Origin of the sequence: Paenibacillus aceris, from assembly GCF_017874035.1 — a bacterium.
GTDB classification, from domain to species: domain Bacteria; phylum Bacillota; class Bacilli; order Paenibacillales; family NBRC-103111; genus Paenibacillus_E; species Paenibacillus_E aceris.
On the sequence record NZ_JAGGKV010000021.1, the window covers coordinates 1 to 57,671 of the forward strand.

47 protein-coding genes, 1 rRNA gene and 1 riboswitch (1 of these 49 running past the window's edge) are annotated in these 57,671 nt (G+C 50.4%); of the genes, 43 read left to right on the forward strand and 5 right to left on the reverse strand.

Annotated features, from left to right (window positions below):
• The 20 genes from rrf to J2Z65_RS27465 form a co-directional block, all read left to right on the forward strand.
• Positions 1 to 94 (forward strand): 5S ribosomal RNA (gene rrf, locus J2Z65_RS27370); the annotation flags it as partial.
• A gap of 768 nt (positions 95 to 862) precedes the next feature.
• A complete protein-coding gene (gene chrB, locus J2Z65_RS27375; RefSeq protein ID WP_483406965.1) occupies positions 863 to 1,447 on the forward strand; it encodes a chromate efflux transporter ChrB in 585 nt (194 codons plus the stop codon).
• Positions 1,444 to 1,980 carry a chromate efflux transporter ChrA gene (gene chrA / locus J2Z65_RS27380; protein ID WP_275691096.1) on the forward strand — a complete coding sequence of 179 codons (537 nt, stop codon included), beginning with the start codon at positions 1,444 to 1,446 and terminating at the stop codon, positions 1,978 to 1,980. The genes chrB and chrA overlap by 4 nt, the downstream gene beginning before the upstream one ends.
• Before the next feature lie 306 nt (positions 1,981 to 2,286).
• On the forward strand, positions 2,287 to 3,795 hold the full coding sequence (locus tag J2Z65_RS27385; protein ID WP_167068930.1) for an ABC transporter ATP-binding protein: 1,509 nt from the start codon (positions 2,287 to 2,289) through the stop codon (positions 3,793 to 3,795).
• On the forward strand, positions 3,792 to 4,913 hold the full coding sequence (locus J2Z65_RS27390; RefSeq protein WP_167068927.1) for an ABC transporter permease: 1,122 nt from the start codon (positions 3,792 to 3,794) through the stop codon (positions 4,911 to 4,913). The genes J2Z65_RS27385 and J2Z65_RS27390 overlap by 4 nt, the downstream gene beginning before the upstream one ends.
• Positions 4,914 to 4,973: 60 nt before the next feature.
• Positions 4,974 to 5,903: an ABC transporter permease gene (locus J2Z65_RS27395; RefSeq protein ID WP_167068924.1), complete on the forward strand. Its 930-nt coding sequence runs from the start codon at positions 4,974 to 4,976 to the stop codon at positions 5,901 to 5,903.
• A 499-nt stretch (positions 5,904 to 6,402) separates the two neighbouring features.
• Positions 6,403 to 6,921 carry a 2-oxo-4-hydroxy-4-carboxy-5-ureidoimidazoline decarboxylase gene (gene uraD, locus J2Z65_RS27400; RefSeq protein WP_338111833.1) on the forward strand — a complete coding sequence of 173 codons (519 nt, stop codon included), beginning with the start codon at positions 6,403 to 6,405 and terminating at the stop codon, positions 6,919 to 6,921.
• Positions 6,918 to 7,865, forward strand: coding sequence for a factor-independent urate hydroxylase (pucL, locus tag J2Z65_RS27405; protein WP_167068921.1), 948 nt, complete (start codon positions 6,918 to 6,920; stop codon positions 7,863 to 7,865). Before uraD ends, pucL begins: the two co-directional genes overlap by 4 nt.
• On the forward strand, positions 7,862 to 8,218 hold the full coding sequence (uraH, locus tag J2Z65_RS27410) for a hydroxyisourate hydrolase (protein ID WP_167068918.1): 357 nt from the start codon (positions 7,862 to 7,864) through the stop codon (positions 8,216 to 8,218). Before pucL ends, uraH begins: the two co-directional genes overlap by 4 nt.
• A gap of 63 nt (positions 8,219 to 8,281) precedes the next feature.
• The gene (locus J2Z65_RS27415; protein WP_167068915.1) at positions 8,282 to 9,676 is read left to right on the forward strand and encodes an allantoinase; all 1,395 of its coding nucleotides are present in this window, start codon (positions 8,282 to 8,284) and stop codon (positions 9,674 to 9,676) included.
• Complete coding sequence (locus J2Z65_RS27420) at positions 9,669 to 10,958, forward strand: Zn-dependent hydrolase (protein WP_338111832.1); 1,290 nt, start codon at positions 9,669 to 9,671, stop codon at positions 10,956 to 10,958. Before J2Z65_RS27415 ends, J2Z65_RS27420 begins: the two co-directional genes overlap by 8 nt.
• Positions 10,945 to 12,189 carry a pyridoxal-phosphate-dependent aminotransferase family protein gene (locus J2Z65_RS27425; RefSeq protein ID WP_167068911.1) on the forward strand — a complete coding sequence of 415 codons (1,245 nt, stop codon included), beginning with the start codon at positions 10,945 to 10,947 and terminating at the stop codon, positions 12,187 to 12,189. The genes J2Z65_RS27420 and J2Z65_RS27425 overlap by 14 nt, the downstream gene beginning before the upstream one ends.
• On the forward strand, positions 12,183 to 13,778 hold the full coding sequence (gene ggt, locus J2Z65_RS27430) for a gamma-glutamyltransferase (RefSeq protein ID WP_167068908.1): 1,596 nt from the start codon (positions 12,183 to 12,185) through the stop codon (positions 13,776 to 13,778). The genes J2Z65_RS27425 and ggt overlap by 7 nt, the downstream gene beginning before the upstream one ends.
• Positions 13,779 to 13,813: 35 nt before the next feature.
• Positions 13,814 to 14,812: an XdhC family protein gene (locus J2Z65_RS27435; protein WP_167068905.1), complete on the forward strand. Its 999-nt coding sequence runs from the start codon at positions 13,814 to 13,816 to the stop codon at positions 14,810 to 14,812.
• Positions 14,806 to 15,456, forward strand: coding sequence for a nucleotidyltransferase family protein (locus J2Z65_RS27440; RefSeq protein WP_167068902.1), 651 nt, complete (start codon positions 14,806 to 14,808; stop codon positions 15,454 to 15,456). The genes J2Z65_RS27435 and J2Z65_RS27440 overlap by 7 nt, the downstream gene beginning before the upstream one ends.
• Before the next feature lie 183 nt (positions 15,457 to 15,639).
• Positions 15,640 to 16,575: an FAD binding domain-containing protein gene (locus J2Z65_RS27445; RefSeq protein WP_167068899.1), complete on the forward strand. Its 936-nt coding sequence runs from the start codon at positions 15,640 to 15,642 to the stop codon at positions 16,573 to 16,575.
• Positions 16,559 to 18,853, forward strand: a complete 2,295-nt coding sequence (pucD, locus tag J2Z65_RS27450; RefSeq protein ID WP_167068896.1) for a xanthine dehydrogenase subunit D — start codon at positions 16,559 to 16,561, stop codon at positions 18,851 to 18,853. The genes J2Z65_RS27445 and pucD overlap by 17 nt, the downstream gene beginning before the upstream one ends.
• Positions 18,846 to 19,331, forward strand: a complete 486-nt coding sequence (locus tag J2Z65_RS27455) for a (2Fe-2S)-binding protein (RefSeq protein WP_167068893.1) — start codon at positions 18,846 to 18,848, stop codon at positions 19,329 to 19,331. Before pucD ends, J2Z65_RS27455 begins: the two co-directional genes overlap by 8 nt.
• 5 nt (positions 19,332 to 19,336) lie before the next feature.
• Entirely contained in the window at positions 19,337 to 20,491 is a 1,155-nt protein-coding gene (locus tag J2Z65_RS27460; protein WP_240160092.1) for a BMP family ABC transporter substrate-binding protein, read from the forward strand.
• 20 nt (positions 20,492 to 20,511) lie between these two features.
• Positions 20,512 to 21,489 (forward strand): aromatic ring-hydroxylating dioxygenase subunit alpha, encoded by a 978-nt coding sequence (locus J2Z65_RS27465; RefSeq protein WP_167068890.1) that lies wholly within the window; start codon positions 20,512 to 20,514, stop codon positions 21,487 to 21,489.
• Between the two features lie 544 nt (positions 21,490 to 22,033).
• Here the strand turns inward: J2Z65_RS27465 and J2Z65_RS27470 are convergent.
• A complete protein-coding gene (locus J2Z65_RS27470; RefSeq protein WP_167068887.1) occupies positions 22,034 to 22,219 on the reverse strand; it encodes a hypothetical protein in 186 nt (61 codons plus the stop codon).
• A 70-nt stretch (positions 22,220 to 22,289) separates the two neighbouring features.
• Between J2Z65_RS27470 and J2Z65_RS27475 the strand changes: the two genes are divergently transcribed.
• From J2Z65_RS27475 to J2Z65_RS27500, 5 genes are all read left to right on the forward strand, one after another.
• Positions 22,290 to 24,617, forward strand: a complete 2,328-nt coding sequence (locus tag J2Z65_RS27475) for an ATP-binding protein (RefSeq protein ID WP_167068884.1) — start codon at positions 22,290 to 22,292, stop codon at positions 24,615 to 24,617.
• 82 nt (positions 24,618 to 24,699) lie between these two features.
• The gene (locus J2Z65_RS27480; RefSeq protein ID WP_167068881.1) at positions 24,700 to 25,611 is read left to right on the forward strand and encodes a polyprenyl synthetase family protein; all 912 of its coding nucleotides are present in this window, start codon (positions 24,700 to 24,702) and stop codon (positions 25,609 to 25,611) included.
• Positions 25,612 to 25,640: 29 nt separating this feature from the next.
• Positions 25,641 to 27,284, forward strand: a complete 1,644-nt coding sequence (locus J2Z65_RS35460; RefSeq protein WP_240160091.1) for a pectinesterase family protein — start codon at positions 25,641 to 25,643, stop codon at positions 27,282 to 27,284.
• A 302-nt stretch (positions 27,285 to 27,586) separates the two neighbouring features.
• A complete protein-coding gene (locus J2Z65_RS27495) occupies positions 27,587 to 29,056 on the forward strand; it encodes a catalase (RefSeq protein ID WP_193581174.1) in 1,470 nt (489 codons plus the stop codon).
• A gap of 69 nt (positions 29,057 to 29,125) precedes the next feature.
• Positions 29,126 to 29,401, forward strand: a complete 276-nt coding sequence (locus J2Z65_RS27500; protein WP_167068875.1) for a Fur family transcriptional regulator — start codon at positions 29,126 to 29,128, stop codon at positions 29,399 to 29,401.
• 95 nt (positions 29,402 to 29,496) lie between these two features.
• Here J2Z65_RS27500 and J2Z65_RS27505 read toward each other — a convergent pair whose 3' ends face one another.
• Positions 29,497 to 30,582, reverse strand: coding sequence for a stalk domain-containing protein (locus J2Z65_RS27505; protein ID WP_167068872.1), 1,086 nt, complete (start codon positions 30,580 to 30,582; stop codon positions 29,497 to 29,499).
• Between the two features lie 308 nt (positions 30,583 to 30,890).
• Positions 30,891 to 30,992: riboswitch (purine riboswitch) on the forward strand.
• 136 nt (positions 30,993 to 31,128) lie between these two features.
• Here J2Z65_RS27505 and purE point away from each other — a divergent pair.
• The 12 genes from purE to purD all read left to right on the forward strand — a co-directional run bounded on the left by purE (position 31,129) and on the right by purD (position 44,412).
• On the forward strand, positions 31,129 to 31,614 hold the full coding sequence (purE, locus tag J2Z65_RS27510; RefSeq protein WP_167068869.1) for a 5-(carboxyamino)imidazole ribonucleotide mutase: 486 nt from the start codon (positions 31,129 to 31,131) through the stop codon (positions 31,612 to 31,614).
• The gene (purK, locus tag J2Z65_RS27515; RefSeq protein WP_167068866.1) at positions 31,611 to 32,786 is read left to right on the forward strand and encodes a 5-(carboxyamino)imidazole ribonucleotide synthase; all 1,176 of its coding nucleotides are present in this window, start codon (positions 31,611 to 31,613) and stop codon (positions 32,784 to 32,786) included. The genes purE and purK overlap by 4 nt, the downstream gene beginning before the upstream one ends.
• Positions 32,787 to 32,812: 26 nt before the next feature.
• A complete protein-coding gene (gene purB, locus J2Z65_RS27520; protein ID WP_167068863.1) occupies positions 32,813 to 34,108 on the forward strand; it encodes an adenylosuccinate lyase in 1,296 nt (431 codons plus the stop codon).
• A gap of 24 nt (positions 34,109 to 34,132) precedes the next feature.
• Positions 34,133 to 35,041 (forward strand): phosphoribosylaminoimidazolesuccinocarboxamide synthase, encoded by a 909-nt coding sequence (locus J2Z65_RS27525; RefSeq protein WP_420850892.1) that lies wholly within the window; start codon positions 34,133 to 34,135, stop codon positions 35,039 to 35,041.
• Positions 35,042 to 35,071: 30 nt separating this feature from the next.
• Positions 35,072 to 35,311 carry a phosphoribosylformylglycinamidine synthase subunit PurS gene (gene purS, locus J2Z65_RS27530; protein ID WP_079414612.1) on the forward strand — a complete coding sequence of 80 codons (240 nt, stop codon included), beginning with the start codon at positions 35,072 to 35,074 and terminating at the stop codon, positions 35,309 to 35,311.
• A 27-nt stretch (positions 35,312 to 35,338) separates the two neighbouring features.
• Positions 35,339 to 36,034: a phosphoribosylformylglycinamidine synthase subunit PurQ gene (gene purQ, locus J2Z65_RS27535; RefSeq protein WP_167068860.1), complete on the forward strand. Its 696-nt coding sequence runs from the start codon at positions 35,339 to 35,341 to the stop codon at positions 36,032 to 36,034.
• Positions 36,012 to 38,255: a phosphoribosylformylglycinamidine synthase subunit PurL gene (gene purL, locus J2Z65_RS27540; protein ID WP_167068857.1), complete on the forward strand. Its 2,244-nt coding sequence runs from the start codon at positions 36,012 to 36,014 to the stop codon at positions 38,253 to 38,255. The genes purQ and purL overlap by 23 nt, the downstream gene beginning before the upstream one ends.
• On the forward strand, positions 38,240 to 39,772 hold the full coding sequence (gene purF / locus J2Z65_RS27545) for an amidophosphoribosyltransferase (protein ID WP_167068854.1): 1,533 nt from the start codon (positions 38,240 to 38,242) through the stop codon (positions 39,770 to 39,772). The genes purL and purF overlap by 16 nt, the downstream gene beginning before the upstream one ends.
• A gap of 61 nt (positions 39,773 to 39,833) precedes the next feature.
• Entirely contained in the window at positions 39,834 to 40,874 is a 1,041-nt protein-coding gene (gene purM, locus J2Z65_RS27550) for a phosphoribosylformylglycinamidine cyclo-ligase (RefSeq protein ID WP_167068851.1), read from the forward strand.
• Positions 40,874 to 41,485: a phosphoribosylglycinamide formyltransferase gene (purN, locus tag J2Z65_RS27555; protein WP_167068848.1), complete on the forward strand. Its 612-nt coding sequence runs from the start codon at positions 40,874 to 40,876 to the stop codon at positions 41,483 to 41,485. Before purM ends, purN begins: the two co-directional genes overlap by 1 nt.
• Before the next feature lie 47 nt (positions 41,486 to 41,532).
• Entirely contained in the window at positions 41,533 to 43,080 is a 1,548-nt protein-coding gene (purH, locus tag J2Z65_RS27560) for a bifunctional phosphoribosylaminoimidazolecarboxamide formyltransferase/IMP cyclohydrolase (RefSeq protein WP_167068845.1), read from the forward strand.
• 72 nt (positions 43,081 to 43,152) lie between these two features.
• Positions 43,153 to 44,412: a phosphoribosylamine--glycine ligase gene (gene purD, locus J2Z65_RS27565; RefSeq protein ID WP_167068843.1), complete on the forward strand. Its 1,260-nt coding sequence runs from the start codon at positions 43,153 to 43,155 to the stop codon at positions 44,410 to 44,412.
• A gap of 72 nt (positions 44,413 to 44,484) precedes the next feature.
• Here purD and J2Z65_RS35790 read toward each other — a convergent pair whose 3' ends face one another.
• Positions 44,485 to 44,613 carry a hypothetical protein gene (locus J2Z65_RS35790; RefSeq protein WP_275691095.1) on the reverse strand — a complete coding sequence of 43 codons (129 nt, stop codon included), beginning with the start codon at positions 44,611 to 44,613 and terminating at the stop codon, positions 44,485 to 44,487.
• 116 nt (positions 44,614 to 44,729) lie between these two features.
• Between J2Z65_RS35790 and J2Z65_RS27570 the strand changes: the two genes are divergently transcribed.
• Positions 44,730 to 45,614: an N-acetylmuramoyl-L-alanine amidase family protein gene (locus tag J2Z65_RS27570; protein ID WP_193581173.1), complete on the forward strand. Its 885-nt coding sequence runs from the start codon at positions 44,730 to 44,732 to the stop codon at positions 45,612 to 45,614.
• Between the two features lie 163 nt (positions 45,615 to 45,777).
• Positions 45,778 to 46,578, forward strand: a complete 801-nt coding sequence (locus J2Z65_RS27575) for a DODA-type extradiol aromatic ring-opening family dioxygenase (protein ID WP_167068837.1) — start codon at positions 45,778 to 45,780, stop codon at positions 46,576 to 46,578.
• A gap of 17 nt (positions 46,579 to 46,595) precedes the next feature.
• On the opposite strand, the gene J2Z65_RS27580 is transcribed toward J2Z65_RS27575, so the two are convergent.
• On the reverse strand, positions 46,596 to 47,009 hold the full coding sequence (locus tag J2Z65_RS27580) for a thiol-disulfide oxidoreductase DCC family protein (RefSeq protein ID WP_167068834.1): 414 nt from the start codon (positions 47,007 to 47,009) through the stop codon (positions 46,596 to 46,598).
• Between the two features lie 409 nt (positions 47,010 to 47,418).
• Here J2Z65_RS27580 and J2Z65_RS27585 point away from each other — a divergent pair, with 409 nt between their 5' ends.
• The gene (locus tag J2Z65_RS27585) at positions 47,419 to 48,507 is read left to right on the forward strand and encodes a DUF3048 domain-containing protein (protein WP_167068831.1); all 1,089 of its coding nucleotides are present in this window, start codon (positions 47,419 to 47,421) and stop codon (positions 48,505 to 48,507) included.
• An 85-nt stretch (positions 48,508 to 48,592) separates the two neighbouring features.
• Complete coding sequence (locus J2Z65_RS27590) at positions 48,593 to 49,987, forward strand: ABC transporter substrate-binding protein (RefSeq protein WP_167068828.1); 1,395 nt, start codon at positions 48,593 to 48,595, stop codon at positions 49,985 to 49,987.
• Positions 49,988 to 50,167: 180 nt separating this feature from the next.
• Here the strand turns inward: J2Z65_RS27590 and J2Z65_RS27595 are convergent, their stop codons facing one another.
• Positions 50,168 to 52,336 (reverse strand): helix-turn-helix domain-containing protein, encoded by a 2,169-nt coding sequence (locus J2Z65_RS27595; protein ID WP_167068825.1) that lies wholly within the window; start codon positions 52,334 to 52,336, stop codon positions 50,168 to 50,170.
• Between the two features lie 308 nt (positions 52,337 to 52,644).
• On the opposite strand from J2Z65_RS27595, the gene J2Z65_RS27600 reads away from it, so the two are divergent.
• Both J2Z65_RS27600 and J2Z65_RS27605 read left to right on the forward strand, forming a co-directional pair.
• Positions 52,645 to 53,829 carry a HupE/UreJ family protein gene (locus J2Z65_RS27600; RefSeq protein WP_167068822.1) on the forward strand — a complete coding sequence of 395 codons (1,185 nt, stop codon included), beginning with the start codon at positions 52,645 to 52,647 and terminating at the stop codon, positions 53,827 to 53,829.
• A gap of 30 nt (positions 53,830 to 53,859) precedes the next feature.
• A protein-coding gene (locus tag J2Z65_RS27605) for an S-layer homology domain-containing protein (protein ID WP_167068819.1) crosses the window boundary here: on the forward strand, positions 53,860 to 57,671 show its 5' portion. 2,287 nt of this gene lie beyond the right edge of the window; the window shows 3,812 of its 6,099 coding nt (coding positions 1–3,812); its start codon is at positions 53,860 to 53,862; its stop codon lies off the right edge, out of view.

A 57,671-nucleotide genomic window follows, 5' to 3' on the forward strand; every position in this document is an offset into this window, starting at 1 on the left:
CCCACGCGTTCCCATCTCGAACACGACCGTTAAGCCCTCCAGCGTCGATGGTACTTGAACCGCAGGGTTCTGGGAGAGTAGAACGTTGCCAAGCACAATGAGAAACCTTACAAGGAGAAATCCTCGTAAGGTTTTTTTGTTGATATCTGCTGCCGCTTCCTAGGGCTCCTTAATAGCCCAACTGAAAAGGTAAAATTAGAAGCACTCCCCGGTATATAAGGCGGAAACGGCAGAAGTGGCTGATTTAATTGAAATTAGATGAATTTGTTACATCTAATTTCGCTAATCTGAGCATTGGAGCATAATTACTTGCACTTTTTTTAGTATCAATGGGAAATGCGAAACTTAAGAGCTCATCTTTTGAGGGATCTGCAGTTTTAGATGAGCCGTATGTTGCACTCTATACAACATAAAAGTCTAATTCCGCGGAAAAGCGTGCTCCCGTTGCACAAAATACAACCATTTCGCCAGAATGGCCGGCAATAAGGGCATTTCTGCCCAAAACGTTGTATAAAGTACAACGAGGTGGCGATCTCGCACTATTTTAAAGTGATATAAATGTACAAAGTACATCATACACTGTGCGAGCAGCGACAGCATTACATCACCCATCAAGTGATAACTAACGGTAGAGGGCATAAGTTAGCCCCCATACTACAAGTCTGCAGGTTACTAAGGGAGAGATTTCCTAGAGTAGAGTCCAAAGGTGCTAAATAGGTTGTGTCATTTTTACAAAAGTGGGGATAGAAATGAAACAAATATTTAAACTTATATTACAATAAGATGATATGTAACTTTGATGTACCCCATATTTGTGCACATATAGATGTAGAAGGTGCTGCAAGAGACAGGAGTGATACGAGTGGGAAATACATACGTCCAGATCGGAATGGCGATGCTCAGGACGGGGATTTTGGGATATGGCGGCGGTCCGTCGATTGTGCCGTTGATCCGCTATGAAGCAGTGACGCGTTTTCAATGGATGAAGGATGAGGAGTTCATGGAGGTGCTGGCGATAGCGAATACGCTCCCGGGACCGATTGCAACGAAGCTGGCTGGGTATCTGGGTTACCGGCTTAAAGGATCTGCTGGAGCCATAGTTGGGGTACTGGCGCACATCGTGCCTACCTGCGTGGCAATGGTTGGGTTGTATTCGTTTATTCAATTTTTTAGCACGTCGCACGTGATTAAAGGAATGATAGCCGCCGTTGTGCCAATTGTGGCAGTGATGCTGGGGGTTATGGCGTACGAATTTGGCGAGAAAGCCATTAAGGGACTGGGCTGGGCGGCAGGGATTACTTTTTTTGTGGTCTCTTTCTTGCTGCTGCAGACGTTTTCCGTGCATCCGGCGATTGTTATTTTTCTGTTCCTCCTATATGGTTCATTCCATCATAAGCTTAAGGATAAGTGGAAGAAGAGGCAGCTGGGGACAGGTGAGGACGTATGATGGAATGGTGGCATTTATTTGTTAGTTTTTTTCTAGCCAATGTGTTTGGATACGGAGGAGGACCTTCCTCGATACCGTTGATGTACCAGGAAATTGTAACAAACCATGCTTGGATGAATAGCAGTGAGTTCTCTAACATGTTGGCACTGGGAAATGCGCTGCCGGGACCGATCGCCACGAAAATCGCCGCATACGTCGGTTACGAAATCGGTGGGTGGATCGGAGTTCTGATCGCTGTGGCGGCAACGGTGGTTCCGTCCATTATTGCGCTCATTATTTTATTGAACATCCTGCAGAAATATAAGCAATCTCCAGTGATTAAAGGCATGACACTGCTTGTTCAGCCAGTGATCGCGATCATGATGGTGCTGGTTACGTGGAGCAGCTTGGTGGAATCTACTAAGGCGATAGGATACCTTCAGTTTTTTGGTATTGCTGCGGTTGCATTCTTCCTCATTCAAAAAAGAAAGATTCATCCTGCTTTTGTAATTGTTGCCGGTTTCGTGTATGGCGGCATTTTTCTTTCATCATAATAGCCGAGAATAGCTAGGGGCTGCGCCAAGGTCTGTAAAGACGTTTTGGCGCAGCCCCTTTTAGTTTTACGTGAGATAAACTGACACATTATTTGGTGAAAAGCACAATGCGGGAGGCATTTTTCGTGAGTAGCCCTAATATTATGTGATGTTAATTGACGCACATTTCATCTGAACCGTATAGTGAGAGAAATGGATAGTAGTATGGAGCAGCAGCAGATCCTTCATGGGAGATGCTGTTTTGAGCATATACGGCAAGCCTAGGAGGGATGCGCCCTGAAGAAAGAGGAGCAATATTCTGTCGAGATGATCCAGATTATGAAGCAGTTTGGCTCTGTTATCGCTAACGATCATGTTGATTTTGGGGCGAGAGCAGGAGAGATTCATGCGCTGCTTGGGGAAAATGGCGCTGGCAAAAGCACAATGATGTGCATGCTCTCTGGGGTGTATCGTCCAACACACGGGGAAATCCACATCCATGGTGAGAAGGTTCGTATTCGTTCCCCGAAGGATGCCATGCGTCTTGGGATCGGGATGGTGTTTCAGAATTTTCGGCTTGTGCAGACATTGACGGCTGCGGAGAATATTGTGCTTGGGGAGTCCTCCTCATTTTGGAGAGGCCCTCGTTGGCTGGCTAGGAAGTCAGAGGCGATTGAGGCGATTTCGAACCATTTCGGTCTGCCGTTTCCGGTGGATCGGCCGATTTGGCAGTTATCTGTCGGCGAGCAGCAGCGCGTAGAAATTGTGAAGACGCTGTATCGCGGCGCTGATTTCATTATTTTGGATGAGCCGACATCGGTTCTGACGCCAGGTGAGGTCGAGCAGCTGTTCGAAACGCTGAACCGCATGAAGCAGGAAGGCAAAACCGTCATAATGACGACACATAAGCTGAAGGAGGTCATGTTCGCTTCGGATCGGATCTCAGTGATGCGCAAAGGGAAAATGATCGCGACGATGGCGAAATCGGAGACGAACGAGCGAGACTTGGCGCAGCTGATGGTTGGCCAAGAGAGCTTAAACAACCGCACAATTAGGAGAGAAAAACCGCAAGGCAGCGAGATGCTCGCGGTTAAAGGACTGAATGTGTATGCAGACCATGGACGCAAGGTGCTGGATGGGCTTCATTTTCAAATGAAAGCAGGGGAGATTGTCGGGGTTGCCGGTGTGTCCGGAAACGGGCAAAAGGAGCTTGCGGAAGTGTTAACAGGGCTTCGTGCATGGAAAGAGGGCGAAATCCATTTTGATGGCAAGGCCTTACAAAACGGGTCGGTGCGCGGAGCTATCAAGCATGGGATTGCGCATGTGCCGGAAAATCGAATGAAGAGCGGGCTCGCAGGGAGCCTGGGCTCCGTCGACAACCTGCTCATCAAAACGTATCGCGCCCCGGCACGCTCGCGCTTCGGGCTGCTTCGCACAGGGAGCAATCGGAGCTGGTCGCAAAAGCTTATTGAGCTTTTTGATGTGAAAACGCCGGGAATTGACACGCCTATTCAGTTCCTGTCGGGAGGCAATCAACAAAAGCTGCTGCTTGCCAGGGAGATAGACCTAGAACCGAAGCTGATGGTTGCTGTGCACCCGACCCAAGGGCTCGATGTAGGCGCAACAGCCGGCGTGCATGCACTGCTGGAGGATTTACGCAAGAAGAGGCGCTCTGTACTGCTTATTTCAGAGGATTTGGATGAGATCTTGCAGCTGGCTGACCGAATTCTGGTCATGTACGGCGGACGCATCGTAGGCAATATTCCCCGGGAGGAAGCGAACCGCGAATCGATTGGCATGCTGATGGCGGGGTCAGAGGAGGAGGATGCAGGATGAGTGAACAGCAAACAGCTGGAATCATTCCGTTAGAGACGAAGGACCTCAAGCGGGAATCGGGCTTTCGCCTGCCGTATCGATTCGAGATTGATCCAGCGGGTCGGGAAAGCCCGTGGTGGGTTACAATTGTATCCATCGTTTTGGCGCTGGCAGCATGCGGTATTTTTATAGCTTTGAACGGGATGAACCCGATTACGGTATATGCCAAAATGTTAAAAGGGGCCTTCGGCTCTTCCTTTGGTGTGACGGAGACGTTGGTTAAGGCCATTCCGCTGGTGCTTTGCGGCTTAGGAGTATCCATCGCGTACCGGATTTCTGTGTGGAACATCGGGGCTGAGGGGCAGTTTTTGGCTGGCGCGATGGCGGCTACAGCGGTAACGATTTATTTTCCGCATCTGCCGATGTACATGTCGCTTCCTTTCATGGTCGTATCAAGTATTGCTGCGGGGGGGTTATGGGGGCTGTTGACATCGATTCCGAGGATCTATTTTCAAGTCAATGAACTGATTACCTCGCTCATGCTGAATTATGTGGCTTTGCTTGCTTTAAATTATGCCGTTTTCGGTCCATGGAAAGATCCGAAGGGCTTTAACTTCCCGGGCTCGCCAATGTTCACCGCGGCTCAGTCATTACCGACATTCGGCGTTTCGCGGCTCCATTTGGGCATTATTTTTGCCATAATCGGGGTGCTGCTCTATGCATTCATCATTCGTTATACGCGCTGGGGATATGAACTGCGCCTTATTGGAGCAAACGCGGAAGCGGCGCGGAATGCAGGCATTCGGATTTCCAGACATGTGATGGTCGTCATGATCATTAGCGGTGGCTTGGCCGGACTTGCCGGCATGGGGGAGGTATCCGGGGTGGCGCACCGCCTGATGTACGGGATATCTCCGGGGTATGGCTACACAGCGATTATCGTAGCATGGCTGGCAAAGCTGAATCCGCTTAGTCTGGTGGTTTCGTCGGTGCTTTTTGGCGGGCTGATTGTCGGAGGGTACAGCGTGCAAACGATCGGCCTCCCGTCCTCGATTTCATCTATGATTCAAGGAGCTATCCTGTTTTTCCTGATTGCCGGCGGTATGGCTGGGAAATTTCGCATTCGCCGCAATAGTTGAACAGGTTAGCGCCAGATAACGAATAAAACATAGATGACAAGAGAGAGGGGCTGAGAAGAGTTGGACATTATTTCGCAAATCATCGTTTCTGCCATTTCATCGGGGACGCCGCTGCTTCTGGCTGTATTGGGCGGGATTCTGATCGAGAGGTCCGGGATCACCCAATTGGGAGCCGAAGGACTTATGCTGATGGGAGCGGTAACTTCATGTCTACTGTACATATACACTGGGAATTTACTAGTGGCTATTCTCGCTGTACTCGCCGTAAGTGGCATGTTGGGGCTGCTGCATGGGGTTCTCTGTGTTTCGCTGTATGCCAATCAGGTCGTTAGCGGGCTGGCGATGACGATATTCGGCTCGGGACTTAGCGCATATTTGGGGAAGCCAGTGAGCGGTCAGCCGCTGACCGGAGCGGTGCCCAAGCTTCATTTCACTTGGCTGGAGAGCGTGCCTTTTTTCGGGAAAATTTTTGCCCATTTGGATCTGTTTACATGGTTTAGCTTTGTGCTGGTGATCGTGATGCATCTATTTATCCACCGTACCTCGTGGGGGCTTCATCTGAGAGCGGTAGGGGATAATCCTGCAACCGCCGATGTTATGGGCATTCCGGTTATCGCGATTCGCTACGGCTGTATCATCATCGGCTCGATGCTGATTGGTCTTGGCGGAGCAGATCTGCTGCTTGTGTACACGCCCACATGGAATGAAGGGATGACGTCAGGGCGCGGATGGATCGCGGTGGCGCTCATCATTTTTGCGAGGTGGAACCCGATTCGCGCCTTGGTGTGCGCATACTTCTTCGGGGTGCTCGACATTCTGGGGTTCCGTGCCCAGCTGCTTGGCAGTCATATTCCTTCGTATTTTCTGAAAATGATACCGTATATCGTGACCATACTCGTGCTGATGTTCTTAGGCTGGCGCAGCCGCAATAAGCCATCCGGTGCCCCTGAAGCGCTGGGCGTTCCTTATATCCGGGAGCAGAGATTGTAAGGCAAAGTGGAGGATGCATAAATGTGTGAACATGAGAATCGCTTGCCCTATTTAAGAAGATGCATTGCCATGATGGGTGATGGCGGTACTTTTTTAGTGAGAGAAAGAGGTAACTACAGGGCGCTATTTCACTGAAGATAGTTCTGTATGCCAGTGAAGGGGAACGGGGGGGCCGCTATTTCCTCAATTCGAGCAGCAATTTAGTTGTTTGAGGTAATATAAGGGCCTATAGTTCCCCCTAAACATGAGAATCGTTGCATTTTAGCTAAGTTGAGGAATGAGGTTCCTCTTGTAAGTTAGGGGGCGTAAAAAAAGCTATTAGGGGAAGATTTCTTGTCCCTAGTGGCTTTTTTTGCAATTTCACAAAAAAAGTTACGGATGTTATGAAAGTTTACAAACTTCTTTCATATAAATTGACCCATAGGGATGGTGGATCTACAATGAAACAAATCTTGATCAAGAATGGTTAACATTTACATAATCATCGAGGTGATAGGTAGTGACGCTAACGCTGCAGCAAGTGAATGAAATGACACAAGATGGGTTTGTCGATGCCTTCGGTCCCTTGTTTGAACACTCTCCTTGGGTAGCGGAGCGTACGTGGAGCTCGAGGCCTTTTGCAACAAGACAGGACCTGATTAGCAGCCTTGAACGGGAGGTATGGCGTGCGGACCAGGAACAGCAGTTGGCTCTGCTCCGAGCGCACCCAGATTTGGGAACGCGCGTTCGAATGACAGATCATTCGGTACAGGAGCAGGCTGGAGCCGGTCTGAATCAACTTTCTCTGGAAGAATATGAGCAGTTTATTCAGCTTAACAAGTTGTACACAGATGCTTTTCAGTTTCCGTTCATCATGGCGGTTAAGGGGCAAACCAAGGAAACGATTCGCGAAGCGCTGAGTCATCGAATTCATCGAGAGGTGGAGGAGGAACGGATCCAGGCTTTGCAAGAGGTTTGCAAAATCGGGCGGTTTCGCCTAGAGGCATTGCTAGTCAACGAAGCGGAGGGAAAGCGATGAAGAACGGATCAGAGAGAATCATGTACTACGGAAAAGGTGACGTATGGGTGTACAGGTCCTATGCTAAGCCGCTTACGAATCTAACGCTAATACCTGAATCGGGTTTTGTTGGCAGAGACAATGTACTGTTTGGGATGAATATTAAGGTGGCGGTTAGCGGAGAAAAGTTTATCACTTCTTTCACCGAAGGGGATAACACGATGGTTGTGGCCACGGACTCCATGAAAAATTTTATCCTGCGTAAGGCCGGAGAATATGAAGGCGCAACAGCTGAAGGATTTCTTGCATTCGCAAGCCGTAAGCTGCTAGAGACCTATCCTCAGATGACAGGCGTGAAAATGACAGCTGACCAAGTTGCTTTCGATGTTCTGCCAGTCCCGGGAGCTAAAGGATTCGAAAACGGTAATTTGGTATACCGGTATTCGCAAAACGAGCATCCGACAGCTAAGGTGGAAATCGCTCGGACGGAAGAGGGTACCGCTATTTTAGAGCATGAAGGCGGTATTGCAGACCTGAAGCTGATCAAGGTGATAGGCAGCTCCTTTGCGGGCTTCGTACGAGATGAGTATACGACGCTTCCGGAATCTTATGACCGCCCGTTATTTATTTTTCTCGATATAGCTTGGAGCTATGAGGCGGTGGAGGATGCTCTGGACTCGGATTTGGGTCGCTATGTGGCCGCCGAGCAAATTCGGGATATCGCGCATACCGTATTTCATGAGCAGCATTCCCCTTCAATTCAAAATCTCATCTACCGCATCGGGCAGCGCGCGCTGCAAAGGTTTCCTCAACTCAAAGAAATTCGCTTCGAATCGAATAACCGGACATGGGAGACGATTCTGGAGCAAGCCACAACAGGCGAAGGAAAGGTGTTCACAGAGCCTAGGCCGCCGTATGGTTTTCAAGGCTTTTCGATGACAAAGCGTGACCTGGAGGGCCTATGAGCGCTGGACTAACAACGCACGTTCTGGATATTAGTCTAGGCAGACCTGCCAAAGATGTACGCATTGAGTTATACCGTCTTCACGAGGGGCGGTCAGAGCTGCTTCGCGCAGAGGTTACGAATGCTGACGGGCGGCTGCGGGGGCCGATGCTAAGCGGGGAAGAATTTGCACCTGGTACGTATGAGCTGGTCTTCCATGTCGGTGAATATTTTCGGGGAGCTGGCATTGAGCTGGCAGATCCCCCTTTCCTGGATCAAGTGCCGATCCGGTTCGGCGTTGCAGCAGCAGACAGCCATTATCATGTGCCGCTGTTGATTGCGCCTTGGGGGTATAACACCTATAGGGGAAGCTAGCGGCAAGTCGTTTGGCAGAAAGCATTGCCATTGCTACATAAAGGTTCCGAGGAGGGATTTCGCATGGATAAACAGTTTGACCTCGTGATTCGCAAGGGAACCGTTGTCCTCGAAGAGGGATTGAAGCAGTTGGACATCGGGATTCTAGGCGGTAAAATTGCTGCGCTAGGCGAAAACCTCTTGTACTCGGAGCATACGCCTGTCTATGAGGCAGAGCATCTGCATGTTCTGCCTGGCATGGTAGATGCACATGTGCATTTCAACGAACCTGCGCTTGGCCACTGGGAGGGGTTCGTCACAGGTTCGGCAGCGCTTGCGGCGGGAGGATGCACGACTTATATCGATATGCCGCTCAATGGCGTTCCTCCGACAGTGAGATTAAGTGCTCTTGAACGAAAGCTGGAAGCGGCTGAAGGACAGTCCTTGATCGATTATGCGCTGTGGGGTGGATTGGTCCCCGGCAATATTGAAAATCTGCAAGAGCTGGCGGAAGCCGGTGTCATTGGATTTAAGGCCTTCATGTCCTGTCCCGGAGGAGAAGGGGAAGATATATTCGCTGAGGTGGACGACCACACACTCTTTAAGGGGATGCAGGAAATTGCGCGCCTTGGGCTTGTGCTCGCACTTCATGCCGAAAGCGAAGAGATCGTGTCCAAGCGAGCTGCTAAGGCTCAGGAGGAGGGCAGGCGAGGAGCGCTCGACTTCGTTGACACGAGACCGATTGCGGCGGAGTTGGAAGCGGTGAACCGTGCGCTTTACTACGCGGAGCAAACGGGCTGCAAGCTGCACTTCGTGCATATCTCCAGCGCGGAAGGAGTGAAGGCCATCACGGAGGCGAAGGCCAAAGGGCTGGACGTCACGGTAGAAACGTGCCCGCATTATTTGGCTCTGACCAACGAGGACTTGGTGCAGCTAGGGCCGGTAGCGAAGTGCGCCCCTCCTCTGCGCACGGCAGGAGATCAAGACCGGCTGTGGGCGGAGCTCTTGGCCGGACGGCTCGACATTCTAGCTTCGGATCACTCCCCGTGCCCAACGTCAATGAAGCAGGGGGATTTCTTCGAAGCGTGGGGCGGCATCTCCGGGGCGCAGAGCTCCATGGAGTTGATGCTGGATGAAGGACATCTTCGCAGAAATGTGCCGCTGCCTGAACTGTCGAGGATGCTGTCGCTTGAGCCTGCCAAGCGTTTTGGGCTGTATCCTCGCAAAGGGGTTATTGCGGTAGGCGCTGATGCCGACTTCGCTTTGGTCGATATGAATATGAGCTATACGCTGCAGACGAATGACCTGTTTTACCGTCACAAGCATAGTCCCTATGTGGGGCGGACGTTCGGATGCCGGGTGATGGCGACATTCAATCGCGGAAGCAGGGTGTATGAGCTTGGCGAAGGGGTTGTTAGCCATGCCGGGGGGACGTGGTTACGTCCTGCCGTTAATGGTGGAGGTGAGGCTGGTGGCTAAGCGGATACCGAGTTCCCTCGATCTGCTGTCCCAATTCGGAGAGCGAATGCTCGAAGTGCTGGAGGAGCTTTCCTTGTACGGGGCCGACCCGGAGGGGGGAGTGACCCGGCTGCTTTACACAGAGCCATGGCTGCAGGCGCAGCAAGCGCTTGTTAGCAAGATGCAGCAGCTGGGGCTGGAAGTCGGCTTTGACGCAGTTGGCAATGTGTTTGGGAAATTGCAAGGTAATGAGACGGCCTTGAAGCCGATACTGACAGGGTCGCATATCGATACGGTCAAAAATGGCGGCAAATATGACGGTGCATACGGCGTCGTCGCCTCGATGATGGCGCTTGGTTATTTGAAGGCGGCTTACGGGGAGCCGAGGCGAACGCTGGAAGCCGTTTCGTTCTGTGAAGAAGAGGGAAGCCGATTCCCGCTGGCTTACTGGGGCTCGGGGCATGTCACTGGCGCAAGGCCACTGACGCTTGCCGCCGAGATTGCGGACCACGCTGGCATTACCTTGCTGGAGGCCATGCGGCAAGCAGGCTTCGATGCGGCGAATTTGGGAGAACACCCGGCTAAACGTGAACAGATCGGCGGTTATTTGGAAATTCATATCGAGCAAGGCTCTGTCCTTGCGTACAAACATAAACAAATTGGCGTAGTAACCGCAATCGTGGGTCAAATTCGATTGACTGTACATGTAACAGGCAGCTCCAATCATGCGGGGACGACTCCGATGAAGATGCGCAAGGATGCGCTAGCCGGAGCGGCTGAAATGGTGGCGCTAACGGAACAAATGGCTCTTGAAGCAGGAGAGCCGCTTGTTGCTACTGTTGGGCGGTTGGAAGTGAAGCGCGGAACCTCGAATGTGGTGCCGGGAGATGTGATGTTTACGCTCGATATCCGGCATACTGACGAGCCGGAAATGCGAATGTTTTGTGTAAGGTTGCTAACAAAGCTCGAGGAAATCGCGATGCGAAGAGGGCTTACTATAGAAACGGTTCAAAATTTACACGCTTCGCCTGTGGCTATGCATGAAGGCATTTCGGCAGCGATTGAGGCTGCTTGCGAAGCAGGCGGATTTCGGAGCATGCGGCTGCCGAGCGGAGCGGGACACGATGCTCAGCTGTTTGGGCCGATTTGTCCGTCGGCGATGATCTTCGTGCCGAGTGTGGCAGGCATAAGCCACAGTCCTGCAGAGTTTACGGAAGCGGACGATCTGGTCGCCGGATTCCAAACATTGGTTCACGTGTTATATCAATATGGCTATGGGGGGAAAGCGGATGAAATTCTATAAGGACTTATCGCCCTCACTGAGAACGATTATGACCCCCGGACCGGTAGAGGTTGACCCACGGGTGCTTCGTGCTATGTCGTATCCGATTCTGGGACAGTTCGATCCGGAATTCACAGATCTGATGAATGAAACGATGGAAATGCTACGCGAAGTGTTCCAAACGAATAATCAATGGGCTTATCCGATCGACGGCACCTCGCGTTCAGGGATTGAAGCTGTGCTCGTAAGTATCATTGAGCCAGGAGACAAGGTGCTTGTTCCTATTTATGGACGCTTCGGTCATCTGCTTGTGGAAATCTCGGAGCGCTGCGGAGCAGAGGTTGTTATGCTGGAGCGGGAGTGGGGCACGGTGTTCACGCCGCAGGAAATCATCGATGCTATCCGCCGGGAGAAGCCGATCATCGTCGCTATGGTCCATGGCGAAACATCCACGGGCTGCATCCAACCGTTTGACGGCATCGGAGCAGCTTGCCGTGAGGTAGATGCGCTGCTCGTTGTGGATGCAGTAGCGACGATCGGGGGCGTCCCGGTAAAGACTGACGCTTGGCAGCTCGATGCGGTCATCGGCGGGACGCAAAAGTGCCTGTCCGTCCCATCCGGAATGTCGCCCGTCACCTACAACGAACGCATCGAAGCGAAGGTGCTCCGCCGTAAGACAATCGAGCGGGGGCTGCGCGAGAAAGGGGCGTCGCTTTCCGGCGTAAAGCCGGTGGCGAGCAACTATTTTGACCTGGGCATGCTGCAGGACTATTGGAGCCCGAAGCGGCTCAATCATCATACGGAAGCGACATCCATGCTTTATGCCTTGCGTGAGGGGCTGCGACTGGTCCTGCAGGAAGGGCTTGAGGTGCGGTTCAAGCGTCATAAATCGCATGAGGCTGCACTGGTTGCCGGCCTTAAGGCCATGGGGCTTACGCTATATGGGAATCCGGACTGCAAACTGCCGGTCGTAACCTGTATCCTTATCCCCGACGGTCTAGACGGAGAGTCTGTCCGTTCCATGCTGCTGAATACATTTGGGATTGAAATCGCCAGTTCATTCGGACCGCTGAAGGGGCAAATCTGGCGAATCGGAACGATGGGCTTCAGTTGTAATCAGAAAAACGTGCTCCATGTACTAGGTGCTTTGGAAGCTGTTCTCCTCTGGCATCGTGCCGATGTGAACGTCGGCAAGGCGCTGCAAGCGGCTTTGCACCAATATGCTCATGCAGAGGAGGAACAGCCATGTTAAACATCATGCCGCGAGCGGAACGTGCGATGGTTGCCACGCCTCATTATTTGGCGAGCAGTGTGGGGAGTGCGATTTTGATGCAGGGGGGCAACGCGTTTGACAGCGCGATTGCCGTTAGTGCGGCACTGGGTGTTGTTTATCCGCATATGACAGGTATCGGCGGTGACGCTTTCTTCCTGATGTATGATGCAGCTACAGGCACTTATACGGGCTTCAACGGAAGCGGGAAGTCGGCAGCACAGACGACGCCAGATTTTTACCGGGCAAAGGGCTTGCAGACGATTCCGCAGAGAGGGATTCTGAGCGCGATCACCGTGCCGGGCATGGTGGATGCCTGGTGGCAAGTATGGGAGAAATACGGCAGACTGCCGTGGGAAAAGCTGCTGGAGCCGGCGATTGCTTATGCGGAAAAGGGATTTCCGATTTCTCGCAATTTAAGCTTTTGGATGAAGAAGGATGAAGCGTTCATTCGGGCTTCGGAACAGCTTAGCGCGCTCTATATGGCCAGCGGTGAGCTTTTGAAGGAAGGGGATCGGCTGATTCAGAAAGAGATGGCCGGGACACTCCGCCAGATAGGGCGGGAAGGCCGAGATGCCTTTTACAGCGGCGCTGTCATGAAGAAGATGGTGGAAAGTATTCAGCGGGATGGCGGATTGCTGCAGGAGGCGGATTTCCTGAGCTGCGCAGGAGAATGGGTGGAACCGCTCTCAGCGACTTATCGAGATTATGAAATTTTTCAAATGCCGCCGAACTCACAAGGGTTCACAGCGCTAATGATGATGAATATGCTAGAAAACATAGAGGTAAGCGCGATTCCTAGAGCATCAGCTAATTTTTACCATATTATGTCGGAAGTGATTAAAAAGGCGTTTAAAGACCGCGATCTGTACTTAACCGACCCTCACTTCCGGGAGATCCCGCTGGAGCGGCTGCTGTCCAAGGCTTATGCTAAGGAGCTTTGGCAGGCTATACAAGCGGAGCCGTACAAGGTAAGTGAATACTTGTCTCCGGCGATCGGCCAGGATACAGCTTATGCGGCTGTTGTTGACGAGGAGGGCAACTCGGTTTCTTTTATTCAAAGCTTATATTTCGACTTTGGTGCTGCTTATGTGCCGGGCGGTACGGGGATTATTATGCAAAATCGCGGCTCGTTCTTCTCGCTGGACTCTGCTTGTGCCAATGCGCTAGAACCGGAAAAAAGATCGTTTCATACGTTAATGCCAGCGATGGTCAGCAAAGAAGGTAAGCCTTATATGCTGTTTGGCACTCAAGGCGGTGAAGGACAGCCGCAAACGCAGCTTTCCATTCTGACTGGTGTGCTGGACTATGGATTGTCCATTCAAGAAGCGATATCACTGCCCCGTTGGGTATACGGACGTACGTGGGGAGAAGACGGGGATGCTTTGAAGCTCGAGCATCGGTTGGATGACCAGGTATATGCCCGGCTTAAAAGATGGGGACACCGGGTTGAGCCCGTGAACCCTTGGGATGGCATTATGGGGCAAGCGCAGGGAATTGTTAGGGATGAGCGAGGATTTCTGTGCGGTGCTGCTGATCCTCGGGGCGATGGTTTAGCTATCGGCTGGTAAAACGATAATGCCATATAAGCGAGGTGCGGTGAGTGATGGAGGCCTATGACATTTTACAAGCGGTAGAGCGTCAAGTCCAGTCGATTGTGCTGGCGACGGTTATTTATGTGGAAGGTCACGCTTACCGTAAGCAAGGGGCGATGATGCTGCTGATGGCGGATGGAAGCTCGGTGGGGAGCATATCTCCCGGCTGCCTGGAAGCCGATCTATCCGGTTATGTGCCCCTAGTCGGGGAATCGCAGAAGCCGCAAATGATCGAGTATGACATGCGGCCTGCCGACGATTTCGGTTGGGGCGAAACGATCGGGTGCGGCGGGCTAATTCGCATCCTGCTGGAGCCGGTGACAGGCGAACTGCTTGTTCACCTGCTTGCTACCAAAGCGGCCCTGGATCGCGGGGAAGCCATGCAATTATCTCGAACGTTCGTTCAGGGATACTCCGATATACAGTATAGGTCGTGCTTTGTGGTTGGAGCGGTTTCTGCCGATGGACTTTCGTCACCCTCTGAGTATGTCTACACGTTTAGGCCCAAGCCGAGAGTCGTTGTGTTCGGGGCGAATCAAGATGCCATCCCGCTTGCGAGGCTGGCTGCGGGCAGCGGATTTCGCGTCGTGATCGCGGATTGGCGTGATGCTTATTGTACGGCAGAGCGGTTTCCCGGCATGGAGACGGTTGTAGCTTTCCCAGGGGCTTTACTTGAAAAGTTAAAGCTGACGGCTGAGGATTATGTCGTCGTGATGAGTCACCAGTTCGATAAGGATGCCGAATTCGTGCGCGGAGCGGTGAAGTCGAGTTTGCGTTATCTTGGCATTATGGGCTCCAGAACCCGATCCGAGAAGCTGCTGGATGGTGTGGAGCGCCCTGATTGGGTCCATTATCCGGTTGGCTTGAATATTGGCTCGGAAGGTCCTGTTGAGAACGCAATCAGTATCGTAGCGGAATTGATTAGCGATAAGCGCGGTGTTCGAGCCAGTGGAGGGAGGAATTCCTCTGCAGCATCAGGGCGTAATATCCAAGGGTGCCGCCCATGGTGAAAAGGAGGAAGCGGAAGATCGTCGGCGTCTATTTGGCAGCGGGCAGCTCCAGACGGATGGGGACGGCGAAGACGTCCTTGGAAATAGCGGAAGGCGTGAGGCTAGGCGGAGTCGCTCTTCAGCAAGCTCTTCATTCAGAGCTGTACAGCGTGATTGTTGTCGCGCGTGAAGTCGACGCGTTGGATTGGCTTCCAGCATCCGCTCAAACGCAGATCATGCTGGGCCGCTGCCGCATTGCCGTCTGTCCCGACGCGGAATGCGGGATGGCACATTCGCTGCGCACGGGCATTCAGGCGGCCATAGAGCAGGGCGCAGAGGGCATCATGGTTTTGCTGGCGGATCAGCCATTTATCGATGGGCCTATGCTGTTTGGTCTTACGAAGGCATTCAATGAAGATGCAGGGTATGATTATATCGCCAGCGGGGATCAGGGAATACCGAAGCCTCCGTTAATCATGGGACCGGGGATGTGGTCTGAGGCAACTGCTTTGGAAGGGGATGTCGGGGCGCGTTCCTTGTTTCGTTCACCTCAGTACCGTGGGCGCATCATCGAGGAAAAACAGCTCAAATTCATGGATGTAGACACAGCAGAACGATATGAAGAGGCGAAAAAAATATTCGCACACAACTTCATGTCAATTTAAATAACATATTTGAGTTGAAAAGTGCATTATTACTAATGATGCGCTATTTTTTTATACAAAAACACAAAATCATGTTAAGTTAGTTGACTCTTTTTTTGGGAATTGTTTATAGTTGATCTAATTTAACTACGGATCATTTATGGGGGATCGACGTTTCTAGATGAAGCTGAGGAGGTTTTGTTCATGTCAGTTCCTTTGTACCAGCTGCCAGAGCAGCAGCCTTCAGTATGGCAGCCGACGAGTGTAGAGGAAGCCATGCAATTAAAGCACAAATGGGGAGACAACTCGGTGCTGATCTCCGGCGGCACATGGCTCCGTACACGTTGGGAAAATGGCCTTTCATCGCCTCCGCAGCACTTGATTAGCCTTGCTCGAATTCCTGCTCTTGCCGGATTAACCATTGACAATCTAGGTCATGTTCATATAGGTCCAGCGCTGTGTTTGGCAGATTTGATGGATAATGAGTTGATGAGGCAGCGATGCGGGCTCTTGGTGCAAGCTTGCTCCGAGATTGCAGCGCCCTCCGTACGCAATTTGTCGTCAATCGGAGGCAATGTAATGACACGTACAGGAGATCTCATTCCTGTCCTGTTGGTTATGGATGCGCAGGTAGTATGGTCGGATGGACAGAAAGAACGCGAGCTGCCGCTGAAAGAGTGGCTGGAAGGTCCGCATTTTACATCCTACGAGATGATGACAAGAATTGTAGTGCCAACCTCGGAGCCGGAGCAGGTGAGTGCGGAGATGGCAGATAAGGGGCATTCCTACGAGTTTTATTTGAAGGTAGGACGCAGAGAAGCGTTTACCCCATCTGTTGTAACGGTTGCCGGCAGTTTAAGAATAGAAGCGGACGGCACTCTTGCCGCTATTGCTTTGAGTGCAGGCGGCGGGAGCGCCGTTCCGGCAAGATTCAAAGAGCTGGAGGATGCGGTAACAGGCAAGCTTTTATCCAAGGAAGTCCTGCAAACCTTGCACAAGGGAGTGTCCGATGATTTCGATGCTGTAGCTGATGATTACGCCGGTGTTGCTTACCGCAAGATGACGGCGGCGAATCTGATCGTGTCCGAATGCTATAAAGCTTGGCGAAAAGGGGGCGGGGCCTATGCTCCTAGGTCGTGATACGTATGCTAAAAAATGGATCATTCGCCCCGACGGTGAAGAGAAGGTAACCGGAAAGCTTCAATATCTCACGGATTTAACGGCGCCGGGCATGCTGCATGGGAAGGTGCTGCGAAGCAAGCATCCGCATGCTTGGATACTCTCCATTGATACAAGTAAAGCCAAGGCGACTATCGGTGTCCGTACTGTCATAACGGCGGAGGATGTGCCGGGCATGAATTTGTTCGGCATTGCCTTTCCGCATCAGCCTGTTTTATGTCACGATCGAGTTCGTTATGTTGGAGATGCCGTGGCGGCTGTTGCTGCGGATACGGAAGAGATCGCTGAGTACGCCCTTAGCTTGATCGAGGTCGTTTATGAGCCCCTGCCGGTTGTAGATAATCCGGAAACAGCGCTGGATGAAGGTGTCGTTCTTCTGCACCCCGACGGCAACTTACTGCATAGAACCTTTCTAAAGCATGGCGAGGCCGAATTGCCCTTTGAACAGTGTGCTCACATCGTAGAGGAGACTTATTATACGCCAAGGCAAATGCACACGTACATGGAAACCGAGGGCGGGCTGTTCGTTCCGGAGAAGAATAGCCGGCTGACGGTGTACTCGCCAACACAGCACGGCTACAAGGATCGAATGCAGTTGGCACGTATTCTTGCTATGGAAGAAGGGCAGATCCGCGTAGTTTCCAGTCCGATCGGGGGATCGTTCGGCGGGAAGGATGAGCTTAACGTGCAGCCTTTCGGTGCGTTACTTGCTTTGAAGACAGGTGCGCCGGTCAAAATGCACAATTCCCGCCGTGAATCGGTCATTTCCGGCATCAAACGGCATCCGATGCGGATAGCCATGAAGACAGGCGCAGATGAAAGCGGACGCCTTATCGCACATCAAGTCAGCATCCTTGCGGATACCGGCGCTTATGCAACTTTGGGCTGCGAGGTGCTGAATTTTGCAACTGAGCATGCCATTGGGCCATATCAGATTCCGCATGTCGACGTACAAGGGACGAGTGTTTATACAAATAACGGCGTATCCGGAGAATTTCGGGGGTTCGGCGGCAATCAGGTGATCTTTGCCGTTGAAAGCCAGATCGAGCGGTTGGCTGAAAAGCTCGGGATGGATTCCTGGGAGCTGCGCAAGCTGAACCTGCGCGCTCCAAACGATCCTGGTCCGATGGGCCAGGAGATCGTGGCGACTGAGGGCGCCAGCCAAGTGTGGAGCAAGGTGCAGGAATCACCGCTCTGGGCGAAGCGGGGCATGCCACAGGTCAGTAGCAGTGAGCCGTGGCTGCGCCGGGGCATCGGCGCCTCGATGGTGATGCATGGCGCCGGGCTCGGCCTCGGCATCCCTGATCACTCCGGCGGGCGCATCGAGCTTACGCCGGAGGGCAAGATCCAGGCCTCCTTCGGCTTCGAGGAGTTCGGGCAAGGGCTTTACGCAGCGCTTACGCTCATGCTGCAGGATTGCTTCGGCTGCGCCGCTGATGACATTCGCATCGTCATCGGCGATACCGACCGCGTGCCGAGCAGCGGCTCGAGCACGGCGTCCCGCGCCACCACGATGATGTGGCGCGCGCTGCAGCGGCTGAAGCCGCCGTTCGTGCAGGCGCTGCTGGAACAGGCGGCTGAGCTTACGGGCGCTGCCGCTGATGAACTGACAACCGGCGCAGGCGGAATTCATCGCAAGGGTGATGAGCCGGGTCAGCCGGTTGTGACGTATGCGCAGTTGGCGGCGGCTGCCGAATCGGCAGCGAAGCCGATTCTTGCGCAGACGGCGTTCGACTACCCGACGACGCCGGCGGGGCAGGTCGGTGCGCATTATTTGTACTCCTACGCAGCCGTCATCGTGGAGGTAGAAGCGAACATACTGACAGGGAGGGTGAGGGTGATTGCGACCGATCACGTGATCGCAGCAGGACCTGTCATTAATCCGATGGGTTTCCTCGGACAGATTGAGGGCGGCAGTGTTATGGCGCTCGGGTACACGTTGACCGAGGATGCCGTTATGCAGGAGAGTGCCTATTTACGGCACAATTTGGACACGTATTTAATCCCTACTTTCAAAGATAGCCCGCAAACGATTCGTGTAGAAGCAATTGAAGATTTACCCGAGGGCGATACTTTCGGCCCACGCGGGGTTGGCGAAATCGGCAGCGTCGGACTGGCGCCGGCGATTACTGCAGCGGTTCGGCAGGCAGCCGGGATCTGGGTGAACCGGCTGCCGATTTCACCAGAGCTCATCGTGCGGTCCATCGATTGGTTAGAAGGGGTGGAGGCCATTGATTAATACAACGTATGTGCTGGAATGTTCCATTAACGGAAAGGATATTGCGATTCCGGTTCCTGCATCCAAGCGGATGTCGGATATTTTACGGGATGACTTGCGTTTAACCGGAACCAAAGTTGCTTGTGAGATTGGACGCTGCGGCGCCTGTATGGTGCTGCTTGATGGGAAGCCCGTAAATGCTTGTCTGCTAATGGCGTATCAAGCGGTAGGCAAGCGGGTGACCACCATTGAGGGGATATCCGGAGGAGAAGCGCTGCATCCTGTTCAACAAGCGATGTTAGAGGAGGGAGGGCTGCAGTGCGGTTATTGTACCGCAGGGATGGTCGTCACGCTAACGGCCTTGTGGAGCAAAAATCCCGCCCCAACGAGGGCGGAGGCCGAACAGGCGCTGTGCGGCAATTTATGCCGCTGCACGGGGTATGTAGGTATTTTCAGAGCGGTAGAACGATGTGGTTTGCCGGTAAAAAGAGAGGGGTAGAAGCCATGATGCCAAAAAAACTGATGTTGTCCTTAACTGCTATCTTCCTAGTGATCCTATCTGCTTGTTCCAGTTCATCCACACCAACGACGAGCACCACGACAGCACCAGTAGGCTCCCCTGCGGCAGCACCAGCTGCAAGTGCGCCCCCGTCCCAAGCGGAAAAAAAGCTCCCTAGAGTGGCCTTTGTCTATATCGGTGTGCCCGGAGACGGCGGCTGGACTTATGAGCATGATCAAGGACGCTTGATGATGGAGAAAGAGCTGGGCATCAAAGCGACTACTGTCGAAAATATCCCCGAAGGTCCTGATGCGGAGCGGGTTTTCGAAGAGCTGGCACAGAAGAACGATATTATTTTCGGAACCTCTTTCGGCTATATGGACCCGATGTACAACGTGGCGCAAAAGCACCCGAACGTGAAATTTCTGCACGCGACAGGCTACAAAACACTGCCTAACATGGGGACGTACATGGGACGCGAGTACCAAAGCGCATACCTTGTCGGCATGGCGGCGGGTAAATTGACCAAAAACAATCATATGGGCTATGTTGGCGCCTTCCCGATTCCGGAAGTTATTTATACCATTAATGCTTTTACGCTTGGCGCACAAAGTGTGAATCCGAACGTGGACGTGTCGGTCGTGTGGAGCAACACCTGGTTCGATCCGGCAACCGAGAAGCAAGCAGCGATTTCCTTGTTGGATAAAGGCGTGGACGTGCTGGCTGCTTATCAAGATTCGCCTGCCGGGATTCAAGCGGCTGCTGAGCGCAAAGTGTGGGGGATCGGCAATGACTCCGACATGGGCCGATTCGCACCGGATACGTACATTTCCAACCCGAAATGGAACTGGGGCCCTTACTACGTGCAAACGGTGAAAAGTGTAATGGACGGCACATGGAAATCCGATGCTTATTTTGGAACCATGAAGGACGGCATTACAGATATCGCGCCGCTTGGCAAAAATGTGCCGGACGACGTCAAGGCGCTTATCGAAAAGAAAAAGCAAGAGATTTTGGCAGGGACCTTTGATGTGTTTCAAGGCCCTCTCGTAGATCAGGATGGTAAAGTCAGGTTCGAGCAGGGCAAAAAAATGACAGATGAAGAAATTCTAGGCACGACTTGGTTTGTTAAGGGCATTAAAGGTGTCATTCCAAAATAATGGGAAAGGCTGTGAAGGCGATGACGATACAAGATAGCACTCTTCTTGACGAATGGCATCCGGTATTGTTGTCGTCGGCTCTGACGGACCGACCGGTTGCTGTTGTAGTACTGGGTGAAAAAGTAGCTGTTTTCCGCACCTCTGACGGCGTTCACGCCTTCAAAGATTTGTGCATTCACCGGGGCGTCCCACTCTCGCTGGGCAAAGTAAAGGGAGATGAACTCGTGTGCGCCTACCATGGCTGGTCTTATAACGGCTGTGGGACCTGTACGCGAATCCCTTCACTGCCTGCTAATCGTGCTATCCCCTCGAAGGCAAAAGCGTTCGTCTACCATTGTGTGGAAGCGCACGGATTTGTTTGGGTTTGCTTGGGTGAACCGGTAGGTTCGCTGCCGAAAGTAAGTTCCTATATTCCCGCAGGCTTCAAAGAAGTATGGATGGGCCCGTATACCCTGCAGGCTGCAGGACCTCGCATTATCGAAAACTTCCTCGATGTCTCCCACCTCATGTTTGTTCATGAGGGAATGCTGGGCGATAGTGAATATGCCGAAATTGGCGATTACCAGGTGCATGAAGAGGACGGCGTCCTCACCTCGGAGGAGATTGTCGTCTACCAGCCCGATCCGGATGGAACAGGGCGTGGGGTACATAGCCGTTATGTGTACGAAGTGTATGGTCCGCTAAGTGTCGCGTTTACTAAAAGAGACCGGGATACGGATCAAATTTTCAGGTTGTTCCTCATGGTGCTGCCGGAAACTGAGCAGCGAAGCCAAGCCTTCATGCTTAAGCAGAGGAACTATGCGTATGAGGAAGCGGATGACATTTTCATCCGGTTCCAGGATCTGCTGATCGAGCAGGACCGCGAAATGGTCGAAAATCAGAAGCCGGAGCTGCTGCCGCTTGATTTGCAGGCCGAGCTGCATTTGAACACGGATCGACTGAGTATTGCGTATCGCAAACGGCTAAGGGAATTGGGCGTCACGTTTGGGACGGCATAGTGTGGTTAAACGAATAGGCTATCGAAAGGGGCGGGAATGGCCTTTTCGGTAGTCTTTTTTTATGAAACGTGTGTGGGAACTACGGTCCGTTATTTTTGCAATTTGCAGCCGTTTGGACGTCGAGAGGTAACTATGGTACGCTATTTTGCCGATTTTGGCGAAAGTGCGGGGGATTTGAAGAAATAAGGCCCTGTAGTTCCGTTTGCACCGTGAGATAAGCGGTATTTGCCAAAATAGCGGACTCATATTCCCTATTGTTACTACTTAGGACTCCCGGAAGTTAGGGTTTGTTTTCGAAGATTTCAGGGGCTCTCCCGAAGTCCTCCCAGCTTCATTCAAATATTTTCCATATGTATACTAATTGTCATATTATTTGTTATACTGATTCACGTCGCAAAAGTTAGTAGGATTGTATGCAAGCTCTATTCGCATCAGGATGTAAACGTTTGTGAAATTTTTGATTTGAAATGCAAAAAAAGATCGTATAACAGCCAAAAGCTGGTTATACAATCCTTTTTGATTTTGGTAAAATAAGACAACGAGATTAGAACCAGTTGCAGATCGGTTCGGTTTGTTTTTTCTCTCTAATTGTAAAGGTTTTCATGATCGCTGACGATTCCTCTCTAGAAAGAGCACCAGCAACTGCTAGAGGGTTTGATGCAGGGTTTAACTCAAGGTTTTTAAGCATGTGAACAACATTGTGCAGCTTAGAAGCTAATTGGATAGTCATTGTAATAAGACTCCCTTCAACAATTTTTAACTACAATCTGATTATATCAAATGTTTGGAGGACGTGTAGTATGGATGCTAGAAAAACGTATTTATTTAGTTTTTTTGTCGTAATATTTGTATTCTTGCAAATCTGGTGTTCTTATTTAACCTTCCATTCCCCATATATTGGAATAAATTTAGCCTTGAATAAGGCAGATCAATGGGAGGTAACAGAGGCTCATTCACAGAGTGCAAGTGCAAAATTGGGCATTAAAGCAGGAGATATTGTAAAGCTTGTTGATGGAAAGCCTCCTGAGGATTCTAAGTATGTGGTCAAATGGGGGGCTATTGAACAAGCAAGTACATTACTTATTTCAAGAAACGGGAATGATCATGATTTTAAAATTGTGAAAAATAGCACCACTTTATATGATGTGATCCCCTTAGTAGAGGAATCTGTCTGTATAATTTTAGCCTATTTACTTTTGTTAAAATTGCGCCGTTCCCCATCAGCTAGGTTGCTTTCAGTCGTCTTTTTAGCTATGGGGGTTATTTACATGAGTCTAGGAGCCTCGATTAGAGGTGATCTGCTTGGTAAAATATTAATATCCTCTTTTATGATGATATTACCTGTTGTGTTCTTACATTTTATAGTGACTTTCTTTAAAGAAAAAGGAGAATTACAATTCCCTACGGGGTATATCAAATATATTTATGCCATTCTATTAGTTGTAGCGATGCTGCGAGGGCTTTACTTATTGCCATCCATGACTAAGTTTTATCGTTTGGATGGGATTGTCACGTTAGTTTTTTTCATAATAGGCTTTCTTATTAATATATGTATTATTGCGTATATGTATTTTAAAGCTCGCAATGAAAAAACTTATTTATCTAGCATAGTAAAAAGTGTCTGTTTTTCTTTGTTTATCTCAATATTTCCTATTATATGTCTTTCTTTTCTTCCTAAGCTTTTTCTTGGCATTTGGGTAATTGATGCTATTTATACGAGCTGGACGATCATCTTGTTCCCTATTTCATTTATATATTTAATTGCTTCCAATCAGCTTTATGACATCGGCATGGTTATCCGTCGTTTTATATTTGCCGGTCTTATGTCGGTCATCCCGGTCAGTCTGTTCACGGGCGTCTATGCTTTCCTATTTAGTCATGAGGTGAATGAGAAGCAAATCCTATTCGTTTTCGCAGGTTCGATATTCCTAGTATCCCTTTTGCTCTATGCAGCTGAGTATTGGACAACTCGTCTTGAACCTTTTCTTTTCCCGAAGAAGCATGTATTGCAGTTAGCTCTAAAAAAGATCTCTAAAAGTCTAGGAGCCATCTCCACTCTGCGAGAGTTGAAAGATATTATTCTCGTAGACATCGTCCATACATTGCAAGTTCTTGGAGGCGCCATCGTTTTTCGACATGAAAATGAAATAGAAATTATTACGCAAGGTGAAATTGATTCGTTGGAAATCGAACGTTTGGTCCATGAGTCAACCTTACTTAACCATCCCGATTTTACAAGTATAGAGATAACGGGACATGAGGCTTTTACCGGTTATTTAATTATGACACGCAAAAAGGCCAATACACTCATTTCAAAAGAGGAGAAGCAGTGGCTCCAATTTATTACGACTTATTTGGAAATTAGTCTGGAAAACGTACATTTAATACGCAAGTTAACGGGTAATTTGCAGAAGTTTGCAGCGCAGCTTCCGCATGAGGCGGTTGCGCATGATATCCAATGGTTTCGTAAGGTGATGTTTGAGCTGCAAGAAGAGGAACGGATTCGAATAGCAAACGATTTACATGATACAACCATGCAGGATTTATTTTTCCTGAAAAGAAGAATTTCGTCTATCGCGGATAAAAGTACGTTGGAAAAGTCCGATCAGGAACAACTGAATAATATGAATAATTTTGTGGATATGATTAATGCCAGTCTGCGCCAGAGCTGTTTTGAGCTTAATCCGCATTTATTGAGGGAAGTAGGACTGATTCAAACGCTTCAAATGTATGTAGAGAAGGAAGCCTATACAACGCCATTCGAGCTTTCTATTGAGATAGGTTCCGTATCATTTATTGAAAGTAAAGATTTGCCGACAAAGCGCCATCTCTTCCGAATTGTGCAGGAACTGCTGAATAATGCAAAGAAGCATTCGCAAGCGGCCAGGGTCATATTTACCGTAGAGGAAGCAGATCATTACTTTTATATCAATTATGAGGATGATGGTGTGGGGTTCAATGTTCAAAATGAAGGAATACAAAAGGAAATCGGAGCTTCTGGCATGGGAATTGAACAAATTAGAAGCAGAATTATCCATATGGGTGGCCAAATGGACCTGAACACGCTAAAAGGGAAGGGGATGACGTTTAGAATGTGGATTCCGATTGAGGAGGTCATTTCCGCATAGGAGTGACTGCACTTTAACAGCTTTAACACTATATACTTCTTTAGGAGATAGAAGCGAGGGCGAATGGAGCATGAGGCAAAACGTGAAAGATCATATGATTCGCTTGGTGGATGAGTATATTGAGGTGAAGGATTTAAATGAGCTTCTGAAGTCTTTCATTGCGGATAAAGAGAAAGAGAATGGGGCTTGGGCGAAAGTTACGCTCTGCACGCACTATATGATGGGCGGAAATTCGCCTCATATTGAACGTTACGCGGCGCTGTCAGAACTGGTCAATCTTATCCTGGACATTGTCGATGATCTGCAGGATCAGGATCAAGATGACAAGCCATGGATGAAATGCTCGCAAGCGGAGGCATTGAACGCGGTTCTGGCGTTGTTAATGGGATTCATCGGCGAGTTGGGGCATTTGCAGGTCAAGCCGGAATGGCTGGTCGAGGTAACGAAGATCATTGCACGCTCGATCAACGGCCAGCATAAGGACGTGGTGAATGCGGCAATATCTGTTGATGATTATCTGGTGATGACGCAGGAGAAGTCTGGCTCTCTTTTTCGCTTGGCATGTTTTATGGGGTATGTGACGGCAGAGTCCTCGCGGGAGACGATCGAGCAGCTCCACGAGCTGGCCGATTGCATCGGGCTCATTCATCAGATTCAGAATGATATGCGCGATATTGTCCGCTATGATGTGAAGAATGATTTGTATGGTAAGAAGCGTACACTTCCTATTTTGTATTTGCTCTCCGTCGAGGACGAGGCTTTCGCTTCTTTGAAGGCGTATTATGAAGGGGAAATTACGTCGGATGTCCTTTTGCACGACAAAGAAGGTTTTCTTCAAACGATCAATGATTCCGGTTGCCTGGAGTATGGCCGGGTCGTACAGGCGGTATGCATTCAAAAAGCGGAGGAAATCTATGAAAATCTACAAGCGGTTTCGCCTTGGAAGGAACGTTTCAGGGAAGTGACATATGGCAGTTTTGTTGAGGAAGAGTAATGATAATCGACAAGAAAGGACGATAACCGATGATCATTGTAGCCGCTGATGGAAGCGCCGATTTTGTCCGTATTCAGGAGGCCATCGATAGCATTGCCGATGAGAGGACGGAAGAAACGGTCATTTACGTGAGAAGCGGTGTATATGAAGAAAAGCTGCATATCACGAAGCCGCGCATCAGACTGATTGGGGAGTCGGCAGAGACGACGATTATCACTAACTGTGATTATGCGAAAAAGCTGTTTCTGAGTGGCGAGCCGTATCACACCTTTCATTCCTATACGGCCTTGATTGGTGCGGATGATGTCTCGATTGAGCGGGTCACTTTCGAGAATACTGCAGGAAAAGGGGAAGAGGTCGGACAAGCCTTGGCTGCCTATGTGGACGGGGACAAAATCTCCTTCCGGGATTGCCGGTTCCTTGGGCATCAAGATACGTTGTTTACGGGACCGCTGCCGCCAAAACCGCGAGATCGTTCCAGCTTCGGGGGGCCGCGTGACGGCATACCGCCGCGCCCAGTGCGGCAGTACTATGAGCGCTGCTATATTCGAGGCGATGTTGATTTTATTTTCGGCTCGGCAACAGCGGTATTTCTGGATTGCGAGATTGTATCTTCCGGCAAAGGCTGGGTGACAGCTGCGTCCACGCCAGAAGATGTTCAGTACGGATATGTATTTATTGGCTGCAAGCTGACGGGAGAAGCACCTATTGAATCTGTCGGGCTTGGAAGGCCTTGGCGGAATTACGCGAAGGTGGCTTTCGTGCGCTGCTGGTTGGGCCCGCATGTGAAGAAGGCAGGCTGGGACCGATGGAACGAGCGGGAAAGTGTGGAGGCACTTGCTTTCGCAGAGTATGGGAATATTGGGCCTGGCGCGGATATCGGTGAGCGTGTGGATTGGTCTAAGCAGCTTACGGAGCAGGAAGCGGAGGCGCTTGACGTTGACCGTATTCTGGCAGGTCGGGATAGATGGAATCCACGGGCGGCATTGGCTGATCGGCGTGTGACTCTCTACTTGGCAGGGGATTCCACAATGTCCAATTATGCGGCTTCCATCTATCCGCGCATGGGCTGGGGGCAGGTGTTGGAGCGCTGGTTTGGCAGCGGTGTGACTGTTTGCAATGCAGCCGCTTCAGGCAGAAGTTCCAAAAGCTTTATTGCTGAAGGACGATTGGCAGCCATCTGGAGCAGGATTCAGCCTGGTGATTACCTCTTTATTCAGTTCGGTCATAACGATCAGAAGCCGGATGAAGCAAGACACACAGACCCGCACACAAGTTATTTGGATCATCTGCGGCAGTATGTGGAAGGGGCTCGGGCCAGGGGGGCTCTGCCTATTCTGATTACTTCCGTGCAGAGACGCAGCTTCGACGAACAGGGGCGCTTTACCGATACGCACGGGGAGTATCCAGCTTCGGTCAAACGGTTGGCCGAGGAATTGGAAGTTCCGCTTATTGATTTGGCCGAGAAGAGCAAGCAGCTCTTTCTGTCCTATGGTGCAGAGCGGACCAAAGCGCTGTTCCTCTGGCTAAGGACGGGGGAACATGGCAACTATCCGGACGGCGTGATGGATGACACGCACTTCTCGGAAGCGGGCGCGATGGAAATCGCTCGTTTAATTGTTGAGGGCATAAAAGAGCTAGACCTGCCACTTGCAGGGTTGATGCAGGAATAGCTGTGAAAGCCGATGGCTTCAATCGCGTGTGCGGTTGGGGTTGTCGGCTTTTTTTTGTTGATTGAAATAGCAGGGAATCTCCTGTTATTTCTAGGACGTTTGGCAGTTATTAGGCAGTTAACTGGAAAATCTCCTGTTAAATTGGTTCATTACATTCGTTTCTGTGTAAATCCCTTATATTAACGGGAGAAATTCCATGTAAAGAGGTCATTGACAATCATTATCATTTAAAATAAAATGAATACTATATTATAATGATTATAAATAAGAAGTTATTATTGCATGAGGAGGCGATCAGATACATGACTCAAAACCACAATTACTTAACGACCAACCAAGGCGCGCCGGTAGGCGACAATCAGAACTCAAGAACGGCAGGACAGAATGGCCCCACACTTCTGGAGGACTATCATCTGCTTGAGAAAATTGCTCATTTCGACCGGGAACGTATTCCGGAGCGCGTTGTGCATGCGCGCGGAGCGGGAGCCTTCGGCACGTTTAAGGTTGAACATGCGATGAACCGCTACACCAAAGCTGCGTTCCTCGGCGAAGCGGGCAAAGAAACACCAGTATTCGTCCGCTTCTCTACGGTTATTCACGGGCAGAGCTCACCAGAGACAGCGCGTGACCCGCGCGGGTTCGCGGTCAAATTTTATACGGAAGAAGGCAATTACGACTTGGTCGGCAATAATCTTCCTGTATTTTTCATTCGCGACGCGATGAAGTTTCCGGATATGGTGCATTCCTTGAAGCCGGCGCCTGACACGAATGTTCAGACACCGGACCGCTATTGGGATTTCATGTCGCTCACGCCGGAATCCACGCATATGCTGACTTGGGTTTTCTCGGATTACGGCACGCCGGCTAACTACAGGGAGATGAACGGTTTTGGCGTTCACGCTTTCAAATGGATAAACTCCGTTGGCAATTACGTGTATGTGAAATATCATTGGAAGCCGCATCAAGGCGTGCGCAATTTGACTAAAGCGGAGGCATCCGCCGTGCAAGGGGAAGATTTTAGCCATGCGACGAGAGATTTGTATGACGCTATCGCAAACGGCAACTTCCCGAAATGGGATCTGCATGTACAACTGCTTCAGCCGGAGGATCTAGATGCGTACGATTTCGATCCGCTGGATCCAACGAAAATCTGGCCGGAAGACATCTTTCCTTTGCACAAAGTAGGCACGATGACGCTGAACCGCAATCCACAGAACTTTTTCGCGGGGGTCGAGCAGGCTGCTTTCGCTCCAAGTGTGCTGGTTGCCGGCATCGAGCCGTCCGAAGATAAATTGCTGCAAGGGCGTCTGTTTTCCTACCCCGACACGCAAAGACACCGGCTGGGCGCCAACTACCTGCAAATTCCGGTCAACTGCCCTTATGCTGCGGTACAGAACAATCAGCGCGACGGCGCTATGCAAATGAAGCCGCAGTCCGGCAGCGTGAACTACGAGCCGACTCGTCATGCCGAAGCACCCAAAGAGGCTCCTGCGTTCCGCGACAGCTCCATGCCGCTCAGTGGCAGCGCAGCCCGGCAAAAAATAGCCAAAACGAATGATTTTGCCCAAGCCGGAGACACCTTCCGCAGCTTCAGCGAGCAGGAGCAGGCGAATTTCATTTCCAATCTGGTCGGTGACCTCTCTACCGTTCATGAGAAATCGAAGCTGCTGGCGATCTGTAATTTCTATCGCGCCGACGCCAAGCTGGGAGAGGCCCTTGCAGCTGGCCTAAACGTAGATATTTCCGGTTACTTGCAGCATTTGAGCCGATAAGAACGCACACACGCGCGACATTAGTCATAGATCAGTAAACATAGATCATAATTCGCAGAGGAGGTTTCCATGATGGCAAAGCATGATCTGAACCAAGCGCTGCAGCGGATGCGCGCCAAAAACATCCCTTTAACTCCGCAGCGGCGGGCGTTATTGGAATTTTTATATGACCAAGGCAGTTACACAACGGTCAAAGAGATTTGTGAAGCGTTAATCGTCAAATATCCGACAATCAATGCGATGACAGTGAACAGTTCTCTGCATGTGTTCAAGCAGCTGGGTTTGGTGAAGGAGCTGGCCATGATCGGAAGCTCCATGCGGTATGAAGCCGCGTTAAGCTCATGAGCATGAGCAGCTAAACAAAAGTCCACAAAAAAGCGCCCCATCCGCTACAAAGAGGATCAAGCCTCGCGTAGTTGATGGGGCGCTTTTGCTATATCTTACTTAAAAGCAGACAACGGAATCGGAAACTCCAGAATACCCAGCGCGTAAGGGGCGTACTCGTATAAGCCGAAATAGACGACAACCGTGTCATCTTTCAAATAAAAGCCCTGGTCGTTACGGATGGATTCAAACGGCTCAATAAGTTCATAATCCTGTTCTTTCAATTGCTTCTTAATCGCTTGATTGATGATATTTTTGTAGTTAGGGTTATTGGAAACTACTTGCTTAAGGCTCAGCTCATTTCCCGTATCGAGATCGAACGTGTGGGAATCCCAGGTATAGAACCCGTGCGCACCGCCCGAAAAGGTGTAAACAATAAAATAGAGGCTAAGCTTATGGTCCTGATTGTAAGTAATCTTGTAATTCACATCGAACGTATTGGGGAAATCAGGCTCCGTACTGCCGATCACCTCGGTAAGATCGTTTAATTGCTGAATGGCTGCCGCTTTATATTTCTCTACCTCCGCTTGGAGGAAGGCATTGATTTGCGCACTAGCAGCCGAATTAGCCCAGCCCTCGATCTGCGGATACTGCAGGGTAATACGCCGATTATCGCTTTTCGTCTGCGACTCGGACTTGTTCGTTAGTTTAAGCTCGTTCTCCTGGATTTTGTCGATCGTCACGACATGGCTTTCATCGTTATATCCGATCTTGTAGCCCATCTGCTCCAGAAGAAAGCGCAGCGGCAAATACGTAGTACCGTCAATGATAACAGGAGGCAGAGGCGCGTAAAACTTATGATCGTTGAGCGAAAACTCCGTGCTTTGATTATGCATACTCATGGTCTTATTAGGTCCGCTGACAGTGACTGTCTTGGTCTTCTCATCCCACGAAGTAGCTAAGCCCAACTGTTTACTGAGAAAAGCAAGGCCGACATAAGTGTCGCCTTCCTTCGATTTGCCGCCGGGAACATCCAGCAGTTTGTCACCGATCTGAATTTTCAGAGGGGCCAATGTAACCTCAAAATCTGTACTGTATGTTTCCGCATAAACGCTCGCCTGCGGCAGGATGGCTGAACTGGAAAATCCCGCTAACAATGCGGCAGCCAAAGCGATTCTTACTGTGAACGTCTTCTTTGTCATTCAACTCGCTCCTTCATGATTTTCATCTAGTTAGTTAGACGACAAGTAATTCAAAAAGTTTGCAGGATCCTTCGGTTTTGTCGAAAAAAGTTAGAATGGCCTTCCTTATATATACCCGAATAACGAACAAGCATAACGCCAGTGTGAGGGTGAAAACAGAAAGAATGTCTCAAATGGTTGTTTATGGTGAAAAAAACAGCAAAAAACGAACTATATAAAAGAAACATCCGAAAATCGTTCGTTTTTTGAAATTGACATCACACGTCAGTTGGTAGTAAACTAGGGAAGCGGGAAATGAAGCCGCACTAATTGAAAATGTCGAATCAACTCGTATAAAATCAGGGATAAGGCCTGAAAGTTTCTACCCAAAAACCATGAATTTTTGGACTACGAGGAAGCGAATGAGGGGAACCATAGGAAGATGATGGTCTTTTTGCATTCGGTTCTTTTGCTGTCCAGCGGATAGAATCATGTATTCTAGCTCTGGGCATTTTTTGGTTTAGAGGGTTTTATCATATTTACCATACAATAGAGAGTGGGTTAGTGATGACGGTACGTGTTGGTGTCATAATGGGAAGCCAGTCGGATTGGGAAACGATGAAGCACGCATGCGACATGTTGGAAGAGCTGGGAGTGCCTTTTGAGAAAAAGGTTGTTTCCGCACACAGAACACCGGATCTGATGTTCGAATATGCAGCCGCAGCGGCAGGCCGCGGCATTCAAGTCATTATCGCCGGAGCAGGCGGGGCGGCGCATCTACCAGGAATGGTAGCAGCCAAAACGGAGCTTCCGGTTATTGGTGTTCCAGTCAAAACGTCGACGCTGAACGGTCTTGATTCCTTGCTTTCGATCGTGCAAATGCCGGGCGGCATTCCGGTTGCGACGGTCGCGATCGGACATGCGGGCGCAACGAATGCAGGCCTTCTGGCAGCGCAAATCCTGGGCGCTTTCGATCCTGAACTGCAAGCGAAGGTCAGAGCACGCCGTGAACGCGTCGCGCAGACAGTGATGGAAAGCAGTGACCTGTTATGACAGACACAGCAGGTGGTAAGGTCATCAAGCCTGGCGGCACCATCGGCGTCTTGGGCGGCGGGCAGTTAGGCCGCATGCTGGCCTTGGCCGGTCGCAACATGGGGTATCGCTTCGTAACGCTGGATCCGACGGAGGATGCACCTTGCGGTCAAGTCGCGGATGAACAAATTCAAGCGAATTTCGACGATGTGGAAGCGGCGCGTAAGCTGGCGGCCCTATCCGATGTGATCACTTACGAATTTGAAAACGTGGATGCCCACGTTACAAGCATTCTAATGAATGAGTCGTATGTTCCTCAAGGAAGCGAGCTTTTATACACGACCCAGCATCGTCTTCGTGAAAAGAAAGCGATTGAAGCAGCTGGCGTTCCTGTAGCTCCATATGCGGAAGTGAAGAGCGCGGCTGAGCTGAAGGAAGCGGTAGAGAAGTTTGGCACACCTTGCGTGCTCAAAACGGCAACCGGCGGTTACGACGGCAAAGGCCAATGGGTTATCCGCTCTATAGATGAAGTGGAAGAAGCCTACGATACGCTGAGCCGGGCAAAAACCGAGCTCGTTCTCGAACAATTCATTCATTTTGATAAAGAATTATCCGTCATTGCAGCAAGAAGTCCTCGCGGTGAGGTGAAGGCGTTCCCTGCAGCGGAAAACATACATGTACATAACATCCTGCATCAATCCATCGTACCTGCCCGCATCCCATCGGATGTTCAGCAGGAAGCCGAGAAGCTGGCGACGCGAATCGCCGAAGGACTTGGCGTGATCGGATTGATCGCCGTAGAGCTGTTCCTCACAAAGGACGGTCAGCTTTACGTCAACGAGCTTGCGCCGCGTCCGCACAATTCCGGTCATTACACGATGGAAGCGTGCCGCACGTCGCAGTTCGAGCAGCATGTTCGAGCGATATGCAACTTGCCGTTAGGTTCGACGGAGCTCTTATCACCAGTCGTTATGGTGAATTTGCTTGGCGAGCATATCGAACCGCTTAACGGTCTAATCGACCAACCCGGCTTCTTGGAGGATACGAACTTAGGTGTTAGCGCCAAGGTTCATCTGTACGGGAAGAAGGAAGCGAAAGAGAAACGCAAGATGGGACACATCAATTTGCTGACAAGTGATGTGCAGAACGCACTGACTTGGATAGAACGCACACGGATTTGGGAAAGTAAGTAAATGATAATTAATGGAGGAACGGCAAAATGATCGAACGTTATACGCGCCCCGAAATGGCGAGCATCTGGACTGAGCAAAATAAGTTTCAAGCATGGCTTGAAGTTGAAATTCTATCCTGCGAGGCATGGGCTGAGCTAGGCGTAATCCCGAAAGAAGATGTGAAAGTGCTGCGCGAAAACGCAAGCTTCAACATCGACCGCATTTACGAGATCGAGCAAGAGACTCGTCATGACGTTATTGCTTTTACAAGAGCGGTATCCGAGACATTGGGGCCTGAGCGCAAATGGGTACATTACGGTTTAACTTCAACGGACGTTGTAGATACGGCACTTGGTTACTTGCTGAGACAAGCGAACGAGATTTTGGACAAAGATATTCAAAACTTCATTGAAATCCTTCGCAATAAAGCGATTGAACATAGAGATACAGCCATGATGGGCAGAACGCATGGCGTGCATGCAGAGCCGACGACGTTTGGACTCAAAATGGCGCTTTGGTACGAGGAAATGAAACGTAACCTGGAGCGTTTCCGTTTTGCCGCTGATGGCGTACAATTCGGTAAAATCTCCGGGGCAGTAGGCACATACGCGAACATCGATCCGTTCGTAGAGCAATATGTCTGCGAGAAGCTCGGCACGAAAGCAGCTCCAATTTCCACACAAACACTGCAGCGTGACCGTCATGCTGAGTACATGGCTACTCTGGCCTTGGTTGCAACATCCCTGGACAAATTCGCGACAGAAATTCGCGCCCTACAAAAGAGTGAATTCCGCGAGGTGGAAGAGCCTTTTGCAAAAGGTCAAAAAGGTTCCTCTGCGATGCCGCACAAACGCAATCCGATTGGTTGCGAGAGCATTTCCGGTCTGTCCCGTGTCATTCGCGGGCATATGATTTCCGCTTACGAAAACGTGACGCTTTGGCATGAGCGCGACATTTCGCACTCCTCCGTTGAGCGTGTGATCCTTCCGGATGCAACACAATTGCTGAACTACATGCTGAACCGTCTTGGCAATATCATCAAAAACTTGACGGTGTTCCCTGAGAACATGAAACGCAATATGCGCAGCACGTACGATGTGCCTTTCTCCGGCCGCGTTATGACGAAGCTGATCGACAAAGGCTTCTCCCGCGAGCAAGCATACGATACCGTTCAGCCAAGAGCGATGCAAGCGTGGGAAGAGCAGCGTTCTTTCCGCGAAATCGTTGAGAGCGCGTCGGTGATCACGGAAGCTTTGAGCCCGGCTGAAATTGCGGATTGCTTTGATCCAAGCTGGCATTTGAAGCATGTTGCTACGATCTTTGACCGTTTAGGTTTGAAATAGCAGGAACTTTGGGAGAGAAGGGTAGTGTTGTCTGTGACAGGTAAAATCCTTGATTCAGCGGTTGAGCTCGTTAAGGCACCTCTGGTACACAAAGGGAAAGTACGTGAACTGTATGACTTGGGTGAAAACTTCTTGATCGTGGTAACGGATCGGATTTCGGCCTTTGATTACATTCTGAAGCCGGGTGTTCCGGACAAAGGGTACGTTCTCAATGCACTGAGCAAATACTGGTTTGGCGTGACGAGCGGCTATATGAGCAATCATATCGTTCACACGGATGTTGAACAGCTTCACGATATTATCCCGGATGCGGATGCGAGAGAGCTTCTGAAAGAACGTATTATTGTCGCGAAAAAAGCAGAGCGCATCTCGATCGAGTGCGTCGTCCGCGGGTACATCACAGGCAACGGCTGGAGACAGTACGAGAAAACAGGCGAGATCAACGGCCGCAAGCTGCCTGAAGGACTTCGGAAAAACCAACGTCTGCAAGACCCTATTTTCACGCCGGCGGCGAAAAATGATGTCGGACATGACGAGGACATCTCTATCGAACAAATGATTGAGCTGGTTGGCGAAGAGCTAACTTACGCGCTGCAAGAGCGCAGCATTATGTTGTATACGCTAGCTCATTCGATTTGTGAGAGAAAAGGCATTATTTTAGCGGATACGAAGTTTGAATTCGGTTTTTATGCAGGTGAACTGATTATTATTGATGAAATTTTCACGCCGGATTCCTCACGTTATTGGTCGGAAGATAAATATGCTTTGGATATTGAGATTGATTCCATGGACAAAGAGCCTGTCCGTACGTACTTGGCGGGTTCTGGTTGGGATAAAAACAGCGAGCCGGATGAGCTTCCAGCATCTGTCGTGGAAGAGACTTCGAACCGATACAAAGAGATTTTGCACCGTTTAGTCGATTCAGAAAATTAGAGCAAGCACATACGAGGAGGAGAATAGAAAATGAAAGCAACGGTCTACGTAACGATTAAGCAGAACGTTTTGGATGTTCAAGGAACAGCGGTGCAAGGAGCGCTTCACTCCATGGGTTTTGAGGAAGTTGGTAAAGTGCGCATCGGGAAATATTTGGAGTTAGAGCTTGGAACAACGGATAAAGCAGAAGCGGAAGCGCGCGTGAAAGCAATGTGCGAGAAGTTGCTGGCGAACACTGTTATCGAAGACTACCGCTACGAGTTGGCGTAATAGAGACCAGGAGAGGGAGGAAGCGTCATGAATTTTGCGGTTCTTGTATTTCCGGGATCGAACTGTGACATCGACTGCTACAAAGCAGTTGAGGACACGATCGGACAACCGGTTGATTATGTGTGGCATACGGCGGACGATTTGTCCAAATACGATTGCATCCTCGTGCCGGGCGGATTCTCTTATGGAGATTACCTGCGCTGCGGAGCGATTGCGCAATTTACGAATGTGATGAAAGCTGTAGCTAAAGCTGCGGAAGAAGGCAAATACATTCTAGGTATTTGTAATGGATTCCAAGTATTGACGGAAGCTAAATTGCTGCCAGGCGCTTTGCTGCGCAATAACGGCATGAAATTCCGCTGCCACCAAACGGTTTTGAAAGTGGAAAACAACACAACGGCCTTCACGCGTGATTACGCAGAAGGTGAGCTTATCAATATTCCGATCGCACACGGGGAAGGCAACTACTACTGTGACGATGCTACACTGAAAGAACTGCAAGAAAACAATCAAATCGTTTTCCGTTATGAAGCAGGGGCTAACCCGAACGGATCGGTTGACGATATTGCCGGAATTAGCAACAAAGCAGGCAATGTTGTAGGTATGATGCCCCATCCGGAACGCGCCATTCATGAGATTTTGGGCTCCGCAGACGGCAAAAAAATGTTTACATCAATTCTAAGCGCTTGGAGGGAAAAACATGACGCAGCAGCTATCCGCTAAGGAACCAACAGCCGAACAAATCGCGGAACAGAAAATTTACAAGCAAATGGGCGTAACGGACGAAGAGTTTGCCAAAATTTGCGGCTTCCTTGGACGTAATCCGAACTATGTGGAGATCGGCGTATTCAGCGTTATGTGGTCCGAGCATTGCTCTTACAAAAACTCCAAGCCGGTGCTTCGCAAATTCCCAGTTACAGGACCTCGCGTTCTGATGGGACCAGGCGAAGGCGCAGGGATCGTAGATATCGGGGACAACCAAGCGGTTGTTTTCAAAATTGAAAGTCATAACCACCCTTCAGCGATCGAGCCTTACCAAGGCGCGGCGACAGGTGTGGGCGGTATTATTCGTGATATTTTCTCCATGGGCGCACGCCCGGTGGCTTTATTAAACTCATTGCGTTTCGGCAAGCTGCAAAATGACCGCGTGAAATACCTGTTCGAGCACGTTGTATCCGGTATCGCTGGTTACGGGAACTGTATCGGGATTCCGACAGTTGGCGGCGAAGTGATGTTCGACGAGAGCTACGAAGGTAATCCGCTCGTTAACGCCATGTGCGTGGGTCTTATCGACCACGACAAAATTCAACGCGGTGTTGCCAAAGGTGTAGGCAACCCTGTCTTCTACGTCGGTCCGGCAACAGGCCGCGACGGTATCCACGGTGCGACATTCGCATCCGAGGAGTTGACGGCTGAGTCCGAAGCGAAGCGCCCAGCAGTACAAGTGGGCGATCCGTTCATGGAAAAGCTCGTCCTGGAAGCGTGCTTAGAGTTAATCAATTCCGGCATCGTGCTCGGAATTCAAGATATGGGCGCTGCAGGTCTTACCTGCTCCAGCGCTGAAATGGCAAGTAAAGCCGGCAACGGCATGGAGCTTTACCTGGATGAAGTTCCGCAGCGCGAAGAAGGCATGACAGCTTATGAAATGATGCTGTCCGAATCGCAAGAGCGCATGCTTTTCGTTGTTGAGCCGAAGCATGAGGCGCAAGCGAAAGGTATTTTCGAGCGCTGGGGTCTGCACTGCGCGAAAGTCGGTAAGGTAACCGATGACGGTTACCTGAAGCTGATCCACCACGGTGAAGTCGTGGGGAACATGCCAGTAGGCGCACTCGTCGACGAGTGCCCGGTTTACAATAAGCCGAGCAAGGTTCCGGCTTATTATGAAGCAAGCGCAGCGATCGATACGACGCGTTACCCAGAGGTAACGAAGCTGACGGATGCGCTGAAATCGGTGCTCGCGTCCCCGACGGTAGCGAGCAAAGAGTGGGTTTACAACCAGTATGACCACATGGTTCGTACGGATACAGCTGTGCGTCCGGGTTCGGATGCAGCGGTTGTGACCATTCGCGGCACGCGCAAAGGTCTTGCGATGACTACCGACTGCAACGGACGCTATGTGTATCTGGATCCGGAAGTTGGCGGACGGATCGCCGTTTCCGAAGCAGCGCGTAACGTTGTCTGCTCCGGTGCCGAGCCGCTTGCCGTTACGGACAACCTGAACTTCGGAAGCCCGGACAAGCCAGAGATCTTCTGGCAGCTGGAGAAATCCACAGACGGTATGGCGGAAGCTTGCCGCTACTTGGATACGCCGGTTATCGGCGGTAACGTTTCTCTTTACAATGAGAACGCCAAAGGCGCAATCTACCCGACTCCGGTTATCGGGATGGTTGGTCTGGTGCACGACATCGACCACATCACGACGCAAAGCTTCAAAAAAGAAGGCGACATCATCATCCTGCTAGGCGAGACCAAAGCGGAGCTCGGCGGCAGCGAATTCCAATATGTGATTCACGGCGTAACCGAAGGACGTCCACCTGAGCTTGATCTGGCGGTGGAAAAACGTCTGCAAAACACAGTGCTTAAAGCGATCCAAGAAGGTCTTGTCGCTTCTGCACATGACTTGTCCGAAGGCGGCTTGGCCGTTGCTTTGGCAGAGAGCTGCATCAGCGGCCGTCTAGGCGCTGAAGTTAACGTAGCTTCCGAGCTTCGTGCTGATTTCGCATTGTTCAGCGAATCCCAATCCCGTATTTTGCTGAGTGCTTCCCCGGATAAAGCAGACGCTCTTAAGCACTGGGTTGCTTCGCAAGGCGTGCCTTATCAAGAAATCGGAACAGTAACAGGTACAGAATTGACCGTCAAAATCAACAACGAACAGCGTCTCCAGTCTCCGGTAAGCGAGCTGGCGAAAGTCTGGAAGGATGCGATTCCATGTCTAATGGCATAAAACAATCCAAGGCCCTAAAGCTTCCTGCGGCTCCCCTGGTTAACCTGGGGGATCAGCAGCATGAGCTTTGGACAGGGGAGTACTTCAACGAAGGTGTAGGCGGCCATGGCGGGTTGTTTGATAAGCTGAATGAAGAGTGCGGTGTGTTCGGGGTGTATGGTCATCCCGAAGCTTCTTCTCTGTGCTACTATGGGCTTCATGCCCTGCAGCACCGTGGACAGGAGAGCGCCGGTATCTGTACGGTTGAAGATGGCAAGTTTAACTACTACCGCGGGATGGGCCTTGCCAAAGAGGTGTTTACGGGTGAGAATTTGTCACCTCTGACAGGTTCCACAGCGATTGCGCATGTTCGGTATTCGACTGCAGGCGAAAGCAAGCTGGCGAACGCACAGCCGCTCGTGTTCAAATATCGGGAGGGCGATCTTGCGATTGCGACGAACGGTAACCTCGATAATGCCAACATTATCAAGCGTGAACTTGAACGTAAGGGATCGATTTTCCAAACGACCAGCGACACGGAAGTTCTGGCGCATCTGATTGCCCGTTCGGAGCATGACGATATCGTGGATGCGGTCAAAGACGCTTTGACGCAAGTCATCGGCGGATTTGCCTTCCTGATCATTACCAAAGATAAAATGATTGCTGCGCTGGATCCTAACGGATTGCGTCCGTTCATGATCGGCCGTCTCGGCGATTCTTACTTGTTCGCGTCCGAGTCATGCGCATTCGATGCGGTGGGGGCTACTTATTTCCGTGATGTACAGCCAGGCGAGCTCATTGTGCTGGATCGCGACGGCTTCCGTTCCGAGCAGTTCACGGAGAGCGGCCGGCGCGCAATTTGTGCGATGGAATATATCTACTTTGCTCGTCCGGACAGCGACATCGATACCGTAAACATTCACTCCGCACGTAAACGAATGGGTAAAAAGTTGGCGATGGAAGCTTTCGTCGATGCCGATGTAGTGACAGGCGTGCCGGATTCGAGTATCTCTGCGGCGATCGGTTTTGCAGAACAAACGGGTATCCCTTATGAGCTGGGTCTGATCAAGAACCGCTACACGGGCCGGACGTTCATCATTCCAAGCCAAGAGCTGCGTGAGCAAGGTGTCAAAATGAAGTTGAGCGCCGTTCGCAAAGTGGTCGAAGGCAAACGTGTTGTCATGATCGATGATTCCATCGTTCGCGGGACAACGTCCTTAAGAATTGTTAACTTGCTTAGAGAAGCCGGCGCAACGGAAGTGCACGTGCGGATCTCTTCGCCGCCTTTCATGAACCCATGCTACTACGGCATTGATACACCGGATCGGAAAGAGCTGATCGCCGCGATGAACTCTATCGAGGAAATTCGCAAAGCGATCAATGCGGATTCTCTGCATTTTCTGACCAAAGAAGGGCTATTGGATTCCATCGGTCAAGGATCGGCCGGAACGAATAGCGGTTACTGTACGGCTTGCTTCGATAATACGTACCCGACGGAAATCGTGGATGTTACGAAGGTTGGTTGTGCTTGCGATTAAAGGATAGGGGAGGCTTCGGGCCTCCCAATATATATAGACAAATATAAGGAGTGGTTGCGAAGTGTCGGATGCTTACAAAAAGGCCGGAGTCGATATCGCGGCAGGTAACGAAGCAGTAGAACGGATGAAAAAACACGTCAAACGGACTTTCCGTCCTGAAGTGTTAACTGACCTCGGCGGCTTCGGCGGGCTGTTCAGCTTGAACAAAGACAAGTATGAGGAGCCTGTGCTTGTATCTGGAACGGACGGCGTGGGCACGAAGCTGAAGATTGCTTTTGCAATGGATAAGCATGATACGATCGGGATCGACGCGGTTGCGATGTGTGTGAACGATATTATTGTTCAAGGCGCTGAGCCGCTCTTCTTCCTTGACTATCTTGCTTGTGACAAAGTAGTTCCAGAGAAAATTGAAGCTATTATCAAAGGGATCGCTGACGGTTGTGCGCAGTCTGGCTGCTCACTGATCGGCGGCGAAACGGCGGAAATGCCGGGCATGTATGCACAAGGGGAGTATGACATTGCCGGCTTTACGGTTGGAATCGTCGACAAGAAAAAGATCATCGACGGTACGACAATCCGTCCTGGAGACGTAGTATTGGGTCTGGCTTCAAGCGGTGTGCACAGTAACGGGTTCTCTCTTGTGCGCAGGCTTTTGCTGGAAGAGAAAGGGTACACGCTTCAAGGGCATGTGGATGAACTGGGCGATAAGCTTGGCAACGTTCTGCTAGAGCCAACTAAGCTGTATGTGAAGCCGATTCTGGCGATGCTGGAAGACGTGGCAATCAAAGGCATGGCGCATATTACAGGCGGCGGTTTTATCGAAAATATTCCGCGCGTACTGCCTGACGGCGTGAACGTGGATATCCAGTACGGCTCATGGCCGATTCTGCCGATCTTCTCTTTGATGCAGCGTGAGGGCGGCATTTCGAACAATGATATGTTCCGCACGTTTAACATGGGGATCGGGATGGTTATTATCGTGAATGCAGACGATGCGGAGAAGGCGATTGCTGCAGCGGAAGCGCAAGGCGAGAAAGTTTACCGTCTGGGCGTTGTTACTGAAGGCGAGCGTGTTGTAACGTTCCAAGGAGCTGTGGTGTAATGCAGCCTTATCGAATAGCGATCTTTGCTTCGGGCAGCGGCTCGAATTTCCAAGCGATCGTGGATCAGGTACAGAAGGAGAAGCTTGATGTCAGCATCGAGCTTCTTGTCTGTGACCGTCCGCAGGCTTACGTGGTGGAGCGTGCCAAGGAAGCGAAAGTGCCTGTGTTCGCGTTCCGTCCAAAGGAATATGCAAATCGCGAGGCTTACGAGGCTCTTATTTTGAAGGAGCTGCAAGACCGCCAGGTTGATCTGGTTGTGATGGCAGGCTACATGCGTATTATTACGAATGTGCTGGTTGAGCCGTTTTTCGGCCGGATGATCAACATCCATCCATCGCTGCTGCCGTCCTTTCCGGGCGTGCGCGCGATTGAGCAGGCCGTTGACTATGGCGTGAAGCAAACCGGCGTGACCGTGCACTTCGTGGACGGCGGGCTGGACTCCGGCCCGATTATTGCGCAGCGTGCCGTGGAGATCCACGAGCACGAAACGGCGGAATCGCTTGCAGAGCGGATTCATGCGGCTGAGCACTTGCTGCTGCCGCAGGTGATTCGCTGGCTGCGCGAGGATCGCGTGAGGTTGGATGGCCGCAGGGTGGGCGTGCGGCTGTAGGTTTTACCACGTTAAATATACAAATTCATTTTCTGGGAGGAAGAATCGTGGCAATCAAAAGAGCACTGATCAGCGTGTCCGACAAGACGGGGATCGTTGAGTTTGCGAGCGAGTTGGCGAAGCTGGGCGTTGAGATTATATCTACTGGCGGTACGCAAAGTTTGTTGAAGGATAAAGGGGTGCCGGTTATCGGTATTTCCGAGGTTACAGGCTTCCCTGAGATCATGGATGGCCGTGTCAAAACGCTGCATCCGGCTGTTCACAGCGGTCTGTTGGCGGTTCGTGACAACGAAGAGCACCAAGCGAGCATGAAAAAGCTCGGTCTTGATTATATTGATCTGGTTGTCGTGAATTTGTATCCTTTTGCTGAGACGATTGCGAAGCCGAATGTCTCTTACGAGGACGCCATCGAAAACATTGATATCGGCGGGCCGACCATGCTTCGCTCAGCAGCTAAAAACCATGCGTTCGTATCCGTTGTTGTCGACGCTGCCGACTATGCAAAGGTGCTGGAAGAAGTCCAAGAGACTGGCGATACAACACTTGAAACGCGCAAACAACTTGCGGCCAAAGTGTTCCGTCACACAGGCTCATACGATGCTTTGATTGCTGACTACTTGTCCAAACAAATGGGCGAGCCTTACCCAGAGCGTTACACGGTAACTTACGAGAAAATGCAGGAGCTTCGCTACGGAGAGAACCCGCATCAAAGCGCGGCTTTCTATCGCAAGCCGAATGCAGCTGCCGGCAACATTACAACGGCTGAACAGCTTCACGGCAAAGAGCTTTCCTACAACAACATCAATGACGCTAACACAGCGCTTCAAATCGTTAAAGAATTCAGCGAGCCTGCCGTTGTTGCGGTTAAGCACATGAATCCTTGCGGAGTTGGTATCGGTACGAGCGTTCTTGAAGCGTACCAAAAAGCGTATGCCGCTGACCCTACGTCCATCTTCGGTGGTATCGTAGCTGCGAACCGTACGGTTGATGAAGCTACAGCGCAATTGCTGCATGAGATTTTCCTGGAAATCGTCATTGCGCCTGATTTTACACCGGAAGCGCTTGATATCCTTTCTAAAAAGAAAAATATCCGTCTACTGAAAGTAGTCGGCTTAGATACAGTTGCTGGCCGCAAGGCGGAGCCAGTCATTACAACAGTTGAGGGCGGCATGCTCGTACAAGACAGCGATGCTTACCAACTGACTGAAGCTGATCTGAAGGTTGTTTCCGAGCGTCAGCCTACTGAAGAAGAAATGAAGCAGCTGCTTTTCGCATGGAAAGTAGTTAAGCACGTTAAATCTAACGCTATCGTACTCGTTGCTGACGACATGACGGTTGGTGTAGGCGCGGGGCAAATGAACCGTGTCGGTGCAGCTAAAATTGCGATTGAGCAAGCGGGCGACAAGTCGAAAGGCGCTGTTCTTTCCTCCGATGCTTTCTTCCCAATGGGCGACACGCTTGAAATGGCTGCGAAAGCAGGCATTACAGCAGTTATCCAACCGGGTGGATCGATCAAAGACGAAGAGTCCATTCGCGTAGCGAACGAGAACGGAATCGCGATGGTCATGACGGGCGTTCGTCACTTCAAACACTAAAACAACTGAGAATGCTCACGATTCGAGTGCGGACCGTGGGCATTCCCCATGAAAGGGACTGGTGACAAAGAGATGCGTGTATTAGTAATTGGACGAGGCGGGCGCGAGCATGCCATTGTATGGGCACTGAGCAAAAGCCCGAAAATCAGCAAGCTTTTCTGCGCACCGGGGAACGGCGGCATTGCGGGGTTGGCGGAATGTGTGCCGATTACGGAACTGCAATTCGAAGAGATCAGCACGTTTGCGAAGGAGCAGGCGATTGATTTAGTTATGGTAGCTCCTGACGATCCGTTGGCTGCAGGCCTTGTGGACCACTTGGAGTCCAAAGGGATCGAAGCGTTCGGTCCTCGCGCAAATGCCGCGATTATCGAAGGAAGCAAAGTATTTATGAAGGAGCTCCTGAAAAAATACAACATTCCTACGGCGGCTTATGAAACTTTTGACGCGTATGAGCCGGCGCTGGCCTACTTGCGTTCGCAAAAAGCGCCAATCGTTATCAAAGCCGATGGCTTGGCTGCAGGTAAAGGCGTTACTGTAGCGCAAACGATGGAAGAAGCGGAAGCGGCGCTTCGCGATATTATGGTGGATCAAGTATTCGGTAAATCCGGCGCGAGCGTCGTGATTGAGGAGTTCTTGACCGGGCAAGAGATGTCACTGCTTGCTTTCGTGGATGGTTCGACCGTTCGTTTGATGGTACCTTCGCAGGATCATAAGCCTGTGTTCGATAACGACAAAGGGCCGAATACGGGCGGAATGGGCACTTACTCCCCGCTGCCGCATATCCCAGAGTCCATCGTGCAGGAAGCGCTTGTGAACATCGTTCAGCCAACTGCTGATGCGATGGTCAAAGAGGGCCGACCGTTCAAGGGCGTGCTGTATGCGGGTTTGATTTTGACTCCGAATGGCGTGAAAACGATCGAGTTCAACGCGCGCTTCGGCGATCCGGAGACACAGGTGATTTTGCCTCGCCTCAAAACAGATTTGCTTGATATTTTCCTTGCTATCAACAACGGAACGTTGGCTGAGCAGCCAATCGAGTGGAGCGAGGATGCGGCGGTTTGTGTGATCGTGGCTTCCGGCGGTTATCCGGGCCCTTATCCGAAAGGGTTGCCGATTACAGGACTTGAGAACGTGCAGGATTCCTTGGTGTTCCACGCAGGAACCGCGTTGGAGAACGGGCAGATCGTCACCAACGGCGGACGCGTTCTGGGCATCACCGGCATCGGGAAAGATATTATCGAAGCTCGTCAGAAAGCTTATGCGGATGCGGACCGGATTCATTTTGAAGGGAAGCACTATCGGACGGATATTGCAATGAAGGCTTTAAAATAGAAATGAAAAAACACAGTTTCTTTCTTGCGGGAAAGGGCTGTGTTTTTGCTTTGTGTAGGGGGAAGGGGGCCGTTACTTATCTCTCCCGCCTCGGATATATTTGTCCTTGTTTTTGTACTCATACCAGATGGCCAGGAGTACGCCGATGATGAGCGCGAGCGATATCCAGTGATTCACGATAAAGTTCCAGAGGGTGTTCATGCGATTGCCTCCTTGGGTTTTGCCTTTAGAATAGTTTTGGCAGCCGTTGTGCGTTTCATGCATGGGAAACGAATGGAGCAGGTGAAAGCGCCGAGATACAGAGAGGGAATGGTGTGATGTTTGTGGGAAAAAGGGTGATGCGGCTAGCTGCCATGGGTGTGTTGGTCTTGCTGGTTGGTTTGCTGGCTGCTTGTGGCGGTGAGCAGGCTGCTGTTGAGGGGCAAGCGATTAGCTTGTCGGCGGTGGAATCGCCGGCTGTAAGCGTGCCGCCGGCAGCTGCGGCAGTTGCGCCGACAGCTGAGCCGACGTTGGCAGCGGTGCAGGAGTTGGCACCAGAGCCAGAGCTTGTGGAATCGCTGGCTGTGGCGCACAAGCTGGTGATGCTGGACCCGGGGCATCAGCGTCACGGCAACAACGCGCCCGAGGCCGTAGGCCCGGATACGCGGGAGATGAAGCCCAAGGTCAGTTCCGGCACCGTTGGCGTGCGAACGAAAAAACCGGAATACGTGCTCAATCTGGAGGTTTCGCTGTTAATCAAAGCCGAGCTGGTGAGCCGAGGCATTGAGGTTGCGATGACCCGTGAGACGCACGAGGTCGATATCTCCAATAAGCAGCGTGCGGATATGGCGAATGAAGCTGGAGCTGCGCTGGTCGTGCGCATTCACGCGGATGGGGACAGTTCGCCGAAAACCAGCGGATTTTCGGTCTTGTACCCATCTGCTTCGTTGGCCGCGGTTAAACCGATTGCAGCGGCAAGCAAGCAGGCTGCCGGCTTCATTGCGGATGAGCTAACGGCAAAGACGGGGACGTCGTCTGGCAGAGGGCTGTCGGCGCGCAGCGATCTATCCGGCTTTAACTGGTCCAAGGTACCGGTCGTACTGGTCGAACTTGGTTTCATGACCAATCCGGAAGAAGATGAGCGGTTGTCTGCTGCCGAGTACCAGAAGAAGCTAGCCGTAGGTATTGCGGATGGTATTGAACAGTATTTGAATAAGAAATAGGGGCCGCCTGCCATGGGCGGCTTTTTTGCCGTAAGGCGAATTGTGAAATCAAAATGTGGACCACGAGGATGACGATCATTTATTGGGTTTTATTTTCGTTTTGAAGAGAATAATGTAGTATATTGGTAAAAAGTTTCCAATCCAAATGAGGGAGTGATTCGCTATGCTACCAGCTTTTTTTATTGCGCATGGGACACCAAGTCTGGCGATTGAGCAGCATGCGTACACCGAGTTTCTGCAGAAGCTGGCGAAGAGCATACCTCGCCCCAAAGCCATCGTAATATTCAGCGCGTACTGGGAAAGTCCTTTGCAGAAAATCAGCTCGTCCATCCATCCGGAGACTATCTATGATTTTTTGGGATACTCGGAAAAGCTTTATAACATTAAATACCCAGCGAAAGGTGATTTGACGCTGAGTTTGCATGTCCAGCAGTTGTTTCAAGAGGAAGGTATACACTGTGAGTTGGATGACGAGCGCGGGATGGATCACGGGGCTTGGGCACCTCTCTACATCATGTACCCGGATGCGCAGATTCCCGTAGTGGCGCTCTCGGTGAATCCGAAGTTGACGGCGGAGGAGCATTATCGCATCGGTGCTGCGCTAGGCTCCTTGCGAGAAGAGGATGTTCTCATCCTGGGCAGTGGAGGCACCGTGCATAATTTGCACCGCTTGGACCGGAATAATCCGGTGCCGCAGCTGTGGGCGGTGGAGTTCGATGAGTGGCTGGCGGAGCAGCTCGAAACGTGGAATCTCGAAGCGATTGTGAGATACGACGAAAGAGCACCTTATGCTGCGGAGGCGGTGCCGACGCCGGAGCATTTTGCGCCATTGCTGCTTGCGTTTGGTGCGGCAGATGGCGCGCGCCGCGCGAAGCTGCTGCATCACAGCTTCCAAATGGGAGCGCTCAGCTTATGCTGCTGGATGTTCGGCGGCATGAAAAAGCCGCAGCGATTTCTGGAGTAGTCCATGCCGGCGTGGTGCTACTCCAGAAATCGCTGCTTGAACTCCGGCTTCGGCAGCATGCAGTGTTCCGCCTTGCCGAACCAGCGATAGCGGTTACGCGCGACGTAGGCGTAGGCGAGATTCCGCAGCGTAGCCGGAATGACGATGGCCGCATACGCCAGCGGGTATGCGCCGCGCAGCCGCCGGGCAATGCGCAGCGCCGCTGTCGAGCGGGTGTAGGCGCGCCCGCCCTCGATCAGCACAATCGTGCTGATGTTGTCCGTGGGCAGCTTGTGCTGCTCGAGCAGCTTTTGCCCGGCAGCAGACTGCAAAGATGCGAAGCGGAAATGGCCCTTCGGGTCATTCCGCAGAATGAACTGCACAGCTCCGCTGCACAAGTTGCAGACGCCGTCGAACAGAATAACGGCTTTGTCGTCGGTTGGCGTGGTCATGAGGCGATGCCTCCTTATAGAGTTAAACGTGCCTAATATTGAAATTTCAACAAGTGCAGGACGTGAGACGTCTTTTTAGTATTTCTCAATGAGGTATAGCTACTTTTGTACGTGTGAGAGAGCCTTTTTGGCCGTCTCAGCATGAAAGTGTGGACACTTCAACTATTTCTGTGCTTTACATATCTTTTATTCAGTTTACCACTTGCCTGCTGCTCCCTCTACTATAGCTAATTACCGTGAATCATCCAACGTGTGAAGTATGCAGGGTGTGGATTCGGCCTGATGCAATCGTTGAATTTATACAGCATGCAGGCTGTGAATGCCCTCCCACGCAAAAGAACTTCTACATCTCTCTTGCCTAGCATATACATTTCATAGAACAATAGAAGAAGAGAAGAGGTGCCTATTGATGAAATCATTGTCCCTATCCCGTCGCAAAAGATCCCTCAGCGCCTGGCTCGTCCTTGGCTGCTCTGTCATAACCATTGTTGGCTGCAGCGATACGCCTGCTTCCTTGCCAACGACGAGCCCTGACACCGCAGCAGCAACAGCAGCTCCAACGCCAACGCCTGCCACTAAGCCTGCCAACACAGCCGTGGAGACGGAGCAGCCCTATAAATTCCCGCTGACCGGGCTTCCTTCCGCCAAAGAAGTGAAGAGCCGACCTTTCATGGTTATGGTTGAAAATGCTCCGCAAGCCAGACCCCAAACCGGCCTGGACCAAGCGGACATCGTCTACGAGATTCTCGCAGAGGGCGAGATTACTAGATTCGTCTCCGTGTTCCAAAGCCACGAGGCCACAGCGATCGGTCCTGTGCGAAGCATCCGGCCTTATTTTGTAGAGATCGGCGACGCGCTCGATGCCGTTATCGTCCATGCCGGTTGGAGCCAGGAAGCGATGGACATGATGGCGGGCCGCAAGCTGGCTCATCTCGATGAGGTCTATGGCGATGGAGCCTACTACTGGCGCTCGACGGATCGCAAAGCCCCGCACAATCTCTATACCTCTGTGGATAAAATGAAGCAGGGCGCCGAAGCGCGTAAATTCCGCACCGAGTGGAACGGACCGCTGCTTACTTTTGCCAAGGATGATGGTCAAAGTAAGCTTACCGGTGCTGCCGTGCATTACATCCTCATTCCATATCTTCAAGGGTATTTCGTCTCCTATGAATACAATGCTGGGGAAGGCGTGTACATGCGCAGCATGGAGGGCAAGCCGCATCTTGACAAGGAGAGCGGCAAACAGCTGCAGGCCAAAAATCTGCTCGTGCTGGAGAGCAAGCACAAAATTGTAGATAAAGAGGGTCGACGAGAGGTTGACGTGTTCGGACCCGGGAAAGGCGTTATCCTGCAAGAAGGAAAATCCCAGCAGATTACTTGGGAACGCAAAAACGGTATGCTCCGCGCCTACGCGGAAGGTGGTAAGGAAGTGCCGCTGCTGCCGGGCAACACGTGGGTGCAGATCGTGCCTGAGGGGACTGCGCTGAAAATGGAGTAAAGACAAATTTAACAATCCATTTACATTCCAATAATCATGCTGATACATTGACCCCTTATGATTAAAAGTCATGGGGGGGAATAGCATGAATAAATTTCAACGTAAAGTTTCAGTGCCCATATATACGGTATTCATTCTGCTGCTGTTTGGCATTTTTGGAATTAGCTATACAATCTGGGGGAACCAAGCCGCTGGCAAAGGTATCAAGGCAGGAGCCGCAGAAGCGACGTCGGAACTAACGGTTAATGGGGTTAAGAAAATCGTGTGGTGGCACTCGATGAGCGGCGAGAACGGCAAAGTGGTGGACAAGCTTGTCTCTGGCTTTAATGCGTCGCATAAGGATATGAAGGTGGAAGCGGTCTATCAGGGCTCTTACTACGATAGCCTGACGAAGCTGAAAGCGTCCATTGGTTCAACAATAGAACCAACGATGGTGCAGGTATACGATATCGGGACCCGATTCATGATCGACTCGAAGGCTATTACGCCAATTCAAAACTTTATCGATCAGGAGAAGTATGACACTTCCCAACTGGATGAAGCGATTATGAATTACTATACAGTGGGCGATACGCTGTATTCGATGCCTTTTAACGCGTCCAATCCAATTCTGTATTACAACAAAGATATGTTTTCGGCTGCGGGACTTAATCCCGATAAACCGCCGGTCTTGTATGAGGACGTTGCGCAAGCGGCGAAAAAGCTAACGAAAGAAGGCGTATGGGGCGGATACTTCGGTACATACAGCTGGTACATGGAGCAGCTTGTAGCCAATCAAGGCGCTGAATTGGTCAATAACGGCAATGGCCGTGACGGCTTGGCTACCGCTTGGCAGCTGAATGGAAAAGAAGGCGTCATGGCGCTTACTTGGTGGAAGGGGCTCGTTGACAGCAAAGTGGCCCTCCATTCTGCAGGCAAGGCAGATGGCTCGAAGAAAGCGTTCGCCGAGGGGAGGGTTGCTATGATCTTCGATACGACGGCCGCACTTCGTGATATCCTAAGTTCGGTTGACGGCAAGTTCGAAGTCGGGACGGGCTTCTTTCCGAAAGCAGAAGGGTCGGATTATGCCGGCGTGGGAGTTGGAGGGGGCAGCAACTGGATCATGAACAGCAAGTCCGAGGATGAGCAGCAGGCGGCATGGGCTTTCATGAAGTACTTATCCGAGCCTGAACAACAGGCGTTTTTTCACGTAAATACGGGCTACTTTCCAATTACGAAGATGGCCTATGATTTGCCTCTTGTACAGGACAATATGAAGCAATTCCCGCAGTTCAAGACAGCCATTGATCAGCATAATGCTTCGAAGTTGAATAAGGCGACGCTAGGCGGCGTTCTCGGTGTATACCCTGACGCTAGAAAGCTGACGGAGGAAGCCATTAACCAGGCACTCAGCGGCCAGAAATCACCGCAGGAAGCGCTTGATGCAGCAGCGTTAATGATTAATGCTAAAATAGTGGAGTATAATCGAGTGTTAAATTAATAAATGAAAGCCGGGGGGGACCTCGACCTGTCGCACTGATAATGGAACGTTCCCCAAAAGCGTCCGTACCTTGGGTCTTTACCTAAATAGCGCCCTGGAGCTCCTCTTTTAAGGCAATCATCATACACAAAAAGCATCCCGACTATGAGATGCTTTTTCATGTTTCCACCTTAATCCTTGTTAAGATGATTTGCTTGTTAGTTTTGCTTTTCGGAATTCGCCTGGGGATGAGCCTGTCCGGTTTTTGAACATGCGGTTAAACGAAGAGATGTTCCGATACCCCACCTGCATACCGATATCTTGAATGTTCAAGTCGGTCGTATGCAGCAGCTCCTTCGCATTGCTCACTCTTCGGTCATGCAAATGCTCCATGAAGTTGGCACCTGTCTTCTCTTTGATATACGTCGAGAGGTAGGAGGTGCTTAAATTCAGTTGATCGGCGAGTACATCGAGCGAGAGATCCTCAGCGAATTGCTCATGAATCACACGTAGAACAAGGTCAACGATGGGATCGTTGGCTTCCTTTTTCTCGCGGATGATCTGAGTAACGGCTCGGAAGTAAGCCTGAAAGGTTATTCGGTATTCCTCGACTGTACAGCATTCATCCAGCTGAAGCAGAAGGGGCTTAAGCTGCCATAAGGCTTCAGCTTGGACTTTGTAATGCTCTAGCACCATCTTGGCCTTGTCCGTCACAGCAAGCGTCATATGCCTAAACACATCCACAGACGCTTCTTTGTGGTCAAGCTCCTGCAGCCATGGTAGGAAGAGATCCAGTGTTTCCTGCTCTTTGCCTGCCTTCAGAACTGCGGTCAGATCCTGCTCCTGCGAAAGCGTTAAGACATAAGTAGAGAGATCCGAGCGAAACTCGGTTATCGTTTGCGTTTCATCCAGCAGTTTGGCTTGCATGGCCATTTCATTGACTTGGCGGTAGGCATATCCAAACTGAATTGAATGTTCAAACGCAGAACTTACGGCCGCCGTTACTAAACAGCAGCGCCTATCTTGATCGAGAACCTGCTTCAACTCCTCTAGCATGGCTACGATGCGATCCCGTTCATTACCGGGAAAAACAGATAGAAACTGATGATGCTCAATTTGAAAAGTATGCGACCCAGGAATCCTTTCATCCGCAAGCCGTTTGAGATGCGCACCAACCGACTGTGAGATTTGCTCCTTGCTCAGCGGGACTTCTACAAAAGCGGCTGCTCGAAAGCGAAGCTCATAAAGGACGATGGTATAGGTTTCCTCGGTACCTTGAATGTGGGGCCATTCACCAGACTCAAGATTAATATTTTTTAGCTTATTGATGAAATGATAATTGGTCAGCTCGGACTGTTGATCCTTCAGTTCTTGCTGAATTTGGACCTTTTCCTTAAGCAGCTGGCGTACAGGATGGTTAATCCGTTTGCTGAAAAAGATCGAGACAATGAACGCGATAACGATTGAAATGCCCAGCAGGATGATCATGAGATTATCCAAACGAAGGATTTTGGCTGCGAAATCAGGATTTGTAATCCGCATGATGAAATGCATACTGTCATCATTTTGATAATCGACATAATAAATCCCGTTTTCTAGTAGATAGGCACGCTCAGCGGGTGGGGATGAGAATAACGTCTCTGGCAGCTTAGTAGCACTACTACGATTCGTCTGATAAATGAGGTCTTGCCCCGGCCCTACAATGGTTAAATCCAGATTAGGATTTTCCTTGAGCATCGCGTCCCGCAAACGATCTGCGTCGATCATGGCGATCAGCATATTATCAGCCAGTGAAGGCTTGATTGAATAAGGAATCAAGGTTTTGGCTGTTGGATCGGCGCTTGAAGCCCCGAAGGATGCGGCTGGATGAAGCACGAAATTGTCTGTACGCTGAAACTGCGTCTGCCAATAAGGCAGCGGGTATGGCTTGCTGGCATACAGATTTGCAAACAATTCTTCATTCGTTCCCGGACCAAATTTATTAATGGCCAGATTCGCAGAACGAAACAAAAGGATCATATTATCCAGATAAAGTTCTGAGTCACCTACAATACTTTGGATGTCCAGAACAATGGGACGAGTGGTAAGCGTCTCGGCATCTTTCTTCAGAATCACTTGATTGTTAAGGGTTATGACATCTTTATCTGTGAATTGCTTGAAAAGGGCCTCTCTGATTTTATCCAACTGAAACTGATAACGCTCCGCCACTTTTTGCAAAGTGAGGTGATTCTGTTCGATCATCTCGCTGCGAAGGTGGCTTTTTAGCATCCAAAAGATGAGTAGGCTAAAGGACGAGAAGATCAGAATCAGAACGATAAAGCTGGTAAATACATGTCGAAACAGTGATTTATTGATTGGGAAAATAGTCATAAGTCGCAGGCCCCTTTGATCGTTACGCTGTTGACTTCCGGCGAGTTATATACACTTAATTGTAGACCATTATCCTTGGTAAGGGTATGGGCTTTTTTTTGGAAGCTTTGCATTTTTACTGATTCGGCAGTTCATAAAAGCTTAAAAAACCAATCGAAACAATGGGAAAGTATCGAAAATCATGTGTATAGGCAAGGCAGCGGCCCCCCGGATATGATGGGCAGGTAACAAGCGAGGCTCATGGGAAGGAGAGGTAATTAAGGTTCGAATGAGCAAGATCAGTTGATGAATGAGGGGATAGGAACGAAATGAAACACATGCGTGATAGGTTCGTGATCAACATCTATAAGAGTTTTTTTGCTATTGCTTTGGCGGTAATCGTATGCATGACCTTAGCTGGTTCGGCGGGAGCCCATTTCTCCTCGACCGGGTATTCCGATATTAAGGTGGGTGCGGATACGATCCAATACCACCTGTCGATCCTGGAGAGCGACTTTGTTCATATATTCCCGGACAAGCCGGATGGTGGCGACAAGATTAGCGATAAACAGTTGACGAGCTCTATGGAAGCTCTAACGAAGCTTGTAGACGACGGTCTTATTGTAACGGGAGACGGGAAAATCGGATCTGTGGTGATTACCGGTGCCAAGCATGAGAAACGAGCCAGCATGGATATGATCGGTATCGATATCCGATTTAAATTCGCTGCCACCGTGAAGCAATATCTGATGCAGTACAATTTCTTCTGGTACAGCGGGGTCGATGTCAACCATAGCAACTATGCCACGATTCAGGTCGGTGGACAAACCATCCAGCAGGTACTTGGCAGTCAAAATTATATTGTGCAGATTCAAGGTCCAGGCGCAGCAGCTGGGAATCCGTCAGCAGTCGCAGCACCTTCAGCCCTTGATGCGAAGCCTGCCGTTAACCTGGAGGCGACTTCTTGGCTGAGTACACTTAAGACTTACGTCCTCATGGGGATGGAGCACATCTGGTTAGGCCTTGATCACATGCTGTTCGTGCTTGGTCTCCTGCTAGCTGCTGAGCAAAGGGTATGGAAAATAGTGCGACTGATTACCGCCTTTACAATAGGTCACTGCATTACGCTAGTCCTATCTTCTCTAGAGGTCGCTTATCTCTCACCTAAAATCGTCGAACCCTTAATTGCGCTTAGCATTCTGTATATTGCTGTAGAGAATATATGGAAGCAAAAAGAGAGTGCGCGCGTGATCGTTACGTTGTTGTTTGGCCTAGTGCACGGCTTCGGGTTTGCCGAGGTGCTGCGAGGAACGTTGTCTGGACATATGGCCCTTCCTTTATTTTCATTCAACCTGGGTGTAGAAATTGGACAGCTTGTCGTCGTGGCGATTGTGATTCCAGTGCTCCTGTGGATAAAACGTTTGCCATTGCAAATCAAATGGAATCAATACGCTTCGGGGATCATTGGCGTGTTCGGGCTTTACTGGTTGATTGAGCGCATTATTAGCCAATAAAATTATTTATGATGAGGGGACGTTATCAAGTTGGTTAAAAAGAGTTTCAAACGATGGATATCCGGTGTGACCGTAGCGGGTATGATGTTCAGTATGTTGACTCCTATGGCGGCAAATGCGGCGGACAATGAGGCGCAAATCAGCGAGGTCGACTATTCAAAATTATCTAAGCTGATGATTACAGAGCTTGTCCCGGATACAGCAAATATCAGCAGTTCAGACGCTTATGAATTTATTGAAGTTTATAACAATACGAACAAAACGCTCGACTTTAAGGACTATAATCTGGTGTATCGATATCCCGGAACGAGTACCATTTGGGCGCCTTATCAGAATGGGAATCCCAACGGGAGCATGAAGATTCCTGCGCAATCCTCCATCGTCCTGTGGGTGATGAATACGGATAAAGGGATTAATTTAAACCTGAAAGCAGCAGATTTCAATCAGAACTTCCATACGAATCTGCAAGAAAATGTGAATCTTTTCCGTGTTGACGGCGGTGGCGGCATGCACAACAGCAGCCCAAGAGATTTGGTCATTCAAGAGAAAGATGGCACGGATATCTCGATTTCCAGCTACCAAAACGATGATCAAACGAAACCGGAAAAAGGGATTTTCTATCGTTTTCCAGTGGATGGAACGAAGAACATGGTGATGTATGGCTCAGCGATCGACGAGAATGCGGCCGCTGCCACCCCAGGGACTATCGACCCTACTCAGGTTCCGCCTGTTCCGCTATACTTCTCTGATCCTCCTGTCATCGGCCACACGCCGGTTACCCAAGCCGATCAGAAGAACGACTTGATCTTGCAAGCTCAGGTTGCTAACACCGAGCAGAATGAAACGGTATCTGCTGCCGTTTACTATCAGTTGGCATCGCAAACGAGCTATGAATCCGTACCTATGACAGTGACGGGCAGCAACCAATATCAAGCTGTCATTTCTAAGGACAAGCTGAGCGAAAGTCAGCTGAATTACTACATTCAAGCGAATGACGGTTTCAGCACAGTGAGATCGAACGTTTACAACGTAAATATTACGCTCGATCAATCCGACTATTCGAAAGTTCCACCGCTTATGGTGACCGAAATAGTCCCGGATTCCACGAATGTGGGCTCGGCGGACGGTTATGAGTTCATTGAAGTTTATAACAATACGGATCAACCCGTTAATTTCAAGGACTATAAAGTCGTCTACCGTTACACGGATTCGGGTCCAGATGCAGACGTTCCATGGCCTGCGGACAAAGAAGACATGATGATTCCTTCGAAAGGCACGCTCGTCTTCTGGATCATCAACAACCAAAATGGGAACTCGACAGCAGCTGACTTCAATGCCAACTACGGCACGAACCTTGTAGAAGGCACTAACCTTGTACGCGTGCACAGCGATGGGATGGCGAACGGCTCTAACCGTGGTCTCGTGATTGCTACGAATACAGGCATCGAGCTTTCTACAGCTTATTACATCAACGGCGATTCAAAAGCCAATAAAGGGATTTTATATAAATATCCGACTGACGGCAGCAAAACGATGATCAAATACAGCTCAACCGTTGCAGCAGCAACACCGGGTTCCGTAGATCAGGTTCAAGTGCCGCCACAGACTGTGAAGGTCACTCCGGATACGCTTAAGCCTACGCTCAAGGATTTGACTAAAGAGAGTACGATTGATCAAGCCTTAGATCTCGAAATTATCGGAGAGGCCAAGGACGAAACATCGCTCAAAACGGTAGCCCTCTATTATAAAACGGATAAGCAGTCCCAATACAACAAGAGGTACTTGAAAGAAAGTTTTGCGGATACATTGTACCATTATATGATTTATTCGCCTGAACTTATCGGAAACTCTTACGTGGACTATTATTTCACAGCTTCCGACGGCACGAATGAGACCGTCACACAGACGAAGCGTGTTCAAATTCAAGGTGGCTCGGACCATTCCAGCCTGCGCTTGAATGTGAAAGACGGTGACGTCGTTTCGCAAACGAAAGTGTTGAAAGGTACAGGCGAGGGCGTTAATCCGGACAGTCTGAAACTTGCCATCGACGGCAGCGAGCTAACGCAGTCGACTTATCATGCCGTAGAGCATGATGCCTTCTTCGCTTTTGAAGTGATGGGCGTGAACTACTATTTCAAAAACGGCATTACCCAAGGGCAGGAAATTCTGTCGATTTTCCAAGACCCAATTAATAGCTATAAAACACTATCCATTCCACTAAAAGCCGAGCGGCTTAAAGTAGGCAGCAACGCGTTCCAGATTCGTGCTGGTTCCAAGGCTTCACCTTTCGACGATCGTCCGGAAGAGAACAAAGATAATTTTGAAGTGAAGAACGTTCGTCTCGTGTTTGCCGACGGTACGGTCGTGTATGACGCGAAATATAGCGATCCTAACAAGGTGATCAAAATCGGGGATTCCTCCGGTCTGTCGCCGGTGATCGATTTCAACTTCGTCATTCCATCCACTCAGCTGGCTTCCAAAGCCTATGCTTGGAACACGGCCTTAACGAGTGACGGCAATCATCAGGTTACAGTAAGCAATACCACATATGGTACGATTACTTCCAATGTGCAGGTGGATAATACAGCTCCAGTTGTGCAGTCTTCTATTGAAGAAGGTAAAATGTACCGCGGCAGCTTCACGATCGATGCGAACGTAACAGATGCATTGGCTGGCGTAGACAAGGTCGAAGCCACGCTGGACGAGCAGCCAATTACGCTGCCAATGGCTACTTCATCCGCACAACTGCCGGGCGGAGCGCATGTTTTCAACGTCAAGGCTAAGGATAAAGTTGGTAATGTGAAGGAAGTAACTGTTCATTTCGAAGTGCCTAACGAGGCACCGGATATGCCTGAGCTGATTGCTCCTAGTCAAGGCACGAGCGATGTGGAACCGAACGCTTCCTTAAGTGTGAAAGTTACCGATCCGATGAACGACGACTTGAAAGTTACGTTCAATCAAGGCTTCAAATACGATGCAAGCACACAGGGAACGTTCACCGGCTATCGCGGCGCAGCGGATACAGAACCTCCGAAGCAGGAGAAGCCTGCAAGTGAGGCGGCCATGACCCCTGAAGATTATAGTAAAATTAGCGGCGTTGACGGCAGCTATCTTACCGATGATGCTGTCGAGAAGTTCCCTTATCAACGTTTTGAGATTGCATTAGATCCTGCGATTCAAAGCACAGACGAAGTCGTCATTGACTGGAAAGGGAAGTCCCTGGAGGGCCGCAAAGTCTCATTGTACGCCTGGAGTCCAAGCAAGCTGGAGTGGATCGCTCTGAAAACCGTTATCGCGGGCCGCGAGGACTTTGAGCTGAAAGCGAACGTTCAAGCCGGCGATTATGCCAATAACGGGAAAATTCAAGTGATGGTGCAGGACGAAATTGCCGTCACACAGGATCAAGCAGCTGGTAGCGACTATGATTTCTCCTTCGTGTGGATGTCCGATACCCAGTACTATTCCAAGAGCTATCCTTACATCTATCAGAAAATAGTAAAATGGATCTCCGACCACAAAGAAGACAACAAAATCAAATACGTCATTCATACCGGCGACATCGTCGATAATGCCGATCAAGAGTACCAATGGATTGAAGCCGATAAGGATATGAAAGTTTTGGAAACGGCAGGAATCCCTTACGGAGTGCTTGCAGGTAACCATGACGTAGGCCACCAAGACAATGATTACAGTTATTACAGCAAGTGGTTTGGCGAGGATCGTTTCAAAAGCCAGCCGACCTACGGCGAATCTTATGATAACAACCGCGGCCATTATGATTTGGTTTCCTCGAACGGTAACGATTTTATCGTCGTTTACATGGGCTGGGGTTATGGAGACAA

Bases quoted from the DNA above. Each gene is read 5' to 3' on its own strand.
- chrA (WP_275691096.1), top strand. From the start codon at position 1,444: ATGATGGAATGGTGGCATTTATTTGTTAGTTTTTTTCTAGCCAATGTG.
- J2Z65_RS27385 (WP_167068930.1), top strand. From the start codon at position 2,287: ATGATCCAGATTATGAAGCAGTTTGGCTCTGTTATCGCTAACGATCAT.
- J2Z65_RS27390 (WP_167068927.1), top strand. From the start codon at position 3,792: ATGAGTGAACAGCAAACAGCTGGAATCATTCCGTTAGAGACGAAGGAC.
- pucL (WP_167068921.1), top strand. From the start codon at position 6,918: ATGAAGAACGGATCAGAGAGAATCATGTACTACGGAAAAGGTGACGTA.
- uraH (WP_167068918.1), top strand. From the start codon at position 7,862: ATGAGCGCTGGACTAACAACGCACGTTCTGGATATTAGTCTAGGCAGA.
- J2Z65_RS27415 (WP_167068915.1), top strand. From the start codon at position 8,282: ATGGATAAACAGTTTGACCTCGTGATTCGCAAGGGAACCGTTGTCCTC.
- J2Z65_RS27425 (WP_167068911.1), top strand. From the start codon at position 10,945: ATGAAATTCTATAAGGACTTATCGCCCTCACTGAGAACGATTATGACC.
- ggt (WP_167068908.1), top strand. From the start codon at position 12,183: ATGTTAAACATCATGCCGCGAGCGGAACGTGCGATGGTTGCCACGCCT.
- J2Z65_RS27435 (WP_167068905.1), top strand. From the start codon at position 13,814: ATGGAGGCCTATGACATTTTACAAGCGGTAGAGCGTCAAGTCCAGTCG.
- J2Z65_RS27440 (WP_167068902.1), top strand. From the start codon at position 14,806: ATGGTGAAAAGGAGGAAGCGGAAGATCGTCGGCGTCTATTTGGCAGCG.
- J2Z65_RS27445 (WP_167068899.1), top strand. From the start codon at position 15,640: ATGTCAGTTCCTTTGTACCAGCTGCCAGAGCAGCAGCCTTCAGTATGG.
- pucD (WP_167068896.1), top strand. From the start codon at position 16,559: ATGCTCCTAGGTCGTGATACGTATGCTAAAAAATGGATCATTCGCCCC.
- J2Z65_RS27460 (WP_240160092.1), top strand. From the start codon at position 19,337: ATGATGCCAAAAAAACTGATGTTGTCCTTAACTGCTATCTTCCTAGTG.
- J2Z65_RS27465 (WP_167068890.1), top strand. From the start codon at position 20,512: ATGACGATACAAGATAGCACTCTTCTTGACGAATGGCATCCGGTATTG.
- J2Z65_RS27470 (WP_167068887.1), bottom strand. From the start codon at position 22,219: ATGACTATCCAATTAGCTTCTAAGCTGCACAATGTTGTTCACATGCTT.
- J2Z65_RS27475 (WP_167068884.1), top strand. From the start codon at position 22,290: ATGGATGCTAGAAAAACGTATTTATTTAGTTTTTTTGTCGTAATATTT.
- J2Z65_RS35460 (WP_240160091.1), top strand. From the start codon at position 25,641: ATGATCATTGTAGCCGCTGATGGAAGCGCCGATTTTGTCCGTATTCAG.
- J2Z65_RS27495 (WP_193581174.1), top strand. From the start codon at position 27,587: ATGACTCAAAACCACAATTACTTAACGACCAACCAAGGCGCGCCGGTA.
- J2Z65_RS27500 (WP_167068875.1), top strand. From the start codon at position 29,126: ATGATGGCAAAGCATGATCTGAACCAAGCGCTGCAGCGGATGCGCGCC.
- J2Z65_RS27505 (WP_167068872.1), bottom strand. From the start codon at position 30,582: ATGACAAAGAAGACGTTCACAGTAAGAATCGCTTTGGCTGCCGCATTG.
- purE (WP_167068869.1), top strand. From the start codon at position 31,129: ATGACGGTACGTGTTGGTGTCATAATGGGAAGCCAGTCGGATTGGGAA.
- purK (WP_167068866.1), top strand. From the start codon at position 31,611: ATGACAGACACAGCAGGTGGTAAGGTCATCAAGCCTGGCGGCACCATC.
- purB (WP_167068863.1), top strand. From the start codon at position 32,813: ATGATCGAACGTTATACGCGCCCCGAAATGGCGAGCATCTGGACTGAG.
- purS (WP_079414612.1), top strand. From the start codon at position 35,072: ATGAAAGCAACGGTCTACGTAACGATTAAGCAGAACGTTTTGGATGTT.
- purQ (WP_167068860.1), top strand. From the start codon at position 35,339: ATGAATTTTGCGGTTCTTGTATTTCCGGGATCGAACTGTGACATCGAC.
- purL (WP_167068857.1), top strand. From the start codon at position 36,012: ATGACGCAGCAGCTATCCGCTAAGGAACCAACAGCCGAACAAATCGCG.
- purF (WP_167068854.1), top strand. From the start codon at position 38,240: ATGTCTAATGGCATAAAACAATCCAAGGCCCTAAAGCTTCCTGCGGCT.
- purN (WP_167068848.1), top strand. From the start codon at position 40,874: ATGCAGCCTTATCGAATAGCGATCTTTGCTTCGGGCAGCGGCTCGAAT.
- purD (WP_167068843.1), top strand. From the start codon at position 43,153: ATGCGTGTATTAGTAATTGGACGAGGCGGGCGCGAGCATGCCATTGTA.
- J2Z65_RS35790 (WP_275691095.1), bottom strand. From the start codon at position 44,613: ATGAACACCCTCTGGAACTTTATCGTGAATCACTGGATATCGCTCGCG.
- J2Z65_RS27570 (WP_193581173.1), top strand. From the start codon at position 44,730: ATGTTTGTGGGAAAAAGGGTGATGCGGCTAGCTGCCATGGGTGTGTTG.
- J2Z65_RS27575 (WP_167068837.1), top strand. From the start codon at position 45,778: ATGCTACCAGCTTTTTTTATTGCGCATGGGACACCAAGTCTGGCGATT.
- J2Z65_RS27580 (WP_167068834.1), bottom strand. From the start codon at position 47,009: ATGACCACGCCAACCGACGACAAAGCCGTTATTCTGTTCGACGGCGTC.
- J2Z65_RS27585 (WP_167068831.1), top strand. From the start codon at position 47,419: ATGAAATCATTGTCCCTATCCCGTCGCAAAAGATCCCTCAGCGCCTGG.
- J2Z65_RS27590 (WP_167068828.1), top strand. From the start codon at position 48,593: ATGAATAAATTTCAACGTAAAGTTTCAGTGCCCATATATACGGTATTC.
- J2Z65_RS27595 (WP_167068825.1), bottom strand. From the start codon at position 52,336: ATGACTATTTTCCCAATCAATAAATCACTGTTTCGACATGTATTTACC.
- J2Z65_RS27600 (WP_167068822.1), top strand. From the start codon at position 52,645: ATGAAACACATGCGTGATAGGTTCGTGATCAACATCTATAAGAGTTTT.